Origin of the sequence: Sphingobium sp. MK2 (assembly GCF_040170545.1) — a bacterium.
Lineage (GTDB): Bacteria > Pseudomonadota > Alphaproteobacteria > Sphingomonadales > Sphingomonadaceae > Sphingobium.
In genome coordinates, this window is the sequence record NZ_JAZDXA010000006.1 from 1 (window position 1) to 56,307 (window position 56,307).

Consider the following 56,307-nt stretch of genomic DNA (forward strand, 5'->3'; position numbering starts at 1 on the left):
TCGGCCAGCCGCGTCTTCGCCTCAAGCCAGCCCCCCAGCGCCACTGCCCTCAGGCCACCACTGAATAGGACGGGCTAGATAGCCGATCACACCCGTCTTCAACCCATCGATCATCGCCTGCGTATCGATGACCCCGACCCGGCTTGTGTTGATGAGCATGACGCCGCGCTTCATCCGGGCGACGGCGCGGCTATCGATGATATGCCGGGTTTCCGGCAGGAGCGGACAGTGCAGCGTGATGATGTCGGATGCAGCCAGCAACGCATCCAGCTCCACATAAATGCCACCCATGGCGACAATTTCGGCGTTCGCGGTGGGGTCACAGGCGAGAATATGGCAACCGAAACCGTTGAGAATGCGCGCTACGACTGCCCCGATTTTTCCGGTTCCGACGATGCCGACCGTCCGCCCGTTCAGATCGAACCCCAGCAGTCCTTCGAGCGAGAAATTGCCTTCGCGCACTCGGGCATAGGCCTTGTGGATCTTGCGGTCGAGGGACAGGATGAGGGCGAGCGTATGTTCCGCGATCGCTTGGGGCGAATAGGCCGGAACCCTTGCTACCGGGAGTTTCAGCGCATCTGCGGCGAGAAGATCGACATTGTTGAATCCCGCGCTGCGTAGCACGACGAGCTTAATCCCGAGCACGGCAAGACGTTCCAGCACCAGGCGATCAAGGCAATCATTCACGAAGGCGCAGACGGCGCCGGATCCGGCGGCAAGCGGCGCAGTCTCGACGCTGAGCCGCGCTTCCAGGAAAGCGAGATCGTGCGGAAAGCCGGCCGCAGCGTTGCCAGCCTCGAGGAACTGCCGGTCATAGGGCTTGGTGCTGAAAACGGCCACCAGCATCATGTGACTCCCTGAAAAGCATGCGCCCGTCCTCTCGACATGCCGGATTTCAGTGCGTCGGCCACTACGTATCATCCCCGACAGACAAGCCACCATGGGCGAACATATCGTCCTCCATCTCTACAGAGGTGGACCAGACAATGACCGAGAGCCCGATACTTTGGTTCGACAAGATCGGGATCGGCGATATCGCGTCGGTAGGCGGCAAGAATGCTTCACTCGGTGAAATGGTGCGCACGCTTTCGGGCAAGGGCGTGCGTGTTCCCAATGGCTTCGCCACGAGCGCCGACGCCTATCGGAGCTTCATTGCGGCCAACAGAATAGAAGCCGCGATCCGGGCGCAGCTCGCCACCTACGAGGAAGGCAAGGCGACGCTCCAGGAAGCCGGCCATGCGATCCGGTCTCTGTTCCTTGACAGCGAGGTTCCCCCTGCCCTCGCCGACGCCATCCAGGCGGCCTATGACGAACTCAAGACCAGGGCTGGCGCCCCCAATCTCGCCGTGGCGGTCCGCAGCAGCGCAACGGCAGAGGATCTGCCGGACGCCAGCTTCGCTGGTCAGCAGGAGACCTTCCTCAACGTGCGGGGCCACCGCGCCCTGCTCGATGCTTGCCGTCGCTGTTTTGCATCACTCTTCACAGATCGGGCGATCAGCTACCGCCAGACCAAGGGGTTTGACCATTTCGATGTCGCACTATCGATCGGCGTCCAACAGATGGTGCGATCCGATCTTGCCGGATCGGGCGTGATGTTCTCGATCGACACCGAAAGCGGCTTCCCTAACGTGGCGGTGATCAGCGCCGCCTGGGGTCTGGGCGAAACGGTCGTGCAGGGCAGCGTCGACCCGGACAAATATCTTGTCTTCAAGCCGCTGCTCGAACAGGCGAACGCGCGTCCCATCATCGAGAAAAGTCTTGGCAAGAAGGCCTTGAAGATGCGCTATGCCGAAGGAGGCAGCAAGCGCACCCGCATCGTTGAGACCAGCCCCGCCGAGCGCGAAGCCTTCGTGCTCGATGACGACGACATCCTCGAACTCGGTCGATGGGCCGTCATCGTCGAGGCCCATTACGACCGGCCGATGGACATGGAATGGGCCAAGGACGGCGAGAGCGGCCTGCTCTACCTCGTCCAGGCACGTCCGGAGACCGTCCAGGCCGGGCTCAGCCGCTCGTCCTTCCAGCGCTATCAGCTCAAGACCAAGGGCGGCACTCCGCTGGTGACCGGCGCCGCCATCGGCAGCGCGATCGCATCAGGGCAGGCCTGCGTAATCCGCAACGCCGCCGACATCGGCCAGTTTCGCGACGGCGCGATCCTCGTCACCGGCACGACCGATCCCGACTGGGTGCCGATCATGAAGCGCGCGGCCGGCATCATCACCGATCATGGCGGCGCCACCAGCCATGCCGCGATCGTCAGCCGCGAACTGGGCGTTCCCGCAGTCGTGGGGACCGGCAACGCCACGACGGTGCTCCGCCACGAGCAGGCCATCACGCTCTGCTGCGCGGAGGGCGATGTCGGCAGCGTCTATGACGGTCTTCTCGCTTTCGACCGGGAAGAGATTGATCTGGGCGCCATTCCCACGACCAGGACGGACGTGATGGTCAACATTGCCAATCCGGCCGCCGCCTTTCAGTGGTGGCGCCTCCCGGCCAAGGGTGTCGGTCTTGCCCGCATGGAGTTCATCATCAACGCGCTGATCAAGGCGCATCCGATGGCCCTGCTCCATCCCGAGCGGGTTAGCGCGGAGGACAACCGCCTGATCCGAGAGCTGACTCGAGGCCATGCCAGTCCGGCAGACTATTTCGTGGAAATCCTGTCGCGCGGGATCGCCAAACTGGCGGCCCCCTATCATCCGTATCCGGCGATTGTGCGGCTGAGCGATTTCAAGACGAACGAATATTCCCACCTTCTGGGTGGTCGAGCCTTCGAGCCGGAGGAGGAAAATCCGATGCTCGGATTTCGCGGCGCCTCGCGCTATTATGACGAGCGCTATCGCGAGGGTTTCGCGCTTGAATGTCGCGCACTCAAGCACGTCCGCGAAACGCTCGGCTTTACCAATGTGATCATCATGGTCCCCTTCTGCCGCACGCCGGCCGAAGCCGATCGGGTGCTCGCGGTGATGGCGGAGAACGGCCTGCGCCGCGGGGACAACGGGCTCCAAGTTTATATGATGTGCGAGATCCCTTCGAACGTGATCCTCGCCGAAGAGTTCGCCAAGCGCTTCGACGGCTTCTCGATCGGGTCGAATGATCTCACCCAGCTTGTGCTCGGTGTCGATCGCGATTCCGATCTGCTCGCGACGCTGTTCGACGAGCGGGACGAAGCCGTAATGCGGATGGTGTCGGAAGCGATCCGAAAGGCGCATGCCGCCGGCATCAAGATCGGCATCTGTGGCCAGGCGCCCAGCAACTATCCCGATTTCGCGGCATTCCTGGTGAACGAGTGCATCGATTCGATCTCGCTCAATCCCGACAGCTTCGTTCGGACGATGGCCCATATCAGCCAGGCGGAACAGTCCCCTCGTGCAGAGCCGACGCCGGCTCCCGTACTGGCCGCGTGAACGAAATGATTCGCCTGCGCCCGCGTGGCTATCTCCATTTATGTCCGTATCCTTGATAAACCAGATGCGATGGCGCCGGTCGCAGTTATTCGCCAAGGTCAGCGCCGCTGTTGTCTGTCAGGTGCGACGCTCCGCCCAGAAAGGGGCCCGGGACCCGATCGCGGAGCCGAATAGATAAATCCTACTCGCGGCCTTTCACTTAAATTGAAGCTGGACCGCGGCAGCGAAGACGCCAAAGATCGCCGCATCACGCTGTGTATGACACAGGAAGCGCTTGTCAGGGGTCCGCGCCCCTTTTCGGGGAATGACGACATGTGCTTTTCAGCCAGTTCCAGCTTTATCGCCAGCGCCGTGATTGGATCGATCGGCGTGGCGACATTGCGGCATGTCCGGGAGCCGCGCGCCCTCCTGTTCGCTTCCGTGCCGATGCTGTTCGCGGTTCACCAATTCTCCGAAGGGTTCGTCTGGCTCGGCCTTGACAGGCATATCGACAAGCTTGCGCTTGATCATGTCGCCTTCCTGTTCATGCTCTATGCGCAGGGGATACTGCCCCTGCTGATGCCAGCCGCTGTCGTGTTGATGGAGCCACCCGGCTGGCGCAGAAAGGCCATTCTCGGCCTGACCGCCGTCGGCGCGCTCGTATGTGTGTGGGACGTTTACGGGTTGATATTCTTTCCGAGCCAAGTCTTTGTCGAGCAGAACTCGATCGCCTACCGCAATCCGCTGACCGGCGATTTCTGGATATCCTGCCTGTATATTCTCGCGACCTGCGGCGCCCTGCTGCTGTCCACCCATCGCGTCGTCAAAGCCTACGGCGTGGTGAACGTCATTGCGCTGACGGTCGCACAGATCGTCAAAGAATACGCATTTGCTTCTGTCTGGTGTTTTTACGCCGCGATCATGAGCGTGATGATCTATTGGCAATTCAAGCGTCTGAACATTGATATCGAGACGCCCAACGGCGCTTCACCAAACCTCAGGCCGTTCCTTCTCGCCTGGTTACGTCCGGGCAGGTCAGCTCTTGTGGGGACCGATTGAACACCAGAGGCTGGTTGATTGGGATCTCTGCAATCGACCCGCTGGCCTCGCCCTTATCGCCGCCCTGAGGAACCGGGCAATGTTGAGACCGCCGGCTCAGGGGAAGCGTCTACCTCTGACGTCCGCGCCTGGAGCAAGCCATCGAAAATTGCCGGTGCGTCCCGTCAGCCAAGACGCGAAATACCTGATCGAGATTGTTCGCATGAATGACCCACGATGCATCGGAATTTTCTAGCTGAAGTTGCGTTGTGCGCGCGTGCCGCGCGGCGGCGGGGCATCCGCCCCGTCACCCCGCCCGGACTTTTGATGATCGGGTAGAGCGCGAAACGTTCGGGTTGTCTCGTGGGAAAGTTGCTGTAGCGACAAAGCCGCCTTTGGGCTGGTTCGCAAAGCGGATGGCAGCACCTTCGCGATCGGCCAATGCGCGGACGATTGCGAGGCCAAGCCCGGCGCCCCCGGTCTCACGGTTGCGCGAAGGGTCGAGCCGCCCGAACGGCTCGCCCAGCCGCTCCAGCGTCTCGGGCGGAACGCCGGGTCCGTCATCGGCGACCGAAATCGTGACGGTCTGATCATCTGCGCTTGCCTCGATCGACACGTGGCCGCCATGGCGCACGCCGTTGTCGATCAGATTGGCGAGCATGCGGCGAAGCGAGATCGGCGTCGCTTCGATCGCGAGATCGGAAGGTATGGCGCCGAGCGTGACGGCATCGCCCATGTCGACGCGCAGCGCAGCGATCGCGGCGAGTTCTGTCGCCAGATCGATGCGTTGGGGCTGCGGTGTCGCTCGGCCATCCCGCTTCGCGAGCAGCAGCGTGTCGTCGAGCAGTTCCGCCATTTCGTCGAGATCGGCGGCGGCCTTCGCACGCTGCTCGCTGTCGTCGATAAACTCGGCGCGCAGCCGCAGCCGGGTCAGATAGGTACGCATGTCATGTGCGATTCCCGCCAGCATGCGCGTGCGCTCCGCCATCAGCCCACCGATCCTGGCCTTCATCTCGTTGAAGGCGGCCGAGAGATCGCGCATCTCGCGCGATCCGGCGACGGGGAGGTCGGGCGTGTCGAGATCGGACGTAAAGCGGCGGACGCCCGCCGATAGCCGGACCAGCGGCCGTGTCGTCTGGCGAACCGCGAGCGCCAGTACACCAAGCACCAGCAGTCCGCCGACGGCGCCGAGGAACGCGCGCTGGCGCAGATAGGCCCGCACCACCATCGAGGGCCGACTGTCGACCACAAGCAGATCGCCACCGCGCATCGGCACGGTAAGCGTGATCGGCGCGAAGAAGCGGCTGGTCCAGGGGCGTGTCCCCGCCATGCGGCCAAGCAGAGGCCGTCGTCCGGTAAGGCCGATATCACGACCGGGCAGCGCCGCTGCATAGTCGATGCGCAGACGATCCAGCCCCTCGCGCTGCGTGGCTGGCGCCGGCGGCGGCTCGCGTAGAATCCGCACGGTATAGAGCGAGCCATTGAACATCGTGACGAGCGATGCGCGGCGGGCCGGCGGTGCGGCCTCCAGCGTGTCGACCATCGTCCGCGCCTCGGTCGGCAGCGGCAGATTATAGGGGCGCTGATCATCCCCGCGCGAGGGGAGCGCCATCACCACCCAGATCAGCATCTGGAGCAGCACGAAGCCCCCGAGCAGGATGGCGGTGATGCGCAGCGAGAGATTGGACCCGATCGTCATCGGCTCAGGACCGTGGGCGTGAAGATATAGCCGCCGCCACGCACGGTCTTGATCAGCGCCTCGCCGGTCGGATGCTCGGCGAGCTTGCGGCGCAGGCGGCTGAGCTGGACATCGACCGCCCGGTCATAAGGGCCGGCGCTGCGCCCGCGCGTCCAGTCGAGCAACTGATCGCGGTTGAGCACGCGCTGCGCGTGGGTGACGAGGCTCAGCAGCAGGTCATATTCGCCGCCAGTCAGATCGATCAGGCTGCCGTCGGGATCGGTGAGCGCGCGCGAACCCGCGTCGAGCATCCAACCGGCGAAGACGTACCGCTCGGACCGCAATGCCGGCACGACCCGCTGGGCGTCCCGCGTGCGCCGCAGGATGGCCCGCACGCGGGCCACAAGCTCGCGCGGATTGAATGGCTTGGGCAGATAGTCGTCGGCGCCGATCTCGAGCCCGACGATGCGATCGACGTCGTCGCCCTTGGCGGTGACCATTAGTACCGGCACATCCCCGCGAGCGCGCAATCGCCGACACAGCGACAGGCCGTCCTCGCCCGGCAGCATGATATCGAGGATCGCGAGATCGATCCGCTGACGCTCGATCAACCGGTCGAACTCCACCGCGGTGCGGCACCCGATCGCTTCGAAACCTTCGCGCACCAGCAGCCCGGTCACCAAGGACCGGATCTCGTTGTCGTCCTCGACGACGGCAATGAAACTTGTCTCCATGAAGTGTTTGTGCCGCGTTGCGACGGAGGATGGAATAAGCGTGCGGCAGTGCGTTACAATTCGTCACCGTCCGTTACCGTGGTGCAGCACCAGGCTTACGCAACGCACCCATACCGATTGAAGGCGGTCAGACCGTCGGACAATCAAGGAGCGTATCCATGTACAAGCAACTCTTCCTGATCGCAGCCGCGACGGCAGCGGTCGCCAGCGCCACCGTCGCCACGTCTGCGGAAGCCCGCCAGCGTGGTCGCGTGGTGAGCGTCCAGGGCTCGGGCGGCCGCGGCTATGTCAAGCAGCGCTCGGTCTCGCGCCAGCCCGGCAGCACCTCGATCAACCGCAGCCTTCAGACCAACAATGGGCGCGGCTACAACAGCAACCGCAGCGCCAACTGGGGCGACGGCAGCTATAATGGCGGCCGCACGACCACGCTCAACGACGGCACGAGCTTTGGCCGCAGCACCACCGCGACCAACAATGGCGACGGCACCGCGAGCTATGCTTCGACCCGCACCCGCCGCGACGGCACCAGCACCTCGGTGTCGGGCACGGTCAATCGCGATCCCTATTGATTGCCCCGGCCGCGCTCTTCTCCCGGGGCGCGGCCACCCAGTCGAAGGAATTCCCGATGACCCGATTTTTCATCCTGATCGCTGCAACCGCGGCTGTCGCCACGCCCGCCTGCGCCCAGCGCTTCGGGGGCGGCGACGGCGCTGCGGCGTTCGACAAGGCCGATGCCAATCATGACGGCATCATCACCTGCGCCGAATTCTCCGCTGCGCGCACGGCTCGTTTCGACACGATGGACCGCAACCATGACGGCGCGATCAGCAAGGCCGATTTCGCACGCCTCGCCAAATTCCGCCCGCAGGCGGTGGACCGCCTGGAGGCCATGATCGCGCAGGCCGACGCCAATCGGGACGGCCGGCTGACCAGAGCCGAGATGGCATCGGCTCCGGCACCCATCTTCGAGCGTGCCGATAGCAACAATGATGGCGCTATCGACAGCGCAGAGCTCGCCGCAGCCCGCACCGCCATGGCCCAGATGCGGGACGGAGCGAACTGACATGAGCCCCGAGCGCTCGCCCGTCTGGTTGGCAATGATGCTGGCGCTGGTGCTGGCCGAGGTGGCCTGGCGTATGCGCAAGGGGCATGGCTATGATGCCCGTACGGCGCTCACGACGCTCGGTATCGTTGCCGGCAACATCCCGTTTGCCGCGCTCAACGCGCTGCTGCTGGGCGGCCTATTCACGGCGGCGTGGACGATCGCGCCAATCCGCTTGCCGCTCGACGACTGGCGAACCTGGGCGGCGGGCTTCCCCGCGGTCGAATTCGCCTATTACTGGTTTCACCGCGCCAGCCACCGCGTGCGCTGGCTATGGGCGTCGCATTCGGTGCATCATTCGGCCACACAGATGACCTTGCTGTCGTCCTTGCGGCTCGGCTGGACCAATCTCTTCTCGGCCGGCTGGATCTTCTATGTTCCCTTGGTGTTCGCAGGGTTCGATCCGCGGCTGGTGTTCGGGCTGCTCGCGCTCAACCTGCGCTACCAGTTTTTTCTGCACACCGAAGCGGTGGGCAGGCTCGGCCCGGTGGAATGGATCTTCAATACGCCCGCGCACCACCGGCTGCATCATGCGTCGAACCCTGCCTATATCGACCGCAACTATGGCGGCGTGCTGATCGTCTTCGACCGTCTGTTCGGGACACTTGCGACCGAACGGCCCGATGAACCGATCCGCTACGGCCTGGCCCATCGCGAGGCGACGGCCAATCCGATCCGGCTGGCGCTGCGCGAGTGGAGCTACATTGCCCGGGACGCCGCCGTGGCCAGGGGACCGCGCCAGCTAGCGCGCGCCCTGTTCGGCGCGCCCTGAGGAAAAGTTCATGAAAATCATTCTGATCCTGATAGCCGCACTGAGCCTCACCCCATCGTCAACCGCCTGGGCGACAACGTCGCCCGGCCCAGTGTGCGAGGCCAGCTGGGTGGATAGCGCCCGCACCCGCACGGTGCCCGTCCGCATCCGCATGCCGGAAGGGTCGGGCAAGGTGCCCGTCATCCTGTTCAGCCATGGCCTCGGCGGCTCGGTGGATTCGGGCATGCTCTGGGCGCTGGCTTGGGCCAGCGCCGGATTTGCGGTCGTCAACCTCCAGCACCCCGGCAGCGACCGGAGCATCCTGCGCGGCGGCGCGGTGCGCGGCGCGATGTCGCCGCAGCAGCTCGTTTCCCGCATTACGGATGTCCACTTCGTCATCGACGAACTCGGCCGCAAGGGGCGCGAGGGTAGATGCGATCTCAGCCGCCTCGATCTCTCGCGGATCGGCATGTCGGGTCACAGCTTCGGCGCGCATACCACCCAGGCGATCGCAGGCCAGCATTTCCCGATGGCTGGCAGCAATGCCTACACGGACCCTCGCGTGAAGGCAGCGATCGCTTTCAGTCCTTCGCCGCCGTTCCGGGGCTCGACGGAAGCGGCGTTCGCCGACGTGCAGATTCCCTTCTTCTCGATCACCGGAACGGACGACAGCGTTCCACTGACCCCGCAGATCAGGCCCGCTGACCGCGAGCGCCCGTATCGCGCCATGCCGCCCGGCGGCAAATATCTGCTGGTGCTCGACGGCGCCACCCACATGGACTTCAACGGCCGGGGTGATGGCCGTCCCGCACCGAACGCCCATATCCAGGCGGTGGTCATCGACGCGACGATCGCCTTCTGGCGCTGGACCTTGCTGGGCGATGAAGCGGCGAAGCGCCAGCTCGACGCGGATGACGTGGGCTTGGTCGCTGGCGATCGGCTCGAACATCGCTGAACCTCGACCCAGTTCCGGGGATTGGAGCACCCATCAAGCTCAAGCGGTCGGCTTCCCCCAGACCTAATGTCGCGCAGGTGCGAAAAAGCCACTGCACACCCGCAGTTAGGATTTACCTGTCGGGTGCCGGGTGCCGGGTGCACGTCGGCGCCGGAGTTAAAACCGCCCGCAGAACCAGCCAGGACCCACCCAGAATCATGGGTACGCAGAGCCACTGACCCATGTGAAGCCCTGAATGGACGGCAAAGGCGACGAGTTGCTGATCGGGCTCGCGGACAAACTCAACGAGGAAGCGGAAAACGCCATAGCCGAGCACAAACGCGCCACACAGAAGGCCGGGGCGCCGCCGTGCTCCGGTAAACCGGAACAAACACCATAGCATCGCGAACAGGAGCGGTCCCTCGAGCATCGCTTCATAAAGCTGGCTTGGGTGGCGCGGCAGAGGGCCGGCACCGGGAAATACGATCCCCCAGGGCAGGGTGGTCGGTCGCCCCCACAGTTCTCCGTTTACGAAGTTTGCAAGCCGGCCGAGAAACAGTCCGATCGGTGCGGACATCGCTACATAGTCGATGATCCGCAGCCAATCGAGGCGATGGCGACGGGCGAAGAGGAAGATGGCGATGGCGACACCCAGCGCGCCACCATGAAAGGACATTCCGCCCGCCCAGAGACGCAGGACATTCAGTGGATGAGCCAGATAGGTGGCAAAATCGTAGAAGAGCACATAGGCAAGGCGCCCGCCGATCACTATGCCCGCCGTCGCCCATGTGACGAGCGCGTTGGCATGCTCTCGAGTCATCGGCGCCGCATTCTCGTCCAAAAGGCGGACGAGATATAGCCAGCCGAGCAGGATGCCGGCGATATAGGCGAGACTGTACCAGCGCAGCGCGAACGGACCGACCTGGACGAGCACGGGATTGAGATGAAGCGACGAAAAATAGATCGCGTTTGGGACATAGCCCGCGAGACTCATGACGCTGGTCCGATCTAAGGGGGGATCTAGCCTCTTTCCATTATTCGGACTCGCGCTCAACGGTAATCCTTTCCATGTTTCCAATCATTTCCGTCACATTTGGTGCCGAAAGCGCAGCCAGTTTCCCATGAGTGAACGCCTGCTGCGCCCCACCGCACTTCTTTCGCTCGCGCGCCGCCTTTTCCGCTTGAGCGAAGCAGGCTTCATTTTGCTTTCGATCGGTGTCGGCATCGCTGCCGGGCTGCTCGCGGCAATCCTCGGCACTGTCGCGCATTTCCTGCAGTCGACATTCTATCATTTCGACGTCGAGGATCGACTGAGCGGCCTTGCAACGATTTCGCCAGGGCGATTGCTGGCTCTGCCCCTGGGAGGACTGCTGCTCGGGACGATCATTCTCACCGTCCGCTACCACAAGCGCACGGCGATAGACGTAGTCGAAGCCAACGCCCTCCATGGCGGCCGCATTCCGTTCCGCGACACCATGCTCGTATCCGGCCAGACGTTGATCTCGAACGGCTGCGGCGCGTCTGTCGGGCTCGAAGCTGCCTATGCGCAGGCCGGCGGCGGCGTTGCCTCGCTCATCGGCCAATGGCTCAACCTGCGCCGCAACGACCTGCGCGTGCTGGTCGGCGCGGGAGCCGGCGCCGCGATTGGCGCGGCATTCGGTGCGCCTCTCACCGGGGCCTTCTACGCCTTCGAGATCGTCATCGGAGCCTACACACCCGCCAGCATCGCACCGGTCGTCGCCGCCACGCTCGCCGCTGTGATCACGGCTCGCACACTAGGCACCGCTGCTTATCTCATCGCCGCAACGAGCAGCCAGAATCTCGCCACCGTCGATTATCTGCTCTATGCCGGGCTCGGCCTGATCTCGGCGGTTGTCGGTATCGCGCTCATGCGCCTGGTCTCGCTCGTCGAGGCGGTCGTTCGGCGCAGTGTACTTCCCGAATGGTCGCGTCCAGCCATTGGCGGGTTGATCCTGATTCCGATCGCGATGATCTCGCCGCACGCACTCTCGGCCGGACATGGGGCCCTGCACCTGACCATCGGTGGCGAACTGGCCCTGGGTGCGCTGGCGCTTGTCTTCGCGCTGAAGTGCCTGGCGTCGATCGTGTCGCTCGGCTTCGGATTTCGCGGTGGCCTGTTCTTTGCTTCCCTGTTTCTCGGCGCATTGCTCGGCCAGATTTTCGCAGAACTGTGGGCGCTCATCCCCGGCGTGATCCCTTTATCACCGGTGGATGCGGCGCTTGTCGGCATGGCGGGCCTCGCGGTCGCGGTTGTCGGTGGCCCGATGACGATGTCGCTCCTCGTCCTGGAGGCAACCCATGATTTCGAGATCACGGCGATCGTCCTCACAGCGACCCTGTGCTCGAGCGCACTCGTCCGCGAGCGGTTCGGCTATTCTTTCTCAACCTGGCGCCTCCACCTTAGGGGCGAAGTGATCAGAAGCGCGCGCGACATCGGCTGGATGCGTTCTCTGACCGCACGGCGGATGATGCGCGCTGCGCCGGCCACAGCCTTGTCGACGCTGCCCATGGCAGAGTTCAAGGCGCAGTTCCCCCTGGGTTCGACGAGTCGCGTCCTGCTCGAAGACGAAGCCAGCCATTATGCGGGGCTGGTTCCCACAGCTGCGGTCTTTGCCGACACCGACGCAGGCGAGCGTCCGGTGTCGGAACTCGCGATCCTGAAGGACGTGACCTTGTCGCCCGAACTGACGATCGGCGCGATTATGGAACGCTTCGACGACAGCGGTGCCGACGATCTCGCCGTTATCGATCCGGAAGGTCGTATCCTCGGCATGTTGACCGAAAAATATGTGCGCAAGCGCTATGCCGACGAGATCGACCGCGTGCAGCGCGACCTCTACGGGGAGGACTAGGCAAGCCGCGAAGCCGACAGAGTCCGCCCTCGGCCATGCCTATCCAGACAGCGCAATGCCAGTCCGCTGTTATGAATCGGTTGCCGCTGTCGGAACAGGAGTGCCGCTTCGGTCCGATCTTCACGCCAAGCCTTCGACGGGCGTATCTTGAGTGACCCTGCCAAAGGCCAACCCTTTCAGGAGATTTTTGCTGAACTTCCCGCACGCTACCCTTCGGTCCCCAATTCACCGCTCAGGAAGATGGGCGATTACGATCTGCCCAGGCAATGATGGACTGACGATCCATTGCACCCGCCGTGCGCTTGATTTCGTGACCATTGGCAAAGAGGATCATCGTCGGAATGGAGTGGATGGCGAATCGCGCGGCAACGGCCTCCTCTGCCTGGGTATCAATCTTGAGCAACCGCATGCCGGGCTCGAGTTCCCGGGCAGCGGCGGCAAAGGCGGGCGCCATCGCGCGGCAAGGCCCGCACCAGGGCGCCCAGAAATCAACCAGCACCGGCAATGAGCCGGCTTCGACGTGGCGCGCAAACGCGTGCGAGTCCGCGACGATCGGCTCACCCCGAAAGAGCGGCTGCTTGCAGCGGCCGCACTGCGGATGTTGGTCAAGTCTTCGCACCGGAACCCGATTAACCGAAACGCATCGCGGACACACCACAAGGGCCGGATCGGACTGGATTGCTGTCATGCGGCTTTACTCCGGCCATTTAGTTGATTACATGACTTATGTAATCAAGAGATCACGATTGCCAAGATGGCTATGGAACGGAAGACGTGAATGAACGATGCGACGGCCACCGCCCAGACGCCAGATATCTTGCAGATCGGAGACGCGGCACCCAATTTCCAGGCGCGTAGCACGATGGGCACGGTCAGCCTGTCGGATTTCCGGGGTCGCTGGCTGATACTGTTCTCGCATCCGGCGGATTTCACGCCGGTGTGTACGAGCGAGTTCGTCGCGCTCTCACGGGCGTCAGAGCGGTTCGAGGCGCTCGGTTGCAAGCTGCTCGCGGTGTCTGTCGATAGCCTTTACGCGCATCTGGGCTGGATCAGGGCGATTCGCGATGCTTTCGACGTGACGGTCGCCTTTCCGATCGTCGAGGATCCCTCGCTGATCATCGGCCGGGCCTATGGCATGATCTCGGACCGTTCCCCCGACGCAGCGACGATGCGCTCGACCTATTTCATCGATCCCGATGGCATCATCCGGGCGATGATCTGCTATCCCGCGACGGTCGGTCGGTCGGTTGATGAGATGCTGCGCGTGCTTGCCGCGTTGCAGCGGGTCGATGCCGATAATGTAGTGACGCCCGAAGGCTGGCGTCCGGGCGACGATGTGCTTTTGCCGCCCCATGCCGATCAGGCCGCGCTTCTCGCCGGCGCAGCCGATCCGCTCTGGTTTCACAGATCTCGTCCCGATCGGAAGGACGCATCGACGTGACGGCTAAGCCCTTGTCGGAAATCGAGCTGGAGACAGTTGCCGAGGTGATGCGCATCCTGGGCCACGAAACACGGCTAAGGCTGATCGACGCGTTGCGCATACGGGGTGAGCAATCGGTGGGCGAACTCGAAGCATTGACTGGGATCGGCCAGCCCGGTCTCTCGCAGCAGCTGGCGATCCTGCGCAAGGCGGAACTCGTCAGGACGCGCCGCGCCGCAAAGCAGGTCTATTACCACCTCGCGCCGGCAGCACTGGCCGGCACGGCCGCCTTCATGGCAGATCTGGCCGGGATGAAAACCTCGGGAGCCGAACCCATCAAGGCCACGCCCGCGCGCGGCTCGGCGGCCACGTTCGCGAAGATCCTTTAATCGGGCAGCTCCAGAAGGCGATGCGCAAGCGGCAGCATCGCCGAGCGGTGCGTGACCAGGACCAGTCCGGTTCCGGTTTCCCTTAGCCATGAATCCAGGTTGGCGCAGAGCACCGCCTCCGTGGCAGGATCAAGCCCCTCGCTCGGCTCGTCGAGGAGCAGCCAGGGTAGCCCAGCCAGCAGTGCGCGCGCCAGGGACAGCCGCTTGCGCTGTCCTCCCGACAGGCGGGCGCCGCCATCGCCAATCCAGGTCAACAGTCTCTCGGGCATGACGCGAACGTCATCTGCCAGACAGGCTATGCCGAGCGCGTGCCAGAGGGCCTCGTCTTCGAGGCCAGGCCGCGCCAGCCTCAAATTGTCGGCAATGGTGCCGGCGATCATTCCCCCATCCTGCGGCGAGAGCGCGAACAGGCGCCGTCGCGCTTCGGGCGGACATTCGGCAAGTGGCCGCTGATCGATCAGCAAGCTATGGCCACATGTGGTGCGCCAGCCGGCCAGACACTCCAGCAAACTGGTCTTGCCCGCACCGGACCGGCCCGTGATCGCGAGCCGGTCACCCTTTGCAAGCATGACCGAGCGCGGATCGTCGCCCAGCGCAATGCTCTCACCGATCAAAGGGACAGGCGCCGCCGTGGGCCCAGGAATAGCGGCGAGTTGCGCCAGCCGCTCCAGACCTGCCGCGACGACGGCGTCGCGGCCTAGGGACCTGATCGTGGCGCCGAGCGCTTCGAGCGCCCCTGCGGCCGCGAGGGCGGCAAGCAGGGTGAGGGGAAGGCTTGCCCGCGACAGGGCAATCATCGTCGCAATGGCGAGGCCGCCCAGCGCGGTCACCCCCGCGCCGAGCAGCGCCTCATTCCGGGCGAAGCCGACACGGGCGTCATCGAGCCGGGCGGCCTGCCGCGCCAGCAGCGCCTCGATCGAGGGACCAAATCCATAAGCGGCGATCTCGGGCGACGCCGCTGTATATTCGACGAAATCCTGCTTGAGCCGTGCGATCTGCTCCTGGATGTCGAGCGCCCGGCGTGGCAGCACACGCCGGGCGAACGATCGCGCGGCCAGGACTCCCGCAGCCATGATGACGAACAACGCAAGAAAAGCGCGCGGTCCGGCGGGCATCGCCAGCCCCAACGCCGTGGCTGCGCCCACCATTCCGGCGAAATAGGCTGGCGCGCGCACGAATCGATCCTCGAGCGCGTCAACGTCCTGCAGCAGCAACGCGCCAGCCTCGCCCGCCGACCGGGTGTATTCTGGCGACGGCGCGTTGATCAGGCACCCGAACAGTCGGGTCCGGAGGGCAGCAAGAGCGAACAGCGCAGCCTTGTGCCCATAGAGTCTTTCGCCGTAGCGCGTGACGGTCCGTACGATCGCGAGCAAGCGGATCGCGGCGCTGGGGATCAGATAGTTGAACGCCTGGATCGCGGCTATTCCCGCCGCCCCAGCAAGGGCCGCGGCGGTGATGAACCAGCCCGCGAGTCCAAGCAGCGAGATCCCCGCCATCGCGGCAGCCGCCGCGCACCACAGCGCGACGCCGCTCGCGCGCCGCTGTGGCTGGGACACATCGGCCAGCAGCGCCGCCAGTTCGCGATTCATGAGAGCACCACGCGATGATCGGCCAATGCAGCGATCGCGGCGCTATGGGTGACGAGGAGAACCGTGCGCCCCCTGCCCGCCTCGACTATGTGCCGGGCCAGTTCCATCGCGGAGCCTTCGTCGAGATCGGCGGTGGGTTCATCGAGGAGCCACAGCGGGGCGTCGCGGAGCAGCGCCCGCGCGATACCGACGCGCCGGCGCTCGCCGCCCGAGAGGCCCGATCCGCGTGGATCGATGAGGGTTGCAAGGCCCGCCCCTCGGGTCTGCACGACCTCGGTCAGTCCCGCGCGCCGCGCGACATCCTCGACCTCCGCATCGCTCGCATGGGGACGCGCCAGGCGGATATTGTCGGCCAGGCTTCCCGGCACGAGCGCCGTCGCCTGACCGGCCCAGCTGACCTCCCCGCGCAGCGCCTCCGGCGAGAGTGGGCGTCCGTCGAGAAGAATATCGCCCGCGACCACCGGCGCCAGCCCCAACAGCGCGTGGAGCAGGCTCGACTTGCCCGTTCCGGTCGTACCCGAGAGCGCCGTCACGCAGCCGGCGGCGATGTGCATCGAGATCGGTCCCACTCTTCGTTCGCCATAATCGATAACGACTGACTCGAACCGGATGGCGGGCGGAGCCGCCAGCATATGGACCGGCGACGTGGCGACCACCGGCGCCGGAGTCAGGGCGGCCAGACGCTCGAGCGCCGCTTCACCGACCTGCTTGTCGTGATAGGCTGCGGCCAGGCGGCGCATCGGCAGATAGAATTCAGGCGCAAGGATGAGAACAAAGAGGGCGCGGCTCAGGTCGAGCGTCTCGGGCACGGGAAAGGGCAGCAGCCCGAGCAGGTTGAAACCGCAATAGACCGCGACCATTGCAACCGACAGCGCGGCGAAGAACTCGATGATCGCCCCGGAGAGAAAGGCGATGCGCAGAACCACGACGGTGCGCCGGGCGACCTCCTGTGTCGCCTCGGCAAGCTGGCGCGTGACCCGATCCTGCGCGCCAAAGCCAAGGATCACGGGGAGTGCCCTGATGCGATCGATAAACAGTCCCGAGAGCCGCGCCAGAACGTCGAGCTGCCGAGCGGCTGCCCGGCTGGCCACGGTTCCCGCCAGCGCCATGCCCAGGGCAAAGGGGATCAGCGTCGCCAGGAGAATGGCCGCTGCAATCCAACTCGCCAGTGCTGCGGATGCCGCGATCAGCAAGGGCGTCGCCACCGCTGCAAAACGCAACGGTAAGAAGCGCGCATGATAGCCGTCAATGTCCTCTATCCGGTCGATCGCATCGGCGACCTGCTCCCCGAGCATCCGTCGCGAGCCGGCAGCAGCGCGCAGCACCGCGCTGAATGCAGGCGATCGCCATGCGCGCTTTGCACGAGCCGCGTCCCGATGCCCCTGCGAGAAGGCCGTTGTCTGGAGAGCTGCGCGCGTTGCGGCAGCGGCAGCGAGCAGGAGGAGCGCGACTACGTAGTGTTCACGATTCCCGGCCCGCGTCGAAATGGCGATAGCGACTGCTGCGGCCACACAGACGGCCAACACTCCGTCCACCAGCCATAACAGGGAAGCGCGCCTCATCCGCATCAGTTTCGCACCAAAGGGTGCTTGTTCATATACATAATTACGCCTAATGACTAATCAATATCGCGACTGACTCGGTGGGCAGGATGCCGCAACCGACCGCACAGGAGTTCCGCCAATGGTGGATATGGCAGTAATCGAGCTTTCGCGCCTGCAGTTTGCGCTGACCGCGCTCTATCATTTCCTGTTCGTGCCGCTGACGCTCGGCTTGTCCTTCATGCTGGTGATCATGGAGAGCATCTATGTGATGACCGGCCGGCCAATCTGGCGGACGGTCACGCGTTTCTGGGCCAAGCTGTTCGGGATCAACTTCGTGCTCGGCGTCGCCACGGGCCTCACCATGGAATTCGAGTTCGGCACCAACTGGTCCTATTTCTCCCATTATGTCGGCGACATCTTCGGCGCGCCGCTTGCGATCGAAGGCTTGATGGCTTTCTTCCTTGAAGCAACGTTCGTGGGCCTCATGTTCTTTGGCTGGGACAAGCTGTCGAAGCGCCAGCATCTCTTCACCACCTTCATGGTCGCGCTCGGATCGAACCTGTCGGCGCTGTGGATTCTGGTTGCCAATGGCTGGATGCAGCATCCTGTCGGCTCGCGCTTCAACTCGGACACGATGCGGATGGAAGTGACCGACTTCATGGCGGTACTGTTCAATCCCGTCGCCCAGGCCAAGTTCGTCCATACCGTGAGCGCTGGTTATGTTACCGCCTCGGTCTTCATCCTCGGCGTCTCGTCCTGGTATCTGCTCAAGGGCAAATGGGTGGCGGTCGCCAGGCGCTCCTTCACCGTCGCCGCTGCGTTCGGGCTTGCTTCTTCGCTCTCGGTCGTCGTGCTGGGCGATGAATCCGGCTATGCCCTTACGGACAACCAGAAAATGAAATTGGCGTCGCTTGAGGCCATGTGGCACACCGAGCCCGCGCCTGCCGGCATCGCCGTCTTCGGCATCCCCAGTCTCGAAGGACGAGAGACACGCTATGAGATCAAGATCCCCTATGTGCTGGGTCTGATCTCGACGCGCAGCCTGACCGGCGAGGTCGCGGGCATCACCGAACTTGTCGCCAAGGCGCAGGTTCGGATCGAAAATGGCGTCCAGGCTTATGACGCGGTGGAGAAACTGAAGGTCGATCGCACCGACATGGCGGCGCGCGAGCAGTTCGAGCGGCACAAGCTCGATCTGGGCTATGCCATGCTGCTCAAGCGCTTCGTTGCTGATCCACGGACTGCCACGCCTGACCAGATCGTCCAGGCTGCATGGTCCACGGTCCCCAACGTGCCGGTCATGTTCTGGGTGTTCCGGGTGATGGCGGGCCTTGGCTTCTTCTTCATCGGCTTTTTCCTGTTGGCCTTCTACTTCTCGACCGTCCGCCGTTTCGATGCGCGCTGGTTCCTGCGCGCCGCCGTCTGGATCGTCCCGCTCCCCTGGCTCGCCGCGGAGTTCGGCTGGGTGCTCGCCGAGATCGGGCGACAGCCCTGGGCGATCGAGGGCGTGCTGCCGACGTTCCTGGGCGCCTCCAGCCTCACGGTTGCCCAGCTCTGGACGACGATCATCGGATTCACGCTGCTCTATGGCACGCTGGCGGTGATCGAGGTCCGGCTGATGCTGGCGGCGATCCGCAGGGGGCCGCTCGAACACACCGATAAGCCGTCGGATGCTGCTGTAGCGGGGCACGGCTACACGCCGCTGCCCGCTGAATAAGGAGAGCGATCATGGTGCCTCCCATCGACTATGAGACGCTTCGCCTGATCTGGTGGGGCCTGATGGGCATCTTGCTCATCGGGTTCGCGCTGACCGACGGGTTCGATCTTGGCGTCGCCGCCCTGCTGCCGTTCGTCGCCAAAACCGACGCGGAGCGGCGCATGGTCATCAACTCCATCGGCGCGACCTGGGAAGGCAACCAAGTCTGGTTCATCCTGGGCGGCGGTGCAATCTTCGCCGCTTGGCCGTTCGTCTATGCGGTGAGCTTCTCCGGCTTCTACCTTGCCATGTTCCTGGTGCTCGCCTCGTTGATTCTGCGCCCCGTCGGTTTCAAATATCGCTCGAAGAGGCCCGACGCGGCATGGCGCAGCCGGTGGGATTGGGCGCTGTTCGTTGGCGGGTTCGTGCCGGCTTTGGTCTTCGGCGTGGCCGTGGGCAATGTGCTGACCGGCATCCCTTTCCGCCTGGATGGCGACCTGCGCTCTTTCTACGAAGGCAGCCTGCTCGGCCTGTTTCATCCCTTCTCATTGCTGGCTGGCCTGCTCTCGGTAGCGATGCTGGTGCTGCACGGCGCAAGCTGGCTCGCCATCAAGATCGAACGGGGTGCGGTGCACGATCGCGCCCTGCGTTTCGGGCAGATCGCGGCTATTCTTTCCGTCCTGCTCTTCGCCATCGGCGGCCTGATGGTGGCACGCGGTGGCATGGGGTTCAGCATGACAGGCGCAGTCGATCCAATGGGGCCGTCCAATCCGCATTTGATGGCGATGATTGCCGCGCCCGGCGCGTGGATGAGCAATTATGCGCGTCATCCCTGGATGCTGGTGGCGCCGCTGCTGGGCTTTGCCGGGCCGCTGATCGCCCTGGCTGGAATCCGGACCGGCCGCGAAGTCCTGGCGTTCGGCGGCTCGTCGCTTGGCACGCTTGGCATCATCGCGACGGTCGGCTTGTCAATGTTCCCCTTCATCCTGCCCAGCTCGATCGACCCGGCCTCCAGCCTGACCGTCTGGAATGCGTCCTCCAGCCATGTAACCCTGTTCATCATGCTGCTGGTCACGCTGATCTTCCTGCCGATTGTGCTGCTCTATACCGCCTGGGTCTACAAGATACTGTTCGGGCGCATCACGCTCAAGGATGTCGGCACCAACCCGGACTTCTATTGATCTCGAGGACATGGACCATGTGGTATTTCAGCTGGATATTGGGCCTGGGCCTGGCCGTCGCCTTCGGCGTCCTGAACGGGCTCTGGCATGAATTTCATACCGACCCCGACGAAGACATGACGGCGTAGCGCGCAAGCAAGAAACACGAACAGCATTTCCAGCGAAGATCGGAAGATAGTCATGAGCCTCAACATCGGCATCAGTGATACGGATCGTGCAGCGATCAGCGACGGCCTCAGCCACCTGCTCGCGGATACCTATACGCTGTACCTGACCACGCATAATTTCCACTGGAACGTCACCGGGCCGATGTTCAACAGCCTGCACGCGATGTTCATGGCGCAATATACCGAACTGTGGAATGCGGTGGACCCGATCGCCGAGCGCATCCGGTCACTGGGTCATCCCGCCCCGGGCTCCTACGGCCAATATGCCAAGCTGAGTTCGCTTCCCGACGCTCCGGCGACGCCCCCCAAAGCGCTCGAGATGGTCGCCATCCTGGCGCAAGGCCATGAAGCGACGGCGCGAACCGCGCGGAGCCTCTATCCTGTCGTCGAGGCTGCCAGCGACGAACCGACGGCCGACCTCCTGACCCAGCGGATCGGCGTGCATGAGCAGGCGGCCTGGATGTTGCGTGCCCTGCTCGAAGATTGAGGGTAGGGGCGATCCAAATTCCGGCGGGCTCCGTCCCACCGGCTGGTCGACATGCTTCATTTGATCTCGTCACGGAGAAATTCCGGGCGAATATGGCAGGTCTCGGAAAAGGAAGTAGCGGTGAGCGACCGCGACGACGGCGCAGGGTGAGCAACGCAGGTTCGGGCTACATGTGAGCGCGGCGTGTCCTGCAGCGCTCGACATTGCGCTCTGCGATGCCCGCGAACGGCTTTCGAGGATTGCCCCCACTTCTATGTGGATGTGATGACCGAACTGGCGAAGCCATGTTGCTTGGTCGGACCGACATGGTCCACGTCGATGCCGGCCATGAGATGATCGAGCGCCAGCAGAATACGCCGCAACAGGTCGCTCTCGTCACCGGGCATCCCTTCTTCCAAGGCGACGCTATTTTCGCTCGCGTCATATTCCCACCGCTTGAGCAGTTCGATCTTCTCTTCCCGAGAAAGACCCTCATGCAAGAGAAGTTCTTCGGGGTCCGCAAAGATCGATCCCGGATCAAGGAGCGCCTGGGCCATATCCACAGACGCGGGTCCTGTCGTGCTCACCATGATATTGCCTCCCTGCCCGGTGTTGCGCTGATAGCTGCGATCAGCCTTCGCCCATGCCTTCCGCTGGCTTCGGCGCACCGCCGCCGCGGACAGTTTCCTCGATCCGGTGGCCGACATCGGCATCTATGCTCTTCCAATATTCGAACGCCCGCTCGAGAACCGGCGAGCGAACGCCGCCGAGCAGACTGCCTGCGACCTGATCGACCAGCTTCGTCCGCTGCCCGTCATTAAACACGTCGCGAACCATGATCCCGGGTTGCGTGAAGTCATCGTCCTCGGCGCGCAGCGGATAGGCGCTGCGAACCATTGGGCCATCGGCCTCCCAGCCGTCCACGACGGGCCCTGTTTCGTCCGCCCAGCTTCTGCCTCCGCTGTTGGGCGCGTACACCGGAGCGCTACCGCTGTGATGATAGGCCATGTGGCCGTCGAACATGTAGGTGTTAACCGCTACCTTCGGCTGGTTGACCGGCAGCTGGTGAAAGTTGGTGCCGATGCGGTTACGCTGCGCGTCGTTGTAGGCGAACGCCCGGCCGAGCAGCATCTTGTCGGGCGACAGGCCGATGCCCGGCACCGTGTTTCCTGGTGAGAACGCCGCCTGCTCGATCTGGGCGAAGAAATTCTCCGGATTGCGATTGAGCGTCATCGTGCCCACCGGGATTAGCGGATAATCCGCATGCGACCAGGTCTTGGTCAGATCGAACGGGTTGATCCGGTAGGCGCTGGCATCTGCGTAGGGCATGACCTGGACCGAGAGCGACCAACTGGGATGCTCGCCGCGCGCGATAGCTTCAAACAGGTCGCGACGATGGAAATCCGCATCGGCGCCCGCCATCGTCGCGGCTTCGGCATTGGTAAAGAAGGCCATGCCCTGATTGGTGTGAAAGTGATATTTCACCCAGAATCTCTCGCCTTCGGCGTTGATCCACATATAAGTGTGGGAGCCGTAGCCGTTCATGTTGCGCCAGGTGCGGGGCAGACCGCGTTCGCCCATGAGATAGGTCACCTGATGGGCGGATTCCGGATTACTGGTCCAGAAGTCCCACTGCATATGATTGTCGCGCAGACCCGAATCCGGCAAACGCTTCTGACTGCGGATGAAGTGCGGAAATTTCATTGCATCGCGAATGAAGAATATCGGCGTGTTGTTGCCGACCAGATCGTAATTGCCTTCGTCGGTGTAGAATTTAAGCGAGAAGCCACGCACGTCGCGCCAGGTGTCGGGACTGCCGGCCTCGCCGGCAACGGTAGAAAAGCGCGCGAGCATGTCAGTAGTCGTGCCCGGCTGGAACAGGGCAGCCTTGGTATAGGCGGAAACGTCCTTGGTCGTTTGGAATATGCCGAAAGCGCCCGAACCTTTGGCATGCGGTTGCCGTTCGGGGACCTTTTCGCGGTTGAAGTGCGCCATTTGCTCGAGAAAATGAACGTCCTGAAGCAGGATCGGGCCGTCCGGACCAACCGTCAGCGAGTTGCGATCGCTCAGCGCCGGGGCGCCAGTGCTCATCGTGGACCCGCGTTCATCTTTCCGGTCGGTCATTGCACTTCTCCAGCAGAAATCGGTGTTTCCTGTCTCGGCGCTATCCTCCTTTGCTGATATCCGTAGAGGCCCTTATGCTGAAGAAGCGGCGGTCACTGGCAGCCAGAACTCGTCTACAAATAGGCGCGTTTCGCTACGTCGAGTGGAGCAGGATAGTGCTACACGGACATGTGCTGATGCTCGCGTGAATTCTGTATGATCATGACGTTGGGCGAGTCACTTCGTGCATGACGACATCGATAGCATGCAATAGCTCGGTTCCAATTGCATCGCGACGGCGCGAGACAGGTCGGTGCCGGATTCCATGGGTAGCACTTTCAGGAACACCACGGCGGCCGCCTATCCATTTCTCATATATGCTCTTCCGTTCGCCCGAAACGGCTGCACAGGAATTCCATCAGCGCATCCACATGGGGGTTTGCCATGCTATAGTAGATCGTGGTCGCTTCACGGCGGGTTTGCACCAGGCCGCCCTCACGCATCTTGCTGAGATGCTGGGAAACGCTGGATTGGGACAGGTCGCACAATCCCACCAGTTCGCCCACCGAAGCTTCGCCCTCGCGCAGGCGGCACAGCAGCAGCAGCCTTTGCTCATTGGCCACCAGCTTGAGCAGGTCGGCGACTTCCGTCGCACGCTCGCAGAGCATTTCGGCGGCAGCACTCCAGGCCATCATCGTGTCGCGCTTTTCCCGTCATCCCGCAGCACGACATAGATCGCCGGGATGACGAGAACGGTGAGCAGGGTCGATGAAGCAAGGCCGAAAAGCAACGAGATTGCAAGACCCTGGAAGATTGGGTCGGTGAGGATCACGGCCGCGCCGATCATCGCCGCCCCGGCCGTCAGCACGATCGGCTTGAACCGGATCGCGCCCGCCTCGATCAGCACGTCGCGCAGCGGCTTGCCGGGTGTGGCGGTGTGCCGGATGAAATCGACCAGCAGGATCGAGTTGCGCACGATGATGCCGGCGAGCGCGATAAAGCCGATCATCGACGTAGCGGTGAAGGGCGCCGAAAACAGCATATGCCCGATGACGATGCCGACCAGCGTCAGCGGCACCGGCGTCAGGATCACCAGCGGCAGCTTGAAGTTGCGGAACTGGGCTACGACCAAGATGTAGATGCCGAGCAGCGCCACCATGAACGCTGCCCCCATGTCACGGAAAGTGACCCAGGTGATCTCCCACTCGCCATCCCACAGCAGCGAGGTGACGGACTCATCCTCGGGCTGGCCGTTGAGGCGTATGATCGGTTTGGCGAGGCCCTTAGCCGCCCAGTCATAGGCGTCGACCGCCTTGTCGACAGCGAGCATGCCGTAAATTGGCGCCTCATATTCGCCGGCGAGCTCGGCCGTGACCATGTCGGCGAAGCGGCCATCGCGCCGGAAGATCGCGCGGCTGCCTTGTTCGTTGCGCGCGTCCACGACCGCGCCTAGCTCGATCAACTGGCCGCCCGGCGTTGCCGCGACCGGTGTGCTGGCCAGCGTCTGCGACCATCCCCGTGCCGATTGCGGCAGGGCAATAGTGATCGGCAATGGCGTACGGCCCTGTCCACGCGGCGCATAGCCAACCGTCTGGCTGCCCATCAGCGCGCCGATGCTGTCGGCGACTTGACGTTCCGAAAGCCCATAATAATCGATGCGGTCGCGCTGCGGTATCAGGCGCAATTTGGGCCGAGGCTGGCCGAAGCTGTTATCAACATCGACGATATAGGGGACCGAACGGAAGATCTTTTCCAGTTCGGTCGCGGTGCGCTGCCGGGTCTGCGCATCGGGACCATAGATCTCGGCGAGCAGGGTCGCGAGCACGGGTGGCCCTGGCGGCGTCTCGACCACCTTGATCGAGGCCCCATCAGGCAGTTTCAGCGCCTTGAGCTGTTCGCGCAGGACAAGGGCGATCTGGTGGCTGGACCGGTCGCGCTCGCCTTTGGGCAACAAGGCGACCATCACGTCGCCCATCTCCGGCTTGTTGCGCAGGAAATAGTGGCGGACGAGGCCGTTGAAGTTGAACGGCGCGGAGGTCCCGACATAGGCTTCCATCGCGGTTGCCTCCGGCAGCCTGCGTGCCACGGTCGCCACGTCCTCGAGCGTCCTGCCGGTTGCCTCCAGGCTCGTGCCTTCGGGCATGTCGACAACCACCTGCAGCTCCGACTTGTTGTCGAAGGGCAGCAGCTTCACGGTCACGGCCTTGAAATAGAACATCGAGCAGGCGAGCAGCGTGGCGATGCCGACCGCGATCAGGAAATTGCGCGCCGAGGTACGGCTGTCGATCACGCGGTGGGCAACGCGGGCATAGAGCCGGCCGAGCTTTCCACCGCTTTCGTCATGCGCATGGCCGCCATGCGCCGTTCCGTCCGCCAGCGCCTTGCGCGCGAAGCGGACCATCAGCCAGGGCGCGATCACGACCGCGACGAAGAAGGAAAAGACCATCGCCGCCGAGGCGTTGACCGGGATCGGCGCCATGTAGGGGCCCATGAGGCCGGAGACGAACAGCATCGGCAGCAAGGCGGCGACCACGGTCAAGGTTGCCACCACGGTCGGATTGCCAACCTCGGCCACGGCCTCGATCGCGGCCTGCGTCCGCGTGCGATCGTCCGGCATCGCCCAATGGCGCGCGATATTCTCGATCATGACGATGGCGTCGTCGACCAGGATACCGATCGAGAAGATCAGCGCAAAGAGACTGACGCGGTTGATCGTGTAGCCCATCAGGTTCGAGGCGAACATCGTGAGCAGGATCGTCGTGGGGATGACGACAGCGGTCACCGCCGCCTCGCGCCAGCCAATCGCAAAGCCGATCAGGACGACGATGGAGATGGTCGCCAGCGCCAGATGGAACAGCAGCTCATTGGCCTTCTCGTTCGCCGTCGCGCCATAGTTGCGGGTGACCGCGACATCGACCCCATCGGGGATGAGCTTGCCCTTAAGGCTTTCGATTCTGGACAGCACGGCGTCGGAGACGACAACCGCATTGGCGCCCGACCGCTTGGCGATGGCGATGCTGACGGCGGGCGCGCTCGACCATTGGTCGCCACTCCGCGCCCAGCGCCAGGCGCGGGACTGGTCCTCGCGTGGTCCCTGGGTGACGGCGGCGACGTCGCGCAGATAGACGGGCGCGCCGCGCGCGGAGCGGACGGTGAGCATGCCCACCTCCTGCGCGGAGGACAAAGTGCGGCCGGCCGTGACGGAGACCGCCTTGCCGCCCTCGCGGATGCTGCCGGCCGGAAAGCTCCGATTGGCCTGGCCGGCCGCTTCGATGACGCTGCCGAGCGGTACGCCATATTGGTTGAGCTTGGCCGGGTCTGGCGCGATCCGGATCTCGTCGGGACGTCCGCCAGTCAGGAAGGTCAGGCCGACATTGTCGACCTTGGCGATTTCGGTGCGCAGCTTGGTGGCAAGATCGTAGAGCGCCTGATCGCTCCATTGTCCGGCGGCGCCGGGCTTGGGCGTGAGCGTCAGCACGATCGCGGGCACGTCGTTGATTCCGCGCACCGTGACCTTGGGATCGGGGATTCCAACCGGAATCCGGTCCCAATTGGCGCGCAGCTTCTCGTCGATGCGGGTCGCTGCGTCCTCGGGATTTGATCCCACCACAAAGCGCGCCGTCACCATCACGCCGTCATCTTCGGCCTGAGTATAGACATGCTCGACGCCATCGACGCTCTTGACGATGGTCTCGAGCGGAATGCCGACAAGCTCGACGGCGTCGGCTGCGGCGAGACCGGGCGCCATCACCTGGATATCGACCATCGGCACGCTGATCTGCGGCTCCTCCTCGCGGGGAATCGAGAAGAGCGCGAGAAGCCCGACCGCGATCGCCGCCATCAGGAAGAGTGGCGTCAGCGGAGACATGATGGTCGCGCGGGTCAGCCGCCCGGAGATGCCGAGGTTCATTTGCGCGCGCCCGCCAGGAAGAGTGTGTCCCCGGCCGCAACGCCGCTCAGGATCTCGATCCTGTCGGGGTCGGTGGTGGGCGCCACCTGGACGGGTACGGCGCTCACCCGGTGATCGGCCGTCACGACATCGACCTGGTCGATGCCATAGCGCGTCGAGACGAAGCGGCGCGGCACCACGAGAGCGCTGCGCCGCCCGACTTCGATCGAGACGCCCACGCGCCGCCCGACAAGCTGCGTGGAAAGGCCGGGCACGGTCGCATCGACACGCACCCGGCCCCCGGTGACGGCGGGATAGACCTGCGTCACTCGGCCCTGACGCGACCCGTCGGGCAGATCGCCTTCAGCTACCAATATCTGCGCGCCGTTGCGCACCTGTCCGGCCAGCGACTCCGGCAGCTCGAGCCGCAAGAGGGGAGGGCCGGCGGTGATCGTCGCCACCGACATGCCCGGCGCGACGACTGATCCGGCGGGGATATCCGCACGCAGCACCCGGCCGCTAGCCGGCGCAACGATCGCACCTTGCCCGGCGACGCTGGCGCTTGCGCCTTGCTGCGCGCGTGCGGCCGCGACTTGCGCGTCGGCGGCACGCGACATGGCGACCGCCTGGTCGAGGCGCGCCTTGGCATAGACCTTGTTGTTGTAGAGATCCTGGATGCGGGCAAGGTCGCCGCGCGCGCGCGCCGCCTCGGCCTGTGCCGCGGCGACCTGGGCACCATAAGCGCTGGTCTCGTAGCCGAGGCGCGCATCGACGACCGTGCCGATGCGCTGGCCTTTTTCGACCATATCGCCTTCGCGGACCGAAAGGCTGACAAGCGTGCCCGGTATTCGGGCGAGCGCCTCGGCGGAATCGCGCGTGGTGATCTCGGCGCCCACTGCCTTCATGTCAGCGATGTCGCTTGCCGCGAGCTTCAGCGACTCACCTGCGGGGAGCGTCGTGGAGGCTTGGTCGGCCGCTTCCTTGCCGCCGCAGGACGCCAAGGCGAGCGAAACGCTCGCAAGCCAGACCCATTTCGTCATCGCGCGCATCCCCGACCCTTTCGCTCTTATTTGCCGCTGACGATTGGCAGGCCAGCGTCTCTCCATGCGCCGATGCCACCGCCCAGATGCGTATCGATCGCCGCCTCGGCCTTCACGCAACGGTCCAGTGCCATGCCGGAGCGTTTGCCGCCCGCGCATTGAAGCACGACCGTTCGCCCGGCTGCATCCGGGACATTACGCGGTGAAAAGGTCGACAAAGGCATGTTCACTGCGCCGGCGATGTGGCCCGCTGCGAATTCGTCCGGCTCGCGCACGTCGATGAGCAGCGCGGAGCCGTCCGCGAGCATGGTCTTGAGCTCCAGGGGCCGGAGCTCACGATGGGACTTGGCCTTTCCGAAACCAAACATGAGATTCTCCTTCAATTTGCTTATTGCATATATCATGTAATCATTATATTCCGTCAAGCGAGTTCTTGAGAAGTGCGAGAGGAAGTCATGGATAAGCCGAAAATCGTGGTGCTGGGCGCCGGGCTGGGCGGCACCATCGCCGCCTATGAAATCAACGCCGCGGTAAAGGGGCGCGCCGAAGTGATGATGGTCTCCGACTCGGAAACATATTCCTTCGTGCCTTCCAACCCCTGGGTCGCCGTGCGTTGGCGCGAGCCCGAGGCGATTCAGGTACACCTTCCGCCCATCTTCGCGAAGAAGAAGATCGGCTTCACGGGGGTCGGCGCGAAGCGTCTCCATGCTTCGGAAAAGCGGTTGGAGCTCAACGACGGCACGTCCATCAATTACGATTATCTTGTAATTTCTACGGGGCCTGATTTAGCGTTCGATGAAATCGAAGGGCTGGGGCCGCACGGAGGTCATACCGTTTCGATCTGCCAGACCGCGCATGCGTCCGCTGCGGCAGAGGCGTTCGACCGCTTCGTCGAAAATCCGGGACCGATCGTGGTTGGCGCGGCGCAGGGCGCGTCCTGCTACGGTCCGGCTTATGAGTTCGCCCTGATCCTCGACACTGAACTGCGCCGCCGCAAGATCCGCGACAAGGTGCCGATGACCTTCGTGACCGCCGAGCCCTATATCGGCCATCTCGGCCTCGATGGCGTCGGCGACACCAAGTCCCTGCTCGAAAGCGTATTGCGCGAGCGGCACATCAAATGGATCACCAATGCGCGCGTCGCGAAGGTCGAGGCCGGCATGATGCACCTCGAGGAGATCGCCGAGGGCGGCGCGGTCGCCAGGACCCACGATCTGCCGTTCGCTTTCTCGATGATGCTCCCCGCGTTCCGTGGCGTTCCGGCCGTTCGCGACATCGCCGGGCTCACCAATCCGCGCGGGTTCATTCTGGTCGACAAGCATCAGCGCAACCCGGCCTTTCCGGAAATCTTCGCGCTGGGCGTCTGCGTCGCCATTCCGCCGACCGGCCCGACGCCGGTGCCGGTCGGTGTGCCCAAGACCGGCTTCATGATCGAAAGCATGGTGACCGCCATCGCCGCGAACCTCGATATGATCCTGGACGGCAAGGAACCCACCGCGGAAGCGACCTGGAACGCTGTCTGCCTCGCCGATTTCGGCGATGGCGGCGTCGCCTTCGTCGCGCAGCCGCAAATCCCGCCACGCAACGTCAACTGGGCGGCGAGCGGCAAATGGGTCCATCTCGCCAAGATCGGCTTCGAGAAATATTTCCTGCGCAAGGTGCGCAAGGGAGAGAGCGAGCCCTTCTACGAAAAGCTCGCCCTCCACGTCATGGGCATCCGCAAGCTGCGGATGTGACCCCACTCTCGACCAGCAAAGGAATGCCACAATGACTCTCGATCGCGCCGTCATGATCTTCGCCGGATGTGTCGTCCTTCTGGGCGTCGTCCTGTCCCTCACCGTCCATCCCTGGTGGATAGCGCTCACGGCCTTTGCGGGCATCAACATGATCCAGGCGAGCTTCACTGGCTTTTGCCCCGCCGCGATTGTCTTCAAGGCAATGGGCGTCCGGCCGGGGACTGCCTTCAAATGAACCGATCCCGCCGGCTCGTTCGCCTGACGCTGGGGCTTGCCGCTTCATTGATGGCGAGCACGGCGGCCAACGCCACGACACTCGAGGAAGCGATTGCGGCGGCGATGCGCCATGCGCCCGAGATCGTGGTTGCAGATGCGGAGACCGACGCGGCCAAGGCGCGCCTCGAGCAGGCGCGTTCGGGACGGCTTCCGACCGCGACGCTGAGCGGGACGATCGGCTATGGCCGCCTCGATCCCCAGAATTTCTTCGGGCTGGGCGCCGCCAATGTCACGCCGCGCGCGGCGCAGGTGACGGTCGAGCAGCCGCTCTTCACCGGCGGGCGGCTTGGCGCGGGCATGGATCGCGCGCGCGCAGGGATTGCGGGCGCAGAGGCCGGGCAAAGCGGCGCGCGGGCTCAGCTCGCCATGGCCGTAACGCAGGCTTATGGCGACGTGCTGACTGCGGCGCGCATGCTGACTCTCTACGAACGGCTGCTTACCGAGACCACAGAGATCGATCGCCAGGCACGGCTGCGCTATCGGGCAGGGGAGAGCCCGAGCACCGACGTTGCGCAGGCCGGCGCGCGCCTGGCCGAGGCCCGCGCCGGGCTGGCCCGGGCGCAGGGCATGCAGGTCTCTGCTCGCGCGCATTTCACCAATCTGACCGGCCTTGAGCCCATCGATTTGCAGTTGTTGCCCGCCAATCCGCCACTGCCCGCGACGCTCGATGATGCCATGGAGGAGGCGATGCGGAGCAACCCTCTGCTCGTCCAGGCCCAGGCCGGCTTGCGCGCAGCGCAGGCAGGAGCGCGGGGCGCACGCGCTGAGCGACTGCCGACCGTCGGCGCCTTTGCCGAAGCCGGAACGGTACGCGACCAGTTCTTCCCCGACTATCGCGCGGACAGCGCGACCGTCGGCATCCGGGCGCGCTGGGAATTTTTCAGCGGCGGCCGGGTGTCGGGCAAGGTCGCCGAAGCGAGCAGCGAGGTCCGTGCCGCTGACGCACGGATGCGGGCCGCCAGCATGCAGGTCGAGGAACAGGTCATATCGGCCTTCCAGGACGTGCGCACTGCCCAGCTGGTCGAGCAGGCCGCGGGCGACCAGGCCGTGGCGGCGGCGCAGGCGCTCGAGAGCGTCCGTCACGAGGTGCGGGTGGGTATGAAGCCGCAACTCGATCTGCTCGACGCCGAGCGCGAAGCGATTGCCGCCGAAGCGGGGGCCACCCGCGCTCGCACCGACCGAATCGTCGCAGCCTATCGGGTTGCAGCGCTGCTCGGACGCCTTTGAAGCCTGGAGGAAAGAAAATGCACAAGGACTGGCCAGCCATGGCCTCGGAATTGACCGGAGCGATCAAGGAAGTGCGGCTCGGCAGTCCGGAGGTGACAAAGGCCTTCTCGGCAATGGCGCGCGCCGCGACCGAAGCGGGTGCTCTCGACACCAAGACCAAGGAATTGATCGCGCTCGCCATCTCGGTTGCGATCCGCTGCGACGGATGCGTCGCCTTTCACTCGCAGGCGGCCGTCAAGAATGGCGCCACGCGCCAGGAGATCATGGAGGTGATGGGCATGGCGCTCTACATGGGTGCAGGTCCGAGCCTGATGTACGCGGCGCAGGCGGTGGAGGCCTTCGACCAGTTCGCGGATAAGGCGCCGGGCTCATAGTGCCCATCGGACGACCTTTCCGTCCCTCCTTACGCTTTGGAGGTCAGCTGCCGCCATCTGGCCGCTTGGAGATCATACTGCGAACGAAGCTGCGCCTTCGGTCGATTCTTCGGAGCAATGCATCAACGGGGGCGCGCGCCAGTCGCCTTATCGAGCTGGACCAACAGCACCTGTTCTTCGATCCAATTCGATCCGCGACCGATCGGTTCATGCCAGACCTATCGATCCACAGGCTTCGGCGCGGGCTTCCCCGCGATCCTGCCTCAGCATCCACTATATCAGGCCGAGCTTGCTCCATCGGGGCATGCCCAGCCCGGCTTCCGGGTCATTCCCGCTGGCGACTTCAACGCCACGCCAACCCGCCGATATGTCTGCAAGCCGGAACCCAGGACCATGCCGTGTTTGTGCCTGCGACAGGTGCGGCCACTTTGACCTGCTGGAGCAAGCCCGGATCAATGCTCGCGCATGATCCACCCTGGCGAGACGTCTCACAGCTTACGGACTGTTTTGGGAACACCAATGCGCGAACGCGGCGGGCTCGGATCGACCACCTGTTGCTGAACCTATCGGTCGCCGCCCACCTAGCCGACGCGCAGGGTGGATCGTCCCGTGCGTGGCTGGGGAAGACGAGCAAGCACCCGCCGGTCTGTCGAATTTTCCCTCCAGCCGCATTAAGAGGTGCGCACGCACGGCTGCGGCGCCAACGTTGGCCCGTGAAGCAGGTCGCGACCATTCTCGAATTCTCGACGCGGCGGCAGGGGCTCGTCGAGATCACACGGCACGTAACCGACTGGGTCGCTGAAGCGGGATTTCGGCAGGGGCTGCTCACCCTGTTCTGCCGCCACACCTCGGCATCGCTACTGATCCAGGAAAATGCGGCGCCCGAGGTACGCGCCGATCTCGAGGCCTATTTCGCGCGGATCGCACCGGAAGACCCGTCAGTATATGCGCATGACGATGAAGGTCTGGACGACATGCCGGCGCACCTGCGGACTGCGTTGACGCAAGTGCAGCTTTCCATCCCGCTGATCGATGGGCGCCTGGCGCTCGGCACATGGCAGGGCATCTATCTGTTCGAGCACCGGCGACGGCCGCATCGCCGCACCGTCGCGGCGCATCTGCTCGGCGCATGAGCGCGGTCGTCCGACAGGCAGCGTCATGGCGCCGATGAGCGCGGGAGTTCTGCTGTACAGGCGCCGCGGTGCGGAGGTTGATGTCCTGCTTGTCCATCCAGGTGGGCCTTTCTGGCGTAACAAGGACGCTGGATCATGGCAGATTCCCAAGGGCCTGATCGAGCCGGGCGAGGACGCATCCGCTGCGGCCCGGCGCGAGGTCGAGGAGGAGCTCGGCATCCGCCTTACCGGCGAGTTCCATCGGCTTGGACAGCTGAGGCAGGCGGGAGGCAAGCTTGTCGAGGCATTCGCTCTTGAGCAGCAGGTCGATATCCACGCCGTGGAGAGCAATCTATTCGAAATGGAATGGCCGCCGCGATCCGGCAAGATGCAGTCGTTCCCGGAGATCGATGAAGCGCGCTGGTTCGCTCTCTCCAGCGCCTCGCCCAGCATGCTCATAAGCCAGCGTCCGCTGCTCGATTGGCTCGCAGATTATCTGCGGAACGACGATAGTTCGGCTTCGCCGTTGGAACGGTGACCGGCGCCGTCTGGAATAGCCGGCGACAGCGGGAAATGATTGAACGAGGACCGTTCCCGTGGCGCAGTAGCCCTGCCGACAAGTCGTCACTGCATCGATGATACGCTAACGAGAGAGGCTGGAGGTGGCGGCCGCGCGCTCGGGTGGGGACTGCACTAAGGCAGGAGGTGGCCGGGGGAGACGATGGTATCCGGACCGAAAGATCTATAGAGGATTCCAGCCATTTGACATTGATATCCACGCGACGATGCGTTCTGTGGCGCGGCACCCCGACTGGCTGCCTTCCGCTTTGGTCAAACCTGCCAAGTCCTGATCGTTCGGTAATGTTGCGTATACTGGGGCGGCATGGCGCCCTGTAATCGTTCGGTGAAGATCCCGCCCGAACGAGGAGAATGTCATGTCCCCGGTTCCTCTCATGAACGAGAGCCCCACCCGATCCGACGCGGCAATAATCAATTGTCCGGGAAGCGCTTCAAGGGCGCGCGGATGGAAAATCGCACTCTCCGCGCTTGCACTCGCCGCCCTCCCCCTGGTTTGCGGATCTGCGCTCGCACAGAGCGCTGTCGATCAGCGGCGATGGACGGACGCCCAGGAACGCTATCGCGCGGAGATCGCCCGCTACGAGGCGGAGCGCGATCGTTATGAAGCCGCCGTGCGCGCCGATCATCCTGACACGACCGGTCGGCGCGGCAGCGATCCCTACACGACGGAGTATGACGCGGCCCGTTACTACAGGGACGATCCCCGTTATGGTGAGCGTCGCCTGTCCGACCGCGACGAGGTTTATCGCGGATCCGATGGACGCTATTACTGCAAGCGGAGTGACGGGACGACCGGTCTCATCATCGGAGCCGCGAGCGGCGGGATTCTCGGCAACATCATCGACGGCGGTCGCCATCGTACCGCCGGTACGCTGATCGGCGGCGCGCTGGGCGCGCTTGCCGGCCGATCGATCGAGCAAAACGACGTCCGCTGCCGGTAAAACGCCCTGTCCACGGGAAGCATGAAGTCGTGACCGTGGACAAGCCGCATCGACTATCTCGCAACCCTGACGCCGTCCAGAATGGCAAGTTAGAGGCCATCATCGTGACCCACAACACTCGCGCTCGTGCCGGATGTTCCGCCTATAGCCGCCTCTGGCTTGGCTCCGCGCTGATACTCGCTGCTTCCCTCTCTCCGGCGATTTCTCCGGCCCAGGCCGCTGCTGCGGAGAACGACATTTCGCAGCGTCGGGCATTGTGCACCCGCTCGATTGCGCTCTCCGGCTTCGATCAGGTCATGGACGCCAACATCCGCGAAGCGGTCGAAGACTCCTTCCGGACGCTGTCCGCCGCCTTCCCCGACGACACAGATACAATCTCCGCCTATCGCGACTCATTGGGAGAGGCGATGGTGGCCGCGAAGGCCCCCGTCCTTTCAAGGCTTCGCGAGAGTTGCGCGGCGGCCTTCACAGTGGAAGAGTTGATGGGAATTAACGCCTTCTATGAGAGCAGTGCCGGTCGCGCCTGGCTCGAAAAGGGCCGCACGCTCATGGTTCCGGCACTTGAGAAGGCGGTGAGCGATGTCACTCCCGAGATCATTGTCGATGCACAAAGACGATTCTGCGCCCGCTTGGGTGGGTGCAAGAAAGAGCCGGCGGCATCCTCTGCCCATCCGACATTGTGAGAACGTTCGGCGATCCCGCTGGGAGCGTCTCGCGAAACTGGCCGGATGTCGAATGGTGGCGTGCCGAATCGGGTCCGAACCACCCTGAAAAGATCGAGCCCTGCGGAAAAGCACGTAGAGACCTGGACGTGCAAAGCTTGCTAGTCAAAGATCAATCAGAAGCGATGATGAAGATCCGGATCGTACAATTTGTGCAGATGCTCGGATGGTCGGTGGCGCAACGGTGGAAATGCGCCAGGCGCGATGCAGGATCCGGGGTTTCGCCTGCCGCCCACGACCGGGCGATATCGTATCGATTTTGATATCAAGCGGGAGATGAAGATGGCCTCGCCAGTCGATGAGTTCGTCCGTGTTGGCCAGCTGAACTTCCAGCTTGGCCTTGTCCTGACGGATATCGCGCGTGCTGCCTGGGAACGCTTCGTCCAGATCAGCGAAAAGATCAGCATCGAATGTTCCACGGAATCGGATGCGGTGATGCAGCGACTTTTCCAGCCCAATGCCGAAAGTCAGACAGATGTTCGCGGCGGTCAATGGGATGATATCGTCGCCGATGTGGAGGAATGGCGGCTGGAGACGATGGAGCGGAGCAGGACGGCCTGCGAGGACTGGCGGCGGGCTTGGCTCAATGGGGCAACGAGTGAGTCGCTGCTCCCAGCCGCTTCGACGGTCTTATGTCCTTGGCCCGTCGCCCTTACGGACCAGGCTGATATAGGTCAGACAAGGTCAGCTGGCGATACCTGAGAAGAAACCCGCTCGACTCTTCGCGGGCCATGCTGGTCGCAGGGACCAGCGGCGCTCACCTCATCGCCCAGACGCCCGGGATGGCTTTTCCGAAGGAACCTGCCGGAGCGAACGCAGCCATCCAGACAGTGGAGATCGACTCGAGCGTTTCGGTCGATGGCGTGACCGACGAGAAGGAGGAGATCGAACGCCGTCAGGTGCGCATTCTCAACCGACAGGGTGCGGCGATGCTCGCTGCAGAGAAGCAACGTGCGGATGCCATTCAGCGCAACTATCGCAACTATGATGAGGCTATGGTCGCCGCGTACGTTGACATCCACCGGAAGGCGACTTGGTGACCAAGCGCCTCCATGCTCAAGCCGCCCGGCAGAACGATATCTTGTTCGGCAATCGCCTCGCATCGGGAGGGCTGACAAAGCCGCGATGAATATAGGGGGGTGAAGATTTCTGGAGTTGGGATCGATGCGTCCCGCCAAGATAGGCGAGCATGGCAATCCGTGCCCTGTGAACCCGGCTTTTCAGAACTGCCAGTGATACGCCGCATTGTTCGGCAGCGTCCTCATAGGCGAGTTGGTCCTCGACCACGGCAAGTAGCGCCTGCCGGTTGGATTCGGAGAGCGCTGCCAGAGCCTGGCCGAACTCCTCGCGCAGAAGGCCAATCTCCTGATCCGGTGGCGAAACCGGCAAGCTATGCATCGCGAGATCGTTCCAATCGACCTTCCTGCGCTCGCGCCGCACATGTGAGAGGAAGAGGTTGCGCAGGATCGTGAAGGTCCATGCCTTGAAGTTGCTTCCGGTTTCGAAGCGCTCGCGCGCTTTCCATGCTCGCGACAATGCCTCCTGCACCAGATCCTCGGCTCCGTCGGCGCCATTGGTGAGCCGTCGCGCATAACGGGTGAGTGCTGGTAGTGATGCCCGTGTCGCACAGTCGAATTCTCCCGGGGTCATGGATTTCGCTCTACCTTCGGAGTTGCTTGCGACATCATTCTTTGTGTCGACGACATTGGTTATCGACGGCCGATTGACGACCTCACCGTCCACGACGGCGCGGCCACAGGCGCACTGGCGGCACATAAAAGGCGACGAGGCAGGTCAACGCCAGGAACACGAGGGCTATAGCCATGGCCACGACCCAGAAGCGGGGATCTTCTTTCGACACGAACCAGCCCGCGATCAGCGCGGGTATGATCAGCAGCAACCTGGCGACCCAAGCCATATTTCCATCCTGACATCATCCACCAGGACACTGCATCCCAGCTATTGTTGAAGGTGGGCACCGGCACAGGGCAGGTGATCCGCGATTTCGAACAAGAAGTTAGCCCGGGCATGATGGTGCGGGCATACGTAAGTTTACGAAACCGCGACGGCGGCTCGGCCCTTGGTCGTTGCCGCAGATGACAATGATTCACGCATGACCATCCGTTCCCCCAACGCTTCCAACCGCCCCTCGCCGGAAATCTAAGGACTTTTGCGCATTGCCCGCAGACCTTCGATCTCCTTCTTATGCTCCTGGGCCGCCGCAAAGAACCGGCCGGCAATGTCCGCACATGAACCGACTCGAAACTGGGAGCAGCTGTGAAGACAGAGACCGCGATGGCCGACAACACCGCCAGCAGCGCATCCCGACACATTGACTTTCTCATCGTCGGCGGTGGCGTCGCGAGCGCGATCGCGGCCGAGACGTTGCGCGCCGAGGGTGCGAGCGGCTCTGTTCTCATACTATCGGCGGACGAATTACCGCCCTATCATCGCCCGCCTTTATCCAAGCAGTTGCTGCCCGAACGTGAAGACGAGGAACGGATCTTCGTCCATCCGAAAGGTTTCTACGACGAGCGTGACATCGAACTGCGGCTCAACAGCCCGGTGGTCGGCGTGGACACCGTCAGCCAGATCGTGCGGACCGCGGCAGGTGAAAGAATCGCCTACGGCAAGCTTCTGATCGCCACGGGAGCGACGCCGAAGTCTCTCGGGGTTCCGGGAGAGGCGCTCGCGGGCGTTCACACGCTACGGACCAAGGCCGACACCGATGTCATCCGCGAAGCCGCCGGGACGGCAAAGCGCGCGGTCGTCATCGGCGCCAGCTTTCTCGGTATGGAGATTGCCATGTCGCTGGTGGCGCGCGGGCTCGACGTCACCGTCCTCGAGCGCGGAAGCGTGCTCCTTCCCCATCTCGAGGCGTCGGACCTTTCGGCCCATTTCGAACGCCGTGTGCAGAGCCAGGGCGCTACGGTGCTGCTGAACGACACCGCGATCGCGTTCCACGGGAGTACGACGGTCGAGGAAATCGAAACGAGCGCCGGTCGACGGATAGCGTGTGATCTGGTCGTGGTCAGTATCGGCGTTTCGCCCACCAGCGGCTTTTTGGAAGGCAGCGGGATCGCGCTGGAAGACGGCTATGTCGCCATCGACGCGCTGCTGCGCGCGAGCGTGCCCAATGTTTTCGCGGCAGGAGACGTCACGAGCTTCTACGATCCGGTCTTCGCGCGCCGGCGCCATATCGAGCATTGGGACAATGCCATAAAGCAGGCGCGCCTCGCCGCGCGAAACATGCTGGGCCGACGCCTGAGATATGACGAAGTCTCCTATTTCTTCTGCGAGGTCGGCGACATCGGCTTCAACGTGCTGGGTGCGACCGAGGAAGCCGACGAATGGATTACCCGGGGCTCGCTGGACGACGGCTCATTCGCGATGTTCTATCTCAAGGGCGATGTGCCGCGCGCGCTGTTCTCGACCGGACGACCCGCCGACGAGACACGTGTTGCCGAAGGGCTCATCCGTTATCGGGTCAACCTCGGCTCGGTGAAGGAGCGCCTGCGGGAGGCCGACTTCGCGCTCGAACATATCCCGACGCAGACCGCGCTGATCCTGCAGGGCGGCGGCGCGCTGGGCGCGTTCGAATGCGGGGTCGTGAAGGCCTTGGAGGAAGAGCAGCTTTTCCCGGACATAGTCGCAGGTGTTTCGATCGGCGCGTTCAATGGCGCCGTCATTGCCAGCAATCCCCGGCAGGCGACGCAGGCCCTGGAAGCCTTCTGGAACGAACTGGCCGTGCTGACCTCGGCGCTCTCGCCCGCTATTTTCCGGCAGACGGTGGCCGCGGCCCAGATCCTGACGTGCGGTGTGCCGAATTTCTTCAGGGCAAGGTGGCTGGCGCCGTTCACCCCGCTGGAATGGCCCGTGGCCTGGACAAGCTATTATGACACGACGCCCATGCGCCAGCTGATCGCGAAACATGTCGACTTCGCCGCGCTCAAGACGAGCCCGGTGCGCCTGCTGATCAGCGCCGTCAACGTGGCGACCGCAGAACTCGAGGTCTTCGACAGCTATGTCGATGACCTCACGCCGGACCATATCGTGGCGAGCGGCAGCTTGCCGCCAGGCTTCCCGTGGACGGTGATCGACGGCAAGGCCTATTGGGATGGCGGCATTATCAGCAACTCGCCGCTCGATCTCGTCGTCGACCGCTGCGGCCCGGACGGCAAGCGGGTCTTCATCGTCGACCTTTATTCGGGACAGCGGGCGCTTCCCTCCAACATGATCGAGGTTCTGGCCCGGCGCGACGAGATCGTTTATTCCGAGCGGGTGCGGAGCGATCTGCACTACCGGGAGACGGTCGACAGCTATCGCAGGCTCATTGACCATGTTCTCAGCTATGTCGATCCCGCTAGCGCGGCCCGGGTCAAGCATCTGCCCGATTATATCCAGCTCATGGGGGACGGCGCGCCGACGAGGATCACCCGGTTCGTGCGGACCGGCCAATCGGACGAGCATTCCTCGGGCGACTATGATTTTTCGGATGTGGCGATCGAGGCCAGCCGGTCCGAAGGCTATGCGGTCGCAAAAGGAATACTCGGCCAAGCGCGCGCGCCTTCCGCGGATCCCGCACGGCCATGATGGCTACATGGACCCCACCGCGTTCTTGCCGATCCGCCAGCGCCACAGGAGGAGTGTGATCAGCGCGATCGCAGCGAAACAGGATCCCGCAACAAATGTTAGTTTAGGCCCGTATCCGTCCCACAGGCCACCCGCGACGACGCTCGCGACCAGCATGGCGATCCCCTGAGCGAAGCTGAAGATGCCGAAGCCCGTCCCGCGCAATCGCGCAGGCGCCGTATCGGCCACGAGGCTGGCGAAGAGCCCCTGGGTCAGCCCCATGTGCAGGCCCCAGAATAGCACGCCCAGCATGACGCCGGCGACCGTCGTGCCGAAGGCGAGAATGAGATCGGCGCCAATCAGGCAGGCGATGCCTATAGCGAGAAGACCTGTCCGGCCGATGCGGTCGGACAGCACGCCCGCCGGATATGCCGAGCCGGCGTAGACGATGTTCATCACCACCATCACGCTCGGGACAAAGGCAAGCGGCAGGCCCGTATGCTGGGCGCGCAGGATGAGAAAGGCCTCGGAAAACCGTGCGAAGGTGAAGATGATCGCGATGCCCGTCGCCATCCAGAAGGCGACCGGCATGAGACCGGCATCCGACAGCCGGAGTCTCTCCTTCCCCTCGGCATGGTGTTGCGGCGGCTCGCGGACGCCGAAGATCATGATCCCGAGCGAGGCAAGAGCCGGGACTACGGCGATCCAGAATACCAGGCGGATATTGTCGGAGCTGAGCGCCATGAGCGCGATTGCGGCAAGCGGGCCGACGACGGCGCCCACCGTATCGAGCGATTGACGCAGGCCAAAGCTCGCGCCGCGAAGGTCAGGCGGCGCAATGTCGGCGATGAGGGCGTCGCGCGGCGCGTCGCGCACGCCCTTGCCGATCCGGTCGATAAAGCGCGCCGCGACCACCCAGCCGATCGTCGCGGCGAGCGGGAAAACGGGCTTGGTCAGGGCGGCGAGACCGTAACCCACCGTCGTCAGCAGCTTGCGCCGGCCGAGCCAGTCCGACAGCCCGCCTGAAAACAGCTTGGTCACATTGGCGATGGCTTCCGCGATGCCCTCGATCAGGCCGAGGGTCAGCGCGGACGCACCAAGCGTGGTCACAAGAAAGACCGGCAGCAGCGCGTGGATCATCTCCGAAGAAATATCCATGAACATGCTGACGAAACCCAGCATCCAGACACCCGACGGCATCGCGCGTGACAGGGCGCGGGCGGGAGGCGATTCAGCCACGATGGGGAGGGACGCCGGCAAAACCGGTTGGGAGTGATCGCGCCGCCTGGGCCATGAGGCGTCCCGCGCTCATCCCGGTGCGCGTTTCAACCATCGCGGCGGACCGGGTGACCATGAAGGATGTGGATATAGTTGGCGCGCTCGAACGCCGCTGGATCCTTGAGGTGCCGCTGGCTCATTCTGCCGCGCACATCGGCCAGCGAGGCGACACCTCGCGCGGCAAGCAGCGTGGTCAGTCCCTCGATCAATGTCTTCATGTGCGGGATGCCATGCCGCAGCAGCGCCGAGGTCGTCATCACAGTATCGGCGCCCGCCAGCAGATATTTCAGCACATCGCCCGGCGCCTCGACGCCGGTGCTTGCGCCAAGCGAGGCCCCTACCCGCCCGTGTAGCACCGCGATCCACAGCAGCGGCAACCGCATCTCCGCCGGCGTGCTGAGCTCGAGGTCCAGTTTCAGTTCAAGCGTAACAAGATCGATGTCGGGCTGGTAGAAGCGGTTGAACAGCACCAGAGCGTCCGCGCCCTCGCCGGCGAGGGCGTGCGCCATCGCCGCCATGCCGCTGAAATAGGGGCTGAGCTTGACCGCGACGGGAATGGCGACGACCGCCTTCACGGCTTTCAGGGTGTCGATATAGCGCTGCTCGACCGCGCGACCGTCCGCTGCCGGGTCGGCCGTGATAAAGTAGATATTGAGTTCGATCGCATCGGCTCCGGCCTGTTCAAGATCGCGGGCGTATTCGGCCCAGACTTCGCCGGACACGCAGTTCAGGCTGGCGATCACCGGTATTGCGACGGCATGCTTCGCGCGTCGGACGATGTCGAGATAGCGCTCCGGTCCAAAGCCGTACCCGCCATAGAGCGGGAAATAGCTCTGGGCCTCGGCCGAACCGGTCGCTGCAAGCTGGCCCTGCCGCTCGAGCGCGTGGCGCTCGGCGTCGATCTCCTCCTCGAAGATCGAGGGAAGCACCACGGCACCCGCGCCATGGTCCTCCAGCGCCCGCAGCGTCTTGATTTCCCCGTTCTGCGGCGCTGCCGAGGCGATCAGCGGGTTGTTCAGGCGCAATCCCATATAGTGGGTGGTCAGGTCCATGCGCCGCTCCCGGTCAAAGGCGCCAGATGCGAGCCTGCCCGGCACGAACCGTTCCACGACCGGCCCCATGCGGCCACGCCAGAGCGATGTTGCCCCTTGGCGCGCGCGAGACGCGTGCGCGGGAACGAACGGTTGCAGGCGACGGGCCGCGTCATCCCGCCTCGCCCGAATGGTCGCGCCTGGCTGGCGCGACAGCCGGTCGCCTGACCTCGCGTGTTTCGGGATGGAAGGCATCGCCACCGCGGTTCGCGAGCGCCTCGTATTGGCGATATTTTTCGTCAGCGACCTGCTGTGCCTGGGCGAGCAGCGCCGCGGCTACGGCCGGATCGCTCTGGGCGAGCGCGCGATAGCGCAACTCGTTATAGGCATAGTCCTTGAACGCTATCGTCGGCCCCGGTGAATCGAGCAGGAACGGCCTTTCACCGATCGCGCGCATCGCCGGGTTGAAACGGAACAGCGGCCAGTAGCCGCTGGCGGTCGCCAGATCCTGCTGCTTCATGCCATGGCGGAGGTCGAAGCCGTGCGCGATGCAATGGCTATAGGCAATGATCAGCGACGGACCCGGATAAGCCTCGGCTTCCCGCATTGCGAGCAGCGTATGCTGGGGGTTGGCCCCCATCGCAACCTGGGCGACATAGACGTCGCCATAGGCGATCGCCTGCAGCGCGAGATCCTTGCGCGCCGCCCGCTTGCCCGCGGACGCGAATTTGGCGACGGCGCCGAGTGGGGTCGCCTTGGAGGCCTGGCCGCCGGTGTTGGAGTAGACTTCGGTGTCGAGCACGAGGATATTGACGTCGCGTCCGCTCGCCAGGACGTGGTCGAGGCCGCCATAGCCGATGTCGTAGGCCCAGCCGTCACCGCCGACGATCCAGACGCTCCGCCTGACGAGATGATCGACGACCGAAAGAAGATCACGGGCCCGCTCGTCATCCAGCGCGGCAAGCTTTTGTTTCAGGGCATCGACACGGGCGCGCTGGGCGCGCAGGTCCGACTCGCGCTCCTGCAGCGCGTCGAGGATCGCCCGGGCGACCTCCTCGCCCAGGCTCGCGGCCAGGTCGAGCAGCAACGTCCTTGCCAGATCGAGGTGCTTGTCCGCCGCAAGGCGGAAGCCCAGCCCGAACTCCGCATTGTCCTCGAAGAGGGAGTTCGACCAGGCGGGGCCGCGGCCGGAAGCATCCTTCGTCCAGGGCGTGACGGGAAGATTGCCGCCGTAGATCGACGAGCAGCCGGTCGCGTTGGCGATCTGCAACCGATCGCCAAACAGCTGCGACAGGAGTTTGAGATAGGGCGTCTCGCCGCAGCCGGCGCAGGCGCCCGGGAATTCGAACAGCGGCTCGAGGAACTGCACGCCGCGCACATTGGCGAAATCGACGCGCGCGCGATCGTTGACCGGCAGCGTTTCGAAGAAGGCGATGCTGGCCTTCCCCGTCTCAAGGATCGGCGCCTTGTCCGCAAGGTTGATCGCCTTCCTGCCCGGTTCGCGCGAACTGTGCGCGGGACAGACCTCGACGCAAATGCCGCAACCGGTGCAGTCCTCCAGATAGACCTCCAGCGCGAAGCGAACCTCAGGGTTCCCGCGGGAGTTGACCGGCGCGTGCTTGAACCCTTCCGGCGCGCCGTCGCAGGCATCCTGCGTGAAATATTTCGAACGGATGACGCTATGCGGGCAAGCAAAACCACATTGGCCGCACTGGATGCAGACGTCCGGATCCCAGAGCGCGACGCTCTCCGAGATGTTCCGCTTCTCGTACGCCGCGGTTCCGGAAGGATAGGTTCCATCGACCGGCAGTTGGCTGACGCGGAGATCGTCGCCGCGACCACGCATCATGCTGGCAGTCACTTCCTGGACGAACGCCGGCGCGCGCGACGGCACCGTTGGCGGTCGTTCGAACAGGCTCGTCACGGTGGACGGCACCGCCACCTCGAACAGATTGGCCAGCGCATGGTCGACTGCCGCGAAATTCGCGCGCACCACGCCCGCGCCCTTGATCCCGTAGCTCGCCTCGATCGCGTGCTTGATCCGCCCGATCGCCTGGTCGCGCGGCAGCACGCCGGAAATGGCGAAGAAGCAGGTCTGCAGCACGGTGTTGATCCGCTCGCCCAGGCCCGCCTCGCGCGCGACCCGGGAGGCGTCGATCACGAAGAAGCGCAGCTTTTTGTCGACGATCTGGCGCTGGAGCGAGCGCGGCAGATGATGCCAGACGGCCTCCTGCCCATGCGGCGTGTTGAGCAGGAATGTCCCGCCATCGACCGCCAGCCGCAGCACATCGAGGCGGTCGAGAAGGCCGGACTGGTGACAGGCTATGAAGTTGGCCGATTCGATCAGATAGCTCGATCCGATCGGATGCTTTCCGAACCGCAGGTGCGAGATCGTCTGCGCGCCCGATTTGTGCGAGTCATAGACGAAATAGCCCTGAGCATAGCTGTTGGCATCCTCGGCGAGGATCTTGACGCTGTCCTTGTTGGCGCCGACCGTGCCATCGGCGCCGAGCCCGAAGAACAGGGCCCGCACGACATCCTCGCGCTCGAGCGAGAAATCCGGATCGACCGCAAGACTGGTCTGCGCGATGTCGTCCTCGATGCCGACGGTGAAGCCGTGCTTGGGATTGGCGCTTTTCAGTTCGTCGAACACGGCCTTCGCCTGCGCCGGACTGAAGTTCTTCGATCCCAGACCATAGCGTCCGCCGATCACCCGCGGCATGGCCGCGCGCGTACCGCTTGCGACCGCCTGGGCCAGCGTCGCGACAACGTCCTGGTAGAGCGGCTCGCCCGATGCGCCCGGTTCCTTGGTCTGCTCGATCACCGCGATCGCGCGGCAGGTCTCGGGCAGGGCCTGCAGGAACTGCTCGGTCGCGAAGGGGCGGTAGAGCCGCACCTGCAACACGCCGACGGACTCGCCCTGCGCTCCGAGGAACGCCGCCGTCTCGCATGCGGTCGCCACGCCGGAGCCCATCAAGACGATCACGCGCTCGGCGTCGCTCGGCCCGGTATATTCGAACAGATGGTAGGCGCGGCCGGTCAGCGCGGCGAAGCGATCCATCGTCGCCTGCACGATCGCGGGCAGGCGGGCGTAATAGGGGTTCACCGTCTCGCGCGCCTGGAAGAAGGTGTCCGGATTATGCGCCGTGCCGCGCACCACGGGATGCTCGGGTGTCAGCGCCCGGGCCCGGTGCGCGCGAACGAGATCCTGGTCGATCATCGCGCGGATCTGGATATCCGAGAGCAGGCTGATCTTGTTGAGCTCGTGCGAGGTTCGAAAGCCGTCGAAGAAGTGCAGGAACGGTATGCGGGCCTCGAGCGTCGCCGCCTGCGCGATCAACGCTGCGTCATGGGCCTCCTGCACCGAGGCGGACGACAGCAGGGCAAAGCCGGTCGTCCGCACCGCCATGACATCGGAATGATCGCCGAAGATCGAAAGGGCCTGCGTCGCGATCGCCCGGGCGGCGACATGGAACACGGTCGAGGTCAGCTCGCCGGCGATCTTGAACATGTTGGGCAGCATCAGCAGCAACCCCTGCGATGCCGTGAAAGTCGTCGTGAGCGCACCGGACTGCAGCGCACCATGGACGGCACCGGCAGCGCCGCCTTCGCTCTGCATTTCCTGCACGACCGGCACATTGCCCCAGATGTTGGTCAGTCCCCGCGCCGACCATTCATCGGCCAGTTCGGCCATCGTCGAGGATGGCGTGATCGGGTAGATCGCGCACACCTCGTTGATCCGATAGGCGACATGGGCAACCGCGGTGTTGCCGTCCATGATCTCGGTGCGGGGCATATCGGGCTGCATCACACCTTCCGTCAGCTCGCCGCGACTTCGGGGATCATTTCGATCGCATGGCAGGGGCAGGCCTCGTAACAGACACCGCATCCGGTGCAGCGATCGTAAAGCAATTGGTAGCGCAGCCCGGGACCGAGTTTTTCGATCGCCTGCTCGGGGCAGGCCGCATAGCATTGGTCGCATTCGAAACAATTGCCGCAGGACAGGCAACGCTGGGCCTCGTAGCGGGCGTCCGCTTCGCCCAGCCCGGCCACCACCTCCTCGAATCCGGCGGACCGCGTCGCGGCCGGCAATGTGGCCTGCGCGCGTTGCTCGGCGTCGCTGTAGATCGGCAGATGCAGCATCTCGAAGCCGACGACGGGGCGCGGCTGCGCGGGCCGCGCGTCCTCGCCGCGCAGCCAGCGATCGATGGCGCGCGCCGCCTTCTTGCCGTGCCCGACGGCGGCGGTGACGGTGCGCTCGCTCGGCACCATGTCGCCGCCCGCGAAGATGCCAGGATGGCCGGTCATCATGTTCGGGGCGACGACGACCGTGCCGTCCGCCGCTACCTCGATACCGGGGATCTTCGCGAGGAAACCACTTTCGGCCTGCTGCCCCAGCGCCAGCACGAGCGTGTCCGCCGTCAGCGTTTCGATTTCGCCGGTACCGCGTGGCGTGCCGTCGGCCCCCAGCTCCATGACCTCGACCGTCAGGCTCGGGCCGGCGATGTCCCTGATGCTGGTCAGCCACCGGATCTTCACGCCCTCCTCGAGCGCCTCCTCGGCCTCGAAAGCGTGGGCCGCCATATGCGCCCGGTCGCGATGATAGATGATCAGGGCTTCGTCGGCGCCCAGGCGCCTGGCAGTGCGGGCGGCATCCATCGCCGTGTTGCCGCCGCCATAGATGGCCACCCGCCGCCCCAGTTTCGGGTGTTCGCCGGCCCCGACCCCGCGCAGCAGGCTGACCGCGTCGAGGACATGCGCGGCGTCGCGCGCGGGAATGTCGACATGCCTGGAAGCATGCGCTCCAATCGCGACGAACGCGGCGTCGAAGCCGCCGGCATCCTTCTCCGCGAGCAGATCCTCGACCTTGTGATCGAGGACGATGCTGACGCCCATCGCCTCGATCCGCTGCACCTCGCGCATCAGATCCTCGCGCGGCAGCCGGTAGGCCGGGATGCCGAAATGCATCATCCCGCCGGGCAAAGGACCCGCATCCCGGATTTCCACCGTGTGACCCAGCCGCGCCAGATGATAGGCCGCGGAAAGACCGCTCGGCCCGGCCCCGACGATCAGCACGCGCTTGCCGGAGGGCGCCGCCTCGACAGGCAGGCGCCAGCCTTCCCGGGCGGCCTCGTCGCCGAGGAAGCGCTCGACTGCGTGGATCGAGACCGCGCTGTCGATGTCCTTGCGATTACAGCTCACCTCGCACGGGTGATAGCAGACCCGCCCGTGAATGGCCGGCAAGGGATTATCCTGCACCAGCGTCAGCCAGGCCTCACGGTAGCGACCCGCCCGGGCATGGGCGAGCCAGCCCTGGATGTCCTCGCCTGCCGGGCACGCATGATTGCAGGGCGGCAGGAGATCGAGATAGAGCGGACGGCGCACGCGCACCGGACCAGTGCCCGGCTGGGCAACCAGATCGATGAGGGGTGTAAAATCCGGCGTCCTGCTCACCATCGCGATCCTGCCGGGCATATCGGCCGAGCCATCAGCTTCGCGCGGTGGCCCCTTTGTCCGAGAAGACGCTCATTGGACGATGACACGATACCGGCCGCTGGACAGCTGGGCAGACACATGGTGCGCATCGCATCATGTGAGCGTGAATCTGCTGCCTGACGACCGGCGGGAGCCACGCCGTCAGGCGGCAGGCTGCGGGTTGGCCGACGCCGCGTTCCTGGCCGCGCCGGCGAGCAGCTTCGCGGGATTCCAGGCATCAGCCAAGGAGCGCTGCCAGGCTTCCCACGCGCTGGCGAGCGTCCGGGTCGTTCGCTCCCGGCTCTCGGTCATGGAGGCAAGAACGCCTTCGCCGAGATTGCCCGGGGCGATCAGCGAAAAAGGCAAAAATCCGGCCTTGCCATTGGTCTCAGCCGGTTTGCCGACATGCGTGAACGCCCTCCCCGCAAGATCCATCCAATCCTCGCCGGCCTGGCGGGCCGTCTCGGCCATGCTTGTCGCGAGGCGGACATTAGCCTCAGAAGTCGCGGTCAGTTGATCGAGGGGATAGGTCATCGGGTCTTCTCCTGCGGTGCGAATTCAAGGGGAAGCATGCGTTGTGGCGAAACGCAGGACCGACATGCATTGGGAATGCTACGTAGGCCGGCTTGGGAAGTTTGCCGACCGGGGCACAGTCTGCGGGAGGCGCGGCGGCAACGCTATCGGCTGCTTGCGCGAACGCCGACGCGAGAGAGCGAATCTCCGCACAAAGCAACGCCCGTTGAGATTTTGCACCGATGTGGATGTGAAAGTACGCGGAAATGGAGACCGAGATGCGAACTCTCGGCATATGTGAGCGCCCATTGGGTCGGGCCATGCTATGATCTGTCAGACGACTCGGACAGGTCCGGGCAGCGTTCCGAAGGAACAGCGGCCATGAAGGAATTTGTTACCCAGACCAATATCGAGCGGTTCGAGAATCTGCTCGCGAGCGAAACCGACGCATGCAAAGCGACGACTCTTCGCGGACTGCTGGCAGTCGAAAAGGCGAAGGCTGTCGCGGCCCGGCGGAGCGAGCCGGGGGACATTCGAGTGATATCGGCGGTCCCCGTAATCTGAATCCTATCGAAAGCTTCACCTCCCGCGAGGTGCGGCGTGTGGGGCGGCCGGCCGCTGGACCGGCGATGGTTGGCGCATGTCCGCGAATGTCCTGCGCAAGCCTCCGGGGCTGATGCGATCCTCCATCCAGCCGCGGCGCACCTCAGAGCCTCAACGCGGCCACGAGAATGGGATGGCCGTTTCACCCTCCCTGTCTCCACTCGCGCCGAAACGACGCTCGAAGATGATGCCGCGCCCGACACCATCAATCGCGACGAAGGTGCTGCACCGCGTCCCGTAAACCGGATCGCGGATAAAAATCGGCGAAAGAGGTGGCTCCTGCACCACGTCAGATGGGCCGACCGGCCAATCGGACGGTTCCGTAAGGGTCTCTTCCATTAGTCCGTCCAGAAGACTCTCGGGGTGCTGCGCGCCGGCGCCGATCCAGTTGCGAAGAACGGCCTTGAGGCGAACAGTCTTGGGCCAGGGCTCGTCCAGCGCGCCGTTGGACAGACCATAGACCTGCGGCGGCAGGATGCGCCGCGTGGGACCGGGCCTGTTGGACCAGAATTCGGCCTGGCCGCGCTGGACCACGATGAGGTTGAACGGATTGAAATCCACGAGGTCCGCGTCGGCTGGTTCGGCATATCGCCCCTCCCCCGCCAACAGATCCTTCAATAGAAGGCCGCGGGACGGTCGGCCTGGCTCCGACGGCCCGAAGCCTCGCAGGTTCGTGACCACAGCAAACCGTCCCTGCTCCGAGGCGCCGAGCCATGTGCCACCCGATAGCAGATCCCTGCCCGCAAGCACATGATCGGGCTCGTCCCATCGTCGTAACGGTTCTGCAGGGCGCGCGTGAAACTCGTCACGGTTGCCGGCAACGACGAGGCGCCAATTTGGGTGCGCGCGCCACGCCAATGCTAAGACGCACATATCCGCTCGCCGACGGCTGCCGGATCAATCGAAACGCTGTCCAACGAGATAGCGTTCCGTTTCCGACACGCAAGAGCGAGCGGTCTCGGGATTTTAAGTTGCCGCTCGCCGTTTCGGCCGACAACCTGATCAGGCCCGGCAACACCTATCATCATCTGTTTCCTCCCGTTTGTCGCCATAGCCGTTTCGCAGGGCTGTCACGCGTGTGCCGCCCACAATGCGCGCTGCCGATGTGCGGCGAATAGAGCTGCTCGCCGGGCAACGCGTCATTGCTTGCCCAAACGAAGCGTATCGTGCTCGGGGAACGTCAGAACGGCCGCTCAGCATCATCGCTGATAGCTTCAGCCGCCGCGAGTGTCTTCGCGCACGTGCAGCGGACGCCCATTAAGGGATCATTGTCGCGGCCGTCAGGCTGTCGTCAGTAAGCGGCCCTATGCGATTGGGCAAAGGAGATGTCGATGCTCGTGGCAAACCCCGCTGGTGGCAATACATTCAAGGTCTGGGACGCGCCGCTCAGGCTGTTTCACTGGCTGCTCGTCGCTGCGATAACAGCGGCCTTCCTATCCTCGGAAGGTGACAGTCCGATCGCCGCCTGGCACATGGCGGCCGGCTGGGTCGCGGCCGTGCTCCTTGCGTTTCGCCTGATCTGGGGATTTGTCGGAGGCGAGCATGCGCGGTTCGTAAATTTCATCCGGCCTTCGGGTATCGTGGCGCATATCCGTGGCCTCGTGGCCGGCCATCCGGAGCGCACGGTCGGGCATAATCCGCTTGGCGCGCTTGCTGTGCTTGCCCTGTTCGCGGCGGTCGGCGCAGTCCTGTGGACCGGCATCCAGGTCGATGCGGGCAAAGCGGACGAGGACATCCACGAAGCGCTCGCCTACGGCATGCTGGCGCTGGTCGGCATCCATGTCGCCGCCGTTCTCGTGATGTCGCTGGTCACTCGCGACAACCTCGCCAGAGCGATGGTCACGGGTCGCAAGCGCACCGCACTCTACCCGGGAGCGCGGGATGCGCGGGTCCCGGGTTTCATGGCGGTCGTGCTTGGCGGCGTGGTCGTCATCGCGGCGGTGTTCGGCATCACGCGGTTCGATCCCGCCGCCTTCAGCCCGCAGGCGCATGGCGAGGCGGGAGAAGGCCAGGGCGGCGAGTACACGGCCGCCGGGCACGGCGAAAATCCTGACGGGGATTGAGCGTAGCTCCCGGCGCGGTTTGACCCGGGCTGCCGCAACCTCCATGTCGCTCGTGCCAATATACGCAAAGAACAGGGGCAGAAGCCCTGGAACGGGCTATATTGGAGAGGTCCATTTTATGCGTGTCCTTGTAGTCGAAGACAATGACCGGCTGGCGAAGCTGGTCGCGGACGGCCTCCAGCGCCGGGGCTTTTCGTGCGACGTCGCCGGTTGCCTGGCGGGTGCGGACAGCGCGATGGACAGCGCGGCCTATGACGCCATCGTCCTCGACCTGGGCCTGCCTGACGGCGACGGGATCGACTGGCTGGCGGCGCGGCGGCGATACCGGCAGGTCCCGCCCGCGATCGTCCAGACCGCGCGCGGCGCGCTGGAGGACCGGGTAACGGGACTTGACGCCGGCGCCGACGATTATGTCGTCAAGCCCGTGGAGATCGACGAACTGGCCGCACGCCTTCGCGCATTGCTTCGCCGCCCCGGCCCGCGCACCCAGACCGTGCTGCAAGTCGGGCCGCTACTGTTCGACACCGCTGGGCGGACGGCGCGCCATGACGGCAGGGAGATTGACCTGTCCCGCCGCGAGGCCGACCTGCTGGAACTGCTGATGCGACGCGCGGGCGCGGTCGTTCGCCGGGAAGCCATCGAGGACGCGCTCTACAATTTCAACGAGCCCGTCACGCCCAATGCGGTGGAAGCGGCGATATCGCGGCTGCGGCGCAAGCTCGAAGATGCCGGCGCGGGTGGAAACCTCCATACCATCCGGGGCGTGGGCTATATGTTGCGGGACAATGGTGCATGACCTATCGGCGGTCCGTTTCCCGACGGCTGGTGCGTGGCCTGGGCTTGGTCGGGCTGGTCGGCACGGTCCTGCTGCTTGCGGCCGTCGCCTTCTTCTATCGACTGTCGTTCGCAGACCTTGCCGCAGGCGAAGCGACGTCCCGCGCACTCAACGAGATGCTGGATCATGTCGCCCTGCCGGTGGTTATCCTGATGGCGCCGGTCGCGTTCGTCGGTCTCCGGGTCATCAGACAGGCCTTCACCCCGCTGGAAGAGGCGGCAGCGGAGATCGAGGCGGCACGCGGGCATGAGCGCGGCTTCCGGATCGATACCTCGCGAATGCCCTCCGAGGCGTTGCCGTTCACCGATGCGGTCAACGATCTGCTCACCCGGCTCGACGATGCGGCAATGCGTCAGGAGGCCTTCGCCGCCGACGTCGCGCACGAACTGCGCACGCCGCTCGCCGTGCTGTCGCTTGAACTCGACCGGCTCGATCACGCCGAGGCAGGCCGTCTCAAGGGAGATGTCGCGGCCATGCGCCGGCTGATCGACCAACTCATGCTGCTCGCCCAGATCGACGCCGCCACGGCGGCCCAACTGGTGCCGGAAGCCGTTTCGCTGACGGATGTGGCGACCGACGCCGTCAGTTTCATGGCCCCGGGGATCATCGCGACGGGCAAGACCATCGCCCTCGAAACTGGAGAGCAATCGCCGATCGTGCGTGGACGGCGCGAGGCGATCGCGGCGGCCCTGCGCAATCTCATCGAGAATGCTGTGCGCGTGACGCCCGCCGGCGGGGCTGTCCATGTCAGCGTCGGTCCCGGAGCGGCGATCGGTGTTCGAGACGAGGGGCCGGGCCTTTCGCCCGATCGCCTGCGCGATCTTGTGCGGCGCCACAGCCGCGCCGACCATGCGAGCAAGGACGGCGCGGGGCTGGGCCTCGCGATCGTCGACCGGATCATGGCGGCGCACGGCGGGATGCTCGCGACCGATTCGGACAGGCGCGAGTTGTCGCTGCGCTTTCCCGGCGCCTGACGTTCCACTCCCGTCAGGGAGTCGTCAGCTTCGTCCGCTAGGCGAAAGCCATGTTGAACCGCAGCTTCATCCTTGCCGGCGTCGCCGTGATCGCGCTGACGCTTGCCGGCCTGTGGTGGTTGACCACCCGTGCCGGCACGGCGTCGCCCGCCGCTCAGTCCAGCCCCCCTGTGGACTCTGCGAGCGCGGTGCCGGGCCATCTACGCGTCGAGGCCGGGCAGGCGGCGCAACTCGGTATCCGCCTTGCACCCGCCGTTGCGGCGAACGAAGCGCCGCTCGCGATCGTGCCCGCCCTGATCCAGCCGCCCGCCAATGCGCGCGTGGCTGTGGCCGCAACCTTTCCGGGCGTGGTGATGCGCACCCTGGTCGTCGAAGGCGACACGGTGCGGCGCGGACAGCCACTTGCGGTGATTTCGAGCCGCGAGGTGCTGATGATGGGCGCGGACCTGACGCGCGCGAACGCACGGCTGGGGGTCGCTCGATCGAATGCCGCTCGTCTCTCGCAACTCAGTCGTGAGGGCATCATTGCCGGCGCCCGTGCCGACGAGGCCAGTGCGATCGCCGTGGAAACGAGCGCCGATGTTTCGGAGAAGGCGCGTATCCTGCACATGGTCAACGGCCATGGTGCAAGCGGCAGCTACACGCTGACGGCACCGATCGCCGGCCGCATCACCACGGCCAGGATCCAGACCGGAAATTCGGTGGACGGCACGAGCGCGCCTTATGTGATCGATGCAGCGAACCGCTACGAAGTGCTTGGCCAGCTGCCCGAGCGGCTGGTTGGGCTGGTCCGTCCGGGCATGTTGGTGCGGATCGATCCGAACATACAGGGCCGCGTCACGGCGGTGGGGTCGACCATCGATCCTGCAACACGCTCGGCCAGCGTGAAGGCCGAGATCGCCGCCGGTCCAGGCATCGTGGCGGGGCGGGCGACCAATCTGCTGATTTCCGGCCCGGCTCCCTCGGGCGCGGTCGGCGTGCCTGCTGCCGCCGTCGCAACGATGAACGGCCGGACTGTCGTCTTCGTCGCCACCAAGGGCGGCTTTGCGGTGCGCGACGTGAAGAGCGGCGGGGCGAATGGAAGCCAGGCCATCCTGCTGTCTGGCGTGAAGCCCGGCGAGCAGGTCGTCATCGCCGGCACGAGCGCGCTCAAAGCGCTCGCCTTGTCGCGGTAACCGGCCAATGCTGCGCTCACTGGTCGCCGCGGCTCTATCCTATCGCGTGCTCGTGCTGGCTCTCGCGCTGACGGTTGCGGGCCTCGGTGCATGGGCCTTCGTGAACCTGCCGGTCGATGCCTATCCCAATATCGCTCAGACGCAGGTCAAGATGATCCTGAAGGCGCCAGGGATGACGCCCGAGGAGGTGGAGAGCCGCGTCATCACGCCGATCGAGATGGAGATGCTGGGCATTCCCAACCAGGCGATCCTGCGCTCCACCGCCAAATATGCCATTGCCGACATCACCATCGACTTCACCGACGGCACCGACATCTATTGGGCCCGCCAGCAGGTTGCCGAGCGCCTGTCGGGCGTGATGGCCGATCTGCCCGCGTCGGTCAGCGGCGGCCTCGCCCCGATCTCGACGCCGCTGTCCGACGTTTACATGTTCACGATCGAAGGGCCGCTCTCGCTCCAGCAGAAGCGCGAACTGCTCGACTGGACGATCCGGCCCGCGCTCAGGACCGTGCCCGGCGTGGCTGACGTGAACGCCTTGGGCGGTTTCGTGCGGACGTTCGAGGTCAGGCCCGATCTGGTGGCGCTTGCCGGCACGGGACTGTCGACCGCAGACATCAGCGCTGCGATCGAAAGCGGCAACCGCAACGACGGTGCCGGCCGCCTGACAAGCGGAGAAGAATCGCTGATCGTCCGCGCGGTCGGCGCGATCCGCACGGTGGAGGATCTCCAGTCGCTGGTGATCGCCAGTCGCGATGGCCGCATCGTCCAGTTGGGCGATGTCGCGACGATCGGAATCGGCAGCCTCACCCGTTACGGCGCCGTCAGCAAGAACGGCAAGGCCGAGGCGGTCGAGGGGCTGGTGATCGCCCTGCGCGGCGCCGATGCCCGCCAGGTCGTCGACGGCGTGCGCGCCCGGCTTGCGGAGCTTCAGAAGACGCTGCCCGCCGGAACCCATGTCGATGTCTTCTACGACCGATCCGACCTCATCGGCCGCGCCATCGGCACGGTCGAGGAAGCGCTGCTCGAGGCGACGATCCTCGTGGTCGTGCTGCTCATCCTGTTCCTGGGCGACTGGCGGGCGGCGGCGATCGTCGCCGCGACCCTGCCGATGGCGGCCCTCATCACCTTCCTGTTCATGCGCGGCATGGGGTTGTCGGCGAACCTGATGAGCCTGGGCGGCCTCGCCATCGCCATCGGCATGCTGGTCGACGGCGCGGTGGTGGTGGTCGAGAATATCGTCGAGCGGCTCGGACGGGCTCATGATGACGACCATCCGCGCCTCAATCATGTCTTCCAGGCGACCAACGAGGTGGTCGTTCCTGTGTCGGCGGGCATCGTCATCATCGCGCTCGTCTTCCTGCCCTTGCTCGCGCTCCAGGGATTGGAGGGCAAGCTGTTCGCGCCCGTCGCGCTGACCATCGTCTTCGCGCTGGCTGGCTCGCTGTTGCTGGCTCTGACGCTGGTTCCGGTGCTGTCCTCCTTCGGCCTGAAGAGCGGCCACCACGGCGATCCCTGGATCATGCGCCGGATCTCGCCGCGTTACCGCGCGCTGCTGGACGCGGCATTCGCCCGCAAGCGACTGGTCTATGGTCTGGCGACGGCGGGGCTGGTGATCGCCGGTATCGCTTATGGTGCGGTCGGCAAGACCTTCATGCCGACCATGGACGAGGGCTCGGTGATCGTGCAGCTCACCAAGCTCCCGTCGATCAGCCTCGACCAATCGGTCAAGGGCGACATGGCGGCGCAGCGCGCGTTGCTGACGGTGCCCGAGGTCGGCGACGTGATCGCCCGCGTCGGCGCCGACGAGATCGGCCTCGATCCGATGGGGCCGAATGAGACCGACAGCTTCGTGCGCTTGAAACCGCAGTCGGAATGGCGCGGCGACAAGGACTTCGTCGTCGGCGAGATGCGCAAGGCTATGGAAGGCATGCCCGGCATCCAGCCCAGCTTCACCCAGCCGATCGAGATGCGCGTGTCCGAGATGCTGACCGGCGCGCGCGGCGATCTCGCGGTCAAGATTTTTGGGCCGGACCTCGCGACGCTCGCTGACCTCGCCGGTCAGGTCCAGCGCACCCTTTCCAGCATAAGCGGGGCGTCGGAAGTGCTGACCGTCGCCAACGACAGTGTCGATTATCTCCAGCTCGACATCGATCGCGCGGCGGCCGGGCGTTTCGGCATGCCGGTGGACCGGATGCAGGATGCACTGCGCGCCCAGGTCGAGGGCATTCACGCGGGCATTGTCGCGGAAGGTCAGAAGCGCGTTCCGATCATGATCCGTGGCGATGAAAGCCTGCGCTCGGACCCAACGCGCTTCGCCGACCTGCAATTGCGCACGCCCGGGGGCATTCTCGCTCGCGTCAGCGACATGGCGCGGGTCGAGCGGACCCAGGGGCCAGTGAAGCTCGACCATGAAAACGGCTCGCGCTTCGCGCTGGTGCAGGCGTTCGTCTCGGGGCGCGACCTGGTGGGTTATGTCGACGAAGCCAGGGCGGCGGTGGCGGCAAAAATCAAGCTGCCGATCGGATACCGCATCGTCTGGGGCGGGCAGTTCGAGAACCAGCAACGCGCGTCGACCCGGCTGATGCTAGTCATCCCGGTGGCGCTCCTGCTGATCTTCTTCGTGCTGCTAGCGACGCTCCGGTCGCTGCGCGCCTCGATCCTCATCCTGCTCAACATCCCGTTCGCGATGGTGGGCGGCATCGTCTCGCTCTGGGCGTCGCGGGAATATCTCTCGGTGCCGGCCTCGGTCGGGTTCATCGCGCTGCTGGGGATAGCGGTGCTGAACGGTCTCGTGCTGGTTGCCTATTTCCGCCAGCTTCGCACCGAAGGGCGCAGTATGACCGA

At 64.5% G+C, this 56,307-nt stretch carries 51 protein-coding genes (1 of these 51 only partly in view); 30 read left to right on the forward strand and 21 right to left on the reverse strand.

Annotation, left to right across the window (positions count from 1 at the left end):
* Window positions 1-21 precede the first annotated feature (21 nt).
* Window positions 22-846, reverse strand: a complete 825-nt coding sequence (locus V2I08_RS03400) for a 2-hydroxyacid dehydrogenase (RefSeq protein WP_405053618.1) — start codon at window positions 844-846, stop codon at window positions 22-24.
* A gap of 140 nt (window positions 847-986) precedes the next feature.
* On the opposite strand from V2I08_RS03400, the gene ppsA reads away from it, so the two are divergent.
* Together ppsA and V2I08_RS03410 are read left to right on the forward strand one after the other, a co-directional pair.
* The gene (gene ppsA, locus V2I08_RS03405) at window positions 987-3,404 is read left to right on the forward strand and encodes a phosphoenolpyruvate synthase (protein WP_349633921.1); all 2,418 of its coding nucleotides are present in this window, start codon (window positions 987-989) and stop codon (window positions 3,402-3,404) included.
* A gap of 204 nt (window positions 3,405-3,608) precedes the next feature.
* Window positions 3,609-4,442 (forward strand): DUF6629 family protein, encoded by an 834-nt coding sequence (locus V2I08_RS03410; protein WP_235209656.1) that lies wholly within the window; start codon window positions 3,609-3,611, stop codon window positions 4,440-4,442.
* Window positions 4,443-4,728: 286 nt separating this feature from the next.
* On the opposite strand, the gene V2I08_RS03415 is transcribed toward V2I08_RS03410, so the two are convergent.
* Window positions 4,729-6,120 (reverse strand): ATP-binding protein, encoded by a 1,392-nt coding sequence (locus V2I08_RS03415; protein ID WP_081764102.1) that lies wholly within the window; start codon window positions 6,118-6,120, stop codon window positions 4,729-4,731.
* Window positions 6,117-6,833, reverse strand: a complete 717-nt coding sequence (locus V2I08_RS03420; RefSeq protein ID WP_043151026.1) for a response regulator — start codon at window positions 6,831-6,833, stop codon at window positions 6,117-6,119. The genes V2I08_RS03415 and V2I08_RS03420 overlap by 4 nt, the downstream gene beginning before the upstream one ends.
* A 158-nt stretch (window positions 6,834-6,991) precedes the next feature.
* Here V2I08_RS03420 and V2I08_RS03425 point away from each other — a divergent pair, with 158 nt between their 5' ends.
* From V2I08_RS03425 to V2I08_RS03440, 4 genes are read left to right on the forward strand one after another with little or no spacing between them, the layout of a single operon-like run.
* On the forward strand, window positions 6,992-7,402 hold the full coding sequence (locus tag V2I08_RS03425) for a hypothetical protein (protein ID WP_043151028.1): 411 nt from the start codon (window positions 6,992-6,994) through the stop codon (window positions 7,400-7,402).
* A gap of 56 nt (window positions 7,403-7,458) precedes the next feature.
* Window positions 7,459-7,896 (forward strand): EF-hand domain-containing protein, encoded by a 438-nt coding sequence (locus V2I08_RS03430; protein WP_043151106.1) that lies wholly within the window; start codon window positions 7,459-7,461, stop codon window positions 7,894-7,896.
* Between the two features lies 1 nt (window position 7,897).
* Entirely contained in the window at window positions 7,898-8,707 is an 810-nt protein-coding gene (locus V2I08_RS03435) for a sterol desaturase family protein (protein WP_169572599.1), read from the forward strand.
* A gap of 10 nt (window positions 8,708-8,717) precedes the next feature.
* Window positions 8,718-9,641 carry a dienelactone hydrolase gene (locus V2I08_RS03440; protein ID WP_043151031.1) on the forward strand — a complete coding sequence of 308 codons (924 nt, stop codon included), beginning with the start codon at window positions 8,718-8,720 and terminating at the stop codon, window positions 9,639-9,641.
* 112 nt (window positions 9,642-9,753) lie between these two features.
* On the opposite strand, the gene lgt is transcribed toward V2I08_RS03440, so the two are convergent.
* Window positions 9,754-10,614, reverse strand: a complete 861-nt coding sequence (gene lgt / locus V2I08_RS03445; RefSeq protein ID WP_051519938.1) for a prolipoprotein diacylglyceryl transferase — start codon at window positions 10,612-10,614, stop codon at window positions 9,754-9,756.
* A 127-nt stretch (window positions 10,615-10,741) separates the two neighbouring features.
* Here lgt and V2I08_RS03450 point away from each other — a divergent pair, with 127 nt between their 5' ends.
* On the forward strand, window positions 10,742-12,493 hold the full coding sequence (locus V2I08_RS03450; protein ID WP_051519939.1) for a chloride channel protein: 1,752 nt from the start codon (window positions 10,742-10,744) through the stop codon (window positions 12,491-12,493).
* A 232-nt stretch (window positions 12,494-12,725) separates the two neighbouring features.
* Here V2I08_RS03450 and trxC read toward each other — a convergent pair whose 3' ends face one another.
* Entirely contained in the window at window positions 12,726-13,181 is a 456-nt protein-coding gene (gene trxC / locus V2I08_RS03455) for a thioredoxin TrxC (protein WP_043151032.1), read from the reverse strand.
* Between the two features lie 90 nt (window positions 13,182-13,271).
* On the opposite strand from trxC, the gene V2I08_RS03460 reads away from it, so the two are divergent.
* Window positions 13,272-13,934 (forward strand): peroxiredoxin, encoded by a 663-nt coding sequence (locus V2I08_RS03460; RefSeq protein WP_043151033.1) that lies wholly within the window; start codon window positions 13,272-13,274, stop codon window positions 13,932-13,934.
* Window positions 13,935-13,981: 47 nt separating this feature from the next.
* Complete coding sequence (locus tag V2I08_RS03465) at window positions 13,982-14,302, forward strand: metalloregulator ArsR/SmtB family transcription factor (protein ID WP_043151035.1); 321 nt, start codon at window positions 13,982-13,984, stop codon at window positions 14,300-14,302.
* Here V2I08_RS03465 and V2I08_RS03470 read toward each other — a convergent pair.
* Both V2I08_RS03470 and cydD read right to left on the reverse strand, forming a co-directional pair.
* Window positions 14,299-15,891 carry an ATP-binding cassette domain-containing protein gene (locus V2I08_RS03470; RefSeq protein WP_349633923.1) on the reverse strand — a complete coding sequence of 531 codons (1,593 nt, stop codon included), beginning with the start codon at window positions 15,889-15,891 and terminating at the stop codon, window positions 14,299-14,301. The two genes, V2I08_RS03465 and V2I08_RS03470, sit on opposite strands and share 4 nt — an antisense overlap.
* A complete protein-coding gene (gene cydD, locus V2I08_RS03475; RefSeq protein WP_268747159.1) occupies window positions 15,888-17,453 on the reverse strand; it encodes a thiol reductant ABC exporter subunit CydD in 1,566 nt (521 codons plus the stop codon). Before cydD ends, V2I08_RS03470 begins: the two co-directional genes overlap by 4 nt.
* Before the next feature lie 124 nt (window positions 17,454-17,577).
* On the opposite strand from cydD, the gene V2I08_RS03480 reads away from it, so the two are divergent.
* The 4 genes from V2I08_RS03480 to V2I08_RS03495 are packed head-to-tail and all read left to right on the forward strand — an operon-like array spanning window position 17,578 to window position 20,966.
* Entirely contained in the window at window positions 17,578-19,152 is a 1,575-nt protein-coding gene (locus V2I08_RS03480; RefSeq protein ID WP_043151110.1) for a cytochrome ubiquinol oxidase subunit I, read from the forward strand.
* 11 nt (window positions 19,153-19,163) lie between these two features.
* Window positions 19,164-20,312 (forward strand): cytochrome d ubiquinol oxidase subunit II, encoded by a 1,149-nt coding sequence (gene cydB / locus V2I08_RS03485; RefSeq protein WP_043151039.1) that lies wholly within the window; start codon window positions 19,164-19,166, stop codon window positions 20,310-20,312.
* Between the two features lie 17 nt (window positions 20,313-20,329).
* The gene (gene cydX / locus V2I08_RS03490) at window positions 20,330-20,440 is read left to right on the forward strand and encodes a cytochrome bd-I oxidase subunit CydX (RefSeq protein ID WP_043151041.1); all 111 of its coding nucleotides are present in this window, start codon (window positions 20,330-20,332) and stop codon (window positions 20,438-20,440) included.
* A 52-nt stretch (window positions 20,441-20,492) separates the two neighbouring features.
* The gene (locus V2I08_RS03495) at window positions 20,493-20,966 is read left to right on the forward strand and encodes a Dps family protein (protein WP_051519940.1); all 474 of its coding nucleotides are present in this window, start codon (window positions 20,493-20,495) and stop codon (window positions 20,964-20,966) included.
* 251 nt (window positions 20,967-21,217) lie between these two features.
* Here V2I08_RS03495 and V2I08_RS03500 read toward each other — a convergent pair whose 3' ends face one another.
* From V2I08_RS03500 to V2I08_RS03525, 6 genes are all read right to left on the reverse strand, one after another.
* A complete protein-coding gene (locus tag V2I08_RS03500; RefSeq protein WP_200866924.1) occupies window positions 21,218-21,535 on the reverse strand; it encodes a hypothetical protein in 318 nt (105 codons plus the stop codon).
* 40 nt (window positions 21,536-21,575) lie between these two features.
* Window positions 21,576-23,069, reverse strand: a complete 1,494-nt coding sequence (locus tag V2I08_RS03505; protein WP_043151045.1) for a catalase — start codon at window positions 23,067-23,069, stop codon at window positions 21,576-21,578.
* 350 nt (window positions 23,070-23,419) lie between these two features.
* The gene (locus tag V2I08_RS03510) at window positions 23,420-23,743 is read right to left on the reverse strand and encodes a helix-turn-helix transcriptional regulator (protein WP_043151046.1); all 324 of its coding nucleotides are present in this window, start codon (window positions 23,741-23,743) and stop codon (window positions 23,420-23,422) included.
* Window positions 23,740-26,958 (reverse strand): efflux RND transporter permease subunit, encoded by a 3,219-nt coding sequence (locus V2I08_RS03515; RefSeq protein ID WP_349633924.1) that lies wholly within the window; start codon window positions 26,956-26,958, stop codon window positions 23,740-23,742. Before V2I08_RS03515 ends, V2I08_RS03510 begins: the two co-directional genes overlap by 4 nt.
* Window positions 26,955-27,977, reverse strand: a complete 1,023-nt coding sequence (locus V2I08_RS03520) for an efflux RND transporter periplasmic adaptor subunit (RefSeq protein WP_043151112.1) — start codon at window positions 27,975-27,977, stop codon at window positions 26,955-26,957. Before V2I08_RS03520 ends, V2I08_RS03515 begins: the two co-directional genes overlap by 4 nt.
* Window positions 27,978-28,003: 26 nt before the next feature.
* The gene (locus V2I08_RS03525) at window positions 28,004-28,345 is read right to left on the reverse strand and encodes a rhodanese-like domain-containing protein (protein ID WP_043151114.1); all 342 of its coding nucleotides are present in this window, start codon (window positions 28,343-28,345) and stop codon (window positions 28,004-28,006) included.
* Between the two features lie 87 nt (window positions 28,346-28,432).
* Here V2I08_RS03525 and V2I08_RS03530 point away from each other — a divergent pair, with 87 nt between their 5' ends.
* From V2I08_RS03530 to V2I08_RS03575, 10 genes are all read left to right on the forward strand, one after another.
* Window positions 28,433-29,713, forward strand: a complete 1,281-nt coding sequence (locus V2I08_RS03530) for an NAD(P)/FAD-dependent oxidoreductase (protein ID WP_043151047.1) — start codon at window positions 28,433-28,435, stop codon at window positions 29,711-29,713.
* A gap of 31 nt (window positions 29,714-29,744) precedes the next feature.
* The gene (locus tag V2I08_RS03535) at window positions 29,745-29,948 is read left to right on the forward strand and encodes a DUF2892 domain-containing protein (protein ID WP_043151050.1); all 204 of its coding nucleotides are present in this window, start codon (window positions 29,745-29,747) and stop codon (window positions 29,946-29,948) included.
* Window positions 29,945-31,216 (forward strand): TolC family outer membrane protein, encoded by a 1,272-nt coding sequence (locus V2I08_RS03540; protein WP_043151053.1) that lies wholly within the window; start codon window positions 29,945-29,947, stop codon window positions 31,214-31,216. Before V2I08_RS03535 ends, V2I08_RS03540 begins: the two co-directional genes overlap by 4 nt.
* 17 nt (window positions 31,217-31,233) lie before the next feature.
* Window positions 31,234-31,590, forward strand: a complete 357-nt coding sequence (locus V2I08_RS03545; RefSeq protein ID WP_043151054.1) for a carboxymuconolactone decarboxylase family protein — start codon at window positions 31,234-31,236, stop codon at window positions 31,588-31,590.
* Between the two features lie 713 nt (window positions 31,591-32,303).
* Window positions 32,304-32,723 (forward strand): secondary thiamine-phosphate synthase enzyme YjbQ, encoded by a 420-nt coding sequence (locus tag V2I08_RS03550; protein WP_043151056.1) that lies wholly within the window; start codon window positions 32,304-32,306, stop codon window positions 32,721-32,723.
* A gap of 25 nt (window positions 32,724-32,748) precedes the next feature.
* Window positions 32,749-33,240 (forward strand): NUDIX domain-containing protein, encoded by a 492-nt coding sequence (locus V2I08_RS03555; RefSeq protein WP_043151058.1) that lies wholly within the window; start codon window positions 32,749-32,751, stop codon window positions 33,238-33,240.
* Between the two features lie 397 nt (window positions 33,241-33,637).
* Window positions 33,638-34,222, forward strand: a complete 585-nt coding sequence (locus tag V2I08_RS03560) for a glycine zipper 2TM domain-containing protein (RefSeq protein WP_327195443.1) — start codon at window positions 33,638-33,640, stop codon at window positions 34,220-34,222.
* A 29-nt stretch (window positions 34,223-34,251) separates the two neighbouring features.
* Window positions 34,252-34,905 carry a DUF2059 domain-containing protein gene (locus tag V2I08_RS03565; protein WP_043151060.1) on the forward strand — a complete coding sequence of 218 codons (654 nt, stop codon included), beginning with the start codon at window positions 34,252-34,254 and terminating at the stop codon, window positions 34,903-34,905.
* A 243-nt stretch (window positions 34,906-35,148) separates the two neighbouring features.
* Window positions 35,149-35,646, forward strand: coding sequence for a hypothetical protein (locus V2I08_RS03570; RefSeq protein ID WP_043151062.1), 498 nt, complete (start codon window positions 35,149-35,151; stop codon window positions 35,644-35,646).
* Between the two features lie 29 nt (window positions 35,647-35,675).
* Complete coding sequence (locus V2I08_RS03575; protein WP_043151064.1) at window positions 35,676-35,984, forward strand: hypothetical protein; 309 nt, start codon at window positions 35,676-35,678, stop codon at window positions 35,982-35,984.
* Window positions 35,985-36,000: 16 nt separating this feature from the next.
* Here V2I08_RS03575 and V2I08_RS03580 read toward each other — a convergent pair whose 3' ends face one another.
* Both V2I08_RS03580 and V2I08_RS03585 read right to left on the reverse strand, forming a co-directional pair.
* Window positions 36,001-36,687: a sigma-70 family RNA polymerase sigma factor gene (locus V2I08_RS03580; protein ID WP_051519942.1), complete on the reverse strand. Its 687-nt coding sequence runs from the start codon at window positions 36,685-36,687 to the stop codon at window positions 36,001-36,003.
* On the reverse strand, window positions 36,677-36,862 hold the full coding sequence (locus V2I08_RS03585) for a hypothetical protein (protein WP_048576642.1): 186 nt from the start codon (window positions 36,860-36,862) through the stop codon (window positions 36,677-36,679). The genes V2I08_RS03580 and V2I08_RS03585 overlap by 11 nt, the downstream gene beginning before the upstream one ends.
* A gap of 377 nt (window positions 36,863-37,239) precedes the next feature.
* Between V2I08_RS03585 and V2I08_RS03590 the strand changes: the two genes are divergently transcribed.
* Window positions 37,240-39,537 carry an FAD-dependent oxidoreductase gene (locus tag V2I08_RS03590; RefSeq protein WP_349633925.1) on the forward strand — a complete coding sequence of 766 codons (2,298 nt, stop codon included), beginning with the start codon at window positions 37,240-37,242 and terminating at the stop codon, window positions 39,535-39,537.
* 3 nt (window positions 39,538-39,540) lie between these two features.
* On the opposite strand, the gene V2I08_RS03595 is transcribed toward V2I08_RS03590, so the two are convergent.
* From V2I08_RS03595 to V2I08_RS03615, 5 genes are all read right to left on the reverse strand, one after another.
* The gene (locus V2I08_RS03595; protein WP_349633926.1) at window positions 39,541-40,755 is read right to left on the reverse strand and encodes an MFS transporter; all 1,215 of its coding nucleotides are present in this window, start codon (window positions 40,753-40,755) and stop codon (window positions 39,541-39,543) included.
* A gap of 86 nt (window positions 40,756-40,841) precedes the next feature.
* On the reverse strand, window positions 40,842-41,846 hold the full coding sequence (locus tag V2I08_RS03600; RefSeq protein ID WP_349633927.1) for a dihydroorotate dehydrogenase-like protein: 1,005 nt from the start codon (window positions 41,844-41,846) through the stop codon (window positions 40,842-40,844).
* Window positions 41,847-41,997: 151 nt separating this feature from the next.
* A complete protein-coding gene (nifJ, locus tag V2I08_RS03605) occupies window positions 41,998-45,633 on the reverse strand; it encodes a pyruvate:ferredoxin (flavodoxin) oxidoreductase (RefSeq protein ID WP_349633928.1) in 3,636 nt (1,211 codons plus the stop codon).
* A gap of 11 nt (window positions 45,634-45,644) precedes the next feature.
* Window positions 45,645-47,300 (reverse strand): NAD(P)-binding protein, encoded by a 1,656-nt coding sequence (locus tag V2I08_RS03610; protein ID WP_043151065.1) that lies wholly within the window; start codon window positions 47,298-47,300, stop codon window positions 45,645-45,647.
* A 162-nt stretch (window positions 47,301-47,462) separates the two neighbouring features.
* Window positions 47,463-47,834 carry a hypothetical protein gene (locus V2I08_RS03615; RefSeq protein WP_043151066.1) on the reverse strand — a complete coding sequence of 124 codons (372 nt, stop codon included), beginning with the start codon at window positions 47,832-47,834 and terminating at the stop codon, window positions 47,463-47,465.
* A gap of 360 nt (window positions 47,835-48,194) precedes the next feature.
* Here V2I08_RS03615 and V2I08_RS03620 point away from each other — a divergent pair, with 360 nt between their 5' ends.
* Window positions 48,195-48,377 carry a hypothetical protein gene (locus V2I08_RS03620; protein ID WP_043151069.1) on the forward strand — a complete coding sequence of 61 codons (183 nt, stop codon included), beginning with the start codon at window positions 48,195-48,197 and terminating at the stop codon, window positions 48,375-48,377.
* Window positions 48,378-48,527: 150 nt separating this feature from the next.
* Here V2I08_RS03620 and V2I08_RS03625 read toward each other — a convergent pair whose 3' ends face one another.
* Entirely contained in the window at window positions 48,528-49,289 is a 762-nt protein-coding gene (locus tag V2I08_RS03625) for an NRDE family protein (protein WP_043151070.1), read from the reverse strand.
* 452 nt (window positions 49,290-49,741) lie between these two features.
* Here V2I08_RS03625 and V2I08_RS03630 point away from each other — a divergent pair, with 452 nt between their 5' ends.
* The 5 genes from V2I08_RS03630 to V2I08_RS03650 all read left to right on the forward strand — a co-directional run.
* Window positions 49,742-50,479, forward strand: coding sequence for a cytochrome b/b6 domain-containing protein (locus V2I08_RS03630; protein ID WP_349633929.1), 738 nt, complete (start codon window positions 49,742-49,744; stop codon window positions 50,477-50,479).
* Between the two features lie 118 nt (window positions 50,480-50,597).
* Entirely contained in the window at window positions 50,598-51,275 is a 678-nt protein-coding gene (locus V2I08_RS03635) for a response regulator transcription factor (RefSeq protein ID WP_043151071.1), read from the forward strand.
* Window positions 51,272-52,288 (forward strand): HAMP domain-containing sensor histidine kinase, encoded by a 1,017-nt coding sequence (locus tag V2I08_RS03640; RefSeq protein WP_043151072.1) that lies wholly within the window; start codon window positions 51,272-51,274, stop codon window positions 52,286-52,288. Before V2I08_RS03635 ends, V2I08_RS03640 begins: the two co-directional genes overlap by 4 nt.
* Window positions 52,289-52,338: 50 nt before the next feature.
* Window positions 52,339-53,463, forward strand: a complete 1,125-nt coding sequence (locus V2I08_RS03645) for an efflux RND transporter periplasmic adaptor subunit (protein ID WP_043151074.1) — start codon at window positions 52,339-52,341, stop codon at window positions 53,461-53,463.
* Between the two features lie 7 nt (window positions 53,464-53,470).
* Window positions 53,471-56,307, forward strand: partial view of a CusA/CzcA family heavy metal efflux RND transporter gene (locus V2I08_RS03650; protein ID WP_349633930.1) — the 5' portion only. Its footprint extends 235 nt past the window's final position; 2,837 of the gene's 3,072 nt are visible here — the first part of the coding sequence; it begins with the start codon at window positions 53,471-53,473; its stop codon lies off the right edge, out of view.

What these genes read in the sequence shown, in the direction of transcription:
- V2I08_RS03420 (WP_043151026.1), bottom strand. Translation starts at nt 6,833, where the DNA reads ATGGAGACAAGTTTCATTGCCGTCGTCGAGGACGACAACGAGATCCGG.
- V2I08_RS03440 (WP_043151031.1), top strand. Translation starts at nt 8,718, where the DNA reads ATGAAAATCATTCTGATCCTGATAGCCGCACTGAGCCTCACCCCATCG.
- V2I08_RS03530 (WP_043151047.1), top strand. Translation starts at nt 28,433, where the DNA reads ATGGATAAGCCGAAAATCGTGGTGCTGGGCGCCGGGCTGGGCGGCACC.
- V2I08_RS03645 (WP_043151074.1), top strand. Translation starts at nt 52,339, where the DNA reads ATGTTGAACCGCAGCTTCATCCTTGCCGGCGTCGCCGTGATCGCGCTG.
- V2I08_RS03505 (WP_043151045.1), bottom strand. Translation starts at nt 23,069, where the DNA reads ATGACCGACCGGAAAGATGAACGCGGGTCCACGATGAGCACTGGCGCC.
- V2I08_RS03575 (WP_043151064.1), top strand. Translation starts at nt 35,676, where the DNA reads ATGCTGGTCGCAGGGACCAGCGGCGCTCACCTCATCGCCCAGACGCCC.
- V2I08_RS03610 (WP_043151065.1), bottom strand. Translation starts at nt 47,300, where the DNA reads ATGCCCGGCAGGATCGCGATGGTGAGCAGGACGCCGGATTTTACACCC.
- V2I08_RS03590 (WP_349633925.1), top strand. Translation starts at nt 37,240, where the DNA reads ATGGCCGACAACACCGCCAGCAGCGCATCCCGACACATTGACTTTCTC.
- V2I08_RS03570 (WP_043151062.1), top strand. Translation starts at nt 35,149, where the DNA reads ATGCAGGATCCGGGGTTTCGCCTGCCGCCCACGACCGGGCGATATCGT.
- V2I08_RS03510 (WP_043151046.1), bottom strand. Translation starts at nt 23,743, where the DNA reads ATGATGGCCTGGAGTGCTGCCGCCGAAATGCTCTGCGAGCGTGCGACG.
- cydD (WP_268747159.1), bottom strand. Translation starts at nt 17,453, where the DNA reads ATGAGGCGCGCTTCCCTGTTATGGCTGGTGGACGGAGTGTTGGCCGTC.
- V2I08_RS03635 (WP_043151071.1), top strand. Translation starts at nt 50,598, where the DNA reads ATGCGTGTCCTTGTAGTCGAAGACAATGACCGGCTGGCGAAGCTGGTC.
- V2I08_RS03470 (WP_349633923.1), bottom strand. Translation starts at nt 15,891, where the DNA reads ATGAATCGCGAACTGGCGGCGCTGCTGGCCGATGTGTCCCAGCCACAG.
- V2I08_RS03545 (WP_043151054.1), top strand. Translation starts at nt 31,234, where the DNA reads ATGCACAAGGACTGGCCAGCCATGGCCTCGGAATTGACCGGAGCGATC.
- trxC (WP_043151032.1), bottom strand. Translation starts at nt 13,181, where the DNA reads ATGACAGCAATCCAGTCCGATCCGGCCCTTGTGGTGTGTCCGCGATGC.
- V2I08_RS03630 (WP_349633929.1), top strand. Translation starts at nt 49,742, where the DNA reads ATGTCGATGCTCGTGGCAAACCCCGCTGGTGGCAATACATTCAAGGTC.
- V2I08_RS03400 (WP_405053618.1), bottom strand. Translation starts at nt 846, where the DNA reads ATGCTGGTGGCCGTTTTCAGCACCAAGCCCTATGACCGGCAGTTCCTC.
- V2I08_RS03640 (WP_043151072.1), top strand. Translation starts at nt 51,272, where the DNA reads ATGACCTATCGGCGGTCCGTTTCCCGACGGCTGGTGCGTGGCCTGGGC.
- cydX (WP_043151041.1), top strand. Translation starts at nt 20,330, where the DNA reads ATGTGGTATTTCAGCTGGATATTGGGCCTGGGCCTGGCCGTCGCCTTC.
- V2I08_RS03560 (WP_327195443.1), top strand. Translation starts at nt 33,638, where the DNA reads ATGTCCCCGGTTCCTCTCATGAACGAGAGCCCCACCCGATCCGACGCG.
- V2I08_RS03615 (WP_043151066.1), bottom strand. Translation starts at nt 47,834, where the DNA reads ATGACCTATCCCCTCGATCAACTGACCGCGACTTCTGAGGCTAATGTC.
- V2I08_RS03600 (WP_349633927.1), bottom strand. Translation starts at nt 41,846, where the DNA reads ATGGACCTGACCACCCACTATATGGGATTGCGCCTGAACAACCCGCTG.
- V2I08_RS03460 (WP_043151033.1), top strand. Translation starts at nt 13,272, where the DNA reads ATGAACGATGCGACGGCCACCGCCCAGACGCCAGATATCTTGCAGATC.
- V2I08_RS03620 (WP_043151069.1), top strand. Translation starts at nt 48,195, where the DNA reads ATGAAGGAATTTGTTACCCAGACCAATATCGAGCGGTTCGAGAATCTG.
- V2I08_RS03415 (WP_081764102.1), bottom strand. Translation starts at nt 6,120, where the DNA reads ATGACGATCGGGTCCAATCTCTCGCTGCGCATCACCGCCATCCTGCTC.
- V2I08_RS03515 (WP_349633924.1), bottom strand. Translation starts at nt 26,958, where the DNA reads ATGAACCTCGGCATCTCCGGGCGGCTGACCCGCGCGACCATCATGTCT.
- V2I08_RS03430 (WP_043151106.1), top strand. Translation starts at nt 7,459, where the DNA reads ATGACCCGATTTTTCATCCTGATCGCTGCAACCGCGGCTGTCGCCACG.
- nifJ (WP_349633928.1), bottom strand. Translation starts at nt 45,633, where the DNA reads ATGCAGCCCGATATGCCCCGCACCGAGATCATGGACGGCAACACCGCG.
- V2I08_RS03500 (WP_200866924.1), bottom strand. Translation starts at nt 21,535, where the DNA reads ATGGTGAGCACGACAGGACCCGCGTCTGTGGATATGGCCCAGGCGCTC.
- ppsA (WP_349633921.1), top strand. Translation starts at nt 987, where the DNA reads ATGACCGAGAGCCCGATACTTTGGTTCGACAAGATCGGGATCGGCGAT.
- lgt (WP_051519938.1), bottom strand. Translation starts at nt 10,614, where the DNA reads ATGAGTCTCGCGGGCTATGTCCCAAACGCGATCTATTTTTCGTCGCTT.
- V2I08_RS03540 (WP_043151053.1), top strand. Translation starts at nt 29,945, where the DNA reads ATGAACCGATCCCGCCGGCTCGTTCGCCTGACGCTGGGGCTTGCCGCT.
- V2I08_RS03625 (WP_043151070.1), bottom strand. Translation starts at nt 49,289, where the DNA reads ATGTGCGTCTTAGCATTGGCGTGGCGCGCGCACCCAAATTGGCGCCTC.
- V2I08_RS03425 (WP_043151028.1), top strand. Translation starts at nt 6,992, where the DNA reads ATGTACAAGCAACTCTTCCTGATCGCAGCCGCGACGGCAGCGGTCGCC.
- V2I08_RS03535 (WP_043151050.1), top strand. Translation starts at nt 29,745, where the DNA reads ATGACTCTCGATCGCGCCGTCATGATCTTCGCCGGATGTGTCGTCCTT.
- V2I08_RS03465 (WP_043151035.1), top strand. Translation starts at nt 13,982, where the DNA reads ATGCGCATCCTGGGCCACGAAACACGGCTAAGGCTGATCGACGCGTTG.
- V2I08_RS03585 (WP_048576642.1), bottom strand. Translation starts at nt 36,862, where the DNA reads ATGGCTTGGGTCGCCAGGTTGCTGCTGATCATACCCGCGCTGATCGCG.
- V2I08_RS03520 (WP_043151112.1), bottom strand. Translation starts at nt 27,977, where the DNA reads ATGACGAAATGGGTCTGGCTTGCGAGCGTTTCGCTCGCCTTGGCGTCC.
- V2I08_RS03435 (WP_169572599.1), top strand. Translation starts at nt 7,898, where the DNA reads ATGAGCCCCGAGCGCTCGCCCGTCTGGTTGGCAATGATGCTGGCGCTG.
- V2I08_RS03450 (WP_051519939.1), top strand. Translation starts at nt 10,742, where the DNA reads ATGAGTGAACGCCTGCTGCGCCCCACCGCACTTCTTTCGCTCGCGCGC.
- V2I08_RS03495 (WP_051519940.1), top strand. Translation starts at nt 20,493, where the DNA reads ATGAGCCTCAACATCGGCATCAGTGATACGGATCGTGCAGCGATCAGC.
- V2I08_RS03555 (WP_043151058.1), top strand. Translation starts at nt 32,749, where the DNA reads ATGGCGCCGATGAGCGCGGGAGTTCTGCTGTACAGGCGCCGCGGTGCG.
- V2I08_RS03525 (WP_043151114.1), bottom strand. Translation starts at nt 28,345, where the DNA reads ATGTTTGGTTTCGGAAAGGCCAAGTCCCATCGTGAGCTCCGGCCCCTG.
- cydB (WP_043151039.1), top strand. Translation starts at nt 19,164, where the DNA reads ATGGTGCCTCCCATCGACTATGAGACGCTTCGCCTGATCTGGTGGGGC.